The organism is Methylocystis sp. Uni0008, from assembly GCF_056838045.1.
This window is the reverse complement of record NZ_JBXEJH010000002.1, coordinates 344,496-402,166: the sequence shown is the minus strand read 5'-3', so window position 1 is coordinate 402,166 and position 57,671 is coordinate 344,496. Positions and strand designations below refer to the sequence as shown.

The 57,671-nt window shown below is 59.9% G+C and carries 48 protein-coding genes and 4 pseudogenes (2 of these 52 cut by a window edge); 13 read left to right on the top strand and 39 right to left on the bottom strand.

Annotation, left to right across the window (positions count from 1 at the left end):
• The 13 genes and pseudogenes from AC0X69_RS21785 to AC0X69_RS21725 all read right to left on the bottom strand — a co-directional run.
• A protein-coding gene (locus AC0X69_RS21785; protein ID WP_482613624.1) for a nucleotide sugar dehydrogenase crosses the window boundary here: on the bottom strand, positions 1-852 show its 5' portion. It extends 498 nt beyond the left edge of the window; only the first 852 of its 1,350 coding nucleotides appear in the window; the start codon lies at positions 850-852; its stop codon lies beyond the left edge, outside the window.
• Between the two features lie 125 nt (positions 853-977).
• Positions 978-1,445: pseudogene (locus AC0X69_RS21780) on the bottom strand (transposase); the annotation flags it as partial.
• A 79-nt stretch (positions 1,446-1,524) separates the two neighbouring features.
• Positions 1,525-2,867 (bottom strand): annotated as a pseudogene (locus tag AC0X69_RS21775) (IS3 family transposase).
• An 816-nt stretch (positions 2,868-3,683) separates the two neighbouring features.
• On the bottom strand, positions 3,684-4,670 hold the full coding sequence (galE, locus tag AC0X69_RS21770) for a UDP-glucose 4-epimerase GalE (RefSeq protein WP_482613623.1): 987 nt from the start codon (positions 4,668-4,670) through the stop codon (positions 3,684-3,686).
• Positions 4,671-4,735: 65 nt separating this feature from the next.
• On the bottom strand, positions 4,736-5,887 hold the full coding sequence (locus AC0X69_RS21765) for a glycosyltransferase family 4 protein (RefSeq protein WP_482613621.1): 1,152 nt from the start codon (positions 5,885-5,887) through the stop codon (positions 4,736-4,738).
• Positions 5,884-7,848, bottom strand: a complete 1,965-nt coding sequence (gene asnB, locus AC0X69_RS21760; protein WP_482613620.1) for an asparagine synthase (glutamine-hydrolyzing) — start codon at positions 7,846-7,848, stop codon at positions 5,884-5,886. The genes AC0X69_RS21765 and asnB overlap by 4 nt, the downstream gene beginning before the upstream one ends.
• Positions 7,849-7,885: 37 nt before the next feature.
• Positions 7,886-9,091, bottom strand: a complete 1,206-nt coding sequence (locus AC0X69_RS21755) for a lipopolysaccharide biosynthesis protein (RefSeq protein ID WP_482613619.1) — start codon at positions 9,089-9,091, stop codon at positions 7,886-7,888.
• A 12-nt stretch (positions 9,092-9,103) separates the two neighbouring features.
• Positions 9,104-9,934, bottom strand: a complete 831-nt coding sequence (locus tag AC0X69_RS21750; protein ID WP_482613618.1) for a class I SAM-dependent methyltransferase — start codon at positions 9,932-9,934, stop codon at positions 9,104-9,106.
• A gap of 27 nt (positions 9,935-9,961) precedes the next feature.
• Positions 9,962-10,987 carry a polysaccharide deacetylase family protein gene (locus tag AC0X69_RS21745; protein WP_482613617.1) on the bottom strand — a complete coding sequence of 342 codons (1,026 nt, stop codon included), beginning with the start codon at positions 10,985-10,987 and terminating at the stop codon, positions 9,962-9,964.
• A gap of 64 nt (positions 10,988-11,051) precedes the next feature.
• Positions 11,052-12,323 (bottom strand): AMP-binding protein, encoded by a 1,272-nt coding sequence (locus AC0X69_RS21740; RefSeq protein ID WP_482613616.1) that lies wholly within the window; start codon positions 12,321-12,323, stop codon positions 11,052-11,054.
• Between the two features lies 1 nt (position 12,324).
• Positions 12,325-13,299 carry a glycosyltransferase gene (locus AC0X69_RS21735; RefSeq protein WP_482613614.1) on the bottom strand — a complete coding sequence of 325 codons (975 nt, stop codon included), beginning with the start codon at positions 13,297-13,299 and terminating at the stop codon, positions 12,325-12,327.
• A complete protein-coding gene (locus AC0X69_RS21730; RefSeq protein ID WP_482613613.1) occupies positions 13,292-14,173 on the bottom strand; it encodes an AAC(3) family N-acetyltransferase in 882 nt (293 codons plus the stop codon). Before AC0X69_RS21730 ends, AC0X69_RS21735 begins: the two co-directional genes overlap by 8 nt.
• 2 nt (positions 14,174-14,175) lie before the next feature.
• Positions 14,176-15,615 (bottom strand): hypothetical protein, encoded by a 1,440-nt coding sequence (locus AC0X69_RS21725; RefSeq protein ID WP_482613611.1) that lies wholly within the window; start codon positions 15,613-15,615, stop codon positions 14,176-14,178.
• A gap of 107 nt (positions 15,616-15,722) precedes the next feature.
• Between AC0X69_RS21725 and AC0X69_RS21720 the strand changes: the two are divergent.
• Positions 15,723-16,555: pseudogene (locus AC0X69_RS21720) on the top strand (IS110 family RNA-guided transposase).
• A 296-nt stretch (positions 16,556-16,851) separates the two neighbouring features.
• Here AC0X69_RS21720 and AC0X69_RS21715 read toward each other — a convergent pair.
• The 11 genes and pseudogenes from AC0X69_RS21715 to AC0X69_RS21660 form a co-directional block, all read right to left on the bottom strand.
• Positions 16,852-16,977: pseudogene (locus AC0X69_RS21715) on the bottom strand (IS3 family transposase); the annotation flags it as partial.
• Positions 16,978-17,214: 237 nt separating this feature from the next.
• Complete coding sequence (locus AC0X69_RS21710; protein WP_482613609.1) at positions 17,215-17,772, bottom strand: ISAs1 family transposase; 558 nt, start codon at positions 17,770-17,772, stop codon at positions 17,215-17,217.
• A 130-nt stretch (positions 17,773-17,902) separates the two neighbouring features.
• Positions 17,903-18,226 (bottom strand): hypothetical protein, encoded by a 324-nt coding sequence (locus AC0X69_RS21705; protein ID WP_482613608.1) that lies wholly within the window; start codon positions 18,224-18,226, stop codon positions 17,903-17,905.
• Between the two features lie 26 nt (positions 18,227-18,252).
• Positions 18,253-19,329 carry an acyltransferase family protein gene (locus tag AC0X69_RS21700; RefSeq protein WP_482613606.1) on the bottom strand — a complete coding sequence of 359 codons (1,077 nt, stop codon included), beginning with the start codon at positions 19,327-19,329 and terminating at the stop codon, positions 18,253-18,255.
• Between the two features lie 18 nt (positions 19,330-19,347).
• The gene (locus AC0X69_RS21695; RefSeq protein ID WP_482613604.1) at positions 19,348-20,352 is read right to left on the bottom strand and encodes an acyltransferase family protein; all 1,005 of its coding nucleotides are present in this window, start codon (positions 20,350-20,352) and stop codon (positions 19,348-19,350) included.
• A 179-nt stretch (positions 20,353-20,531) separates the two neighbouring features.
• Entirely contained in the window at positions 20,532-22,754 is a 2,223-nt protein-coding gene (locus AC0X69_RS21690) for a hypothetical protein (RefSeq protein WP_482613602.1), read from the bottom strand.
• A gap of 121 nt (positions 22,755-22,875) precedes the next feature.
• Positions 22,876-23,769 carry a class I SAM-dependent methyltransferase gene (locus AC0X69_RS21685; protein ID WP_482613600.1) on the bottom strand — a complete coding sequence of 298 codons (894 nt, stop codon included), beginning with the start codon at positions 23,767-23,769 and terminating at the stop codon, positions 22,876-22,878.
• Positions 23,770-24,267: 498 nt separating this feature from the next.
• Positions 24,268-24,834 carry a transcription termination/antitermination protein NusG gene (nusG, locus tag AC0X69_RS23465; protein WP_510175248.1) on the bottom strand — a complete coding sequence of 189 codons (567 nt, stop codon included), beginning with the start codon at positions 24,832-24,834 and terminating at the stop codon, positions 24,268-24,270.
• Between the two features lie 331 nt (positions 24,835-25,165).
• Positions 25,166-26,388, bottom strand: a protein-coding gene (locus AC0X69_RS21670) for an IS3 family transposase (RefSeq protein WP_482613590.1) whose coding sequence is annotated in 2 segments (ribosomal slippage) — positions 25,166-26,040 and positions 26,040-26,388 — 1,224 coding nt in all. Because the reading frame shifts where the segments join, the coding sequence is not laid out codon by codon here.
• Between the two features lie 96 nt (positions 26,389-26,484).
• Positions 26,485-27,957: an O-antigen ligase family protein gene (locus AC0X69_RS21665; RefSeq protein ID WP_482613599.1), complete on the bottom strand. Its 1,473-nt coding sequence runs from the start codon at positions 27,955-27,957 to the stop codon at positions 26,485-26,487.
• 166 nt (positions 27,958-28,123) lie between these two features.
• Positions 28,124-28,399: a methyltransferase family protein gene (locus AC0X69_RS21660; protein WP_482613839.1), complete on the bottom strand. Its 276-nt coding sequence runs from the start codon at positions 28,397-28,399 to the stop codon at positions 28,124-28,126.
• On the opposite strand from AC0X69_RS21660, the gene AC0X69_RS21655 reads away from it, so the two are divergent.
• The gene (locus AC0X69_RS21655; RefSeq protein WP_482613858.1) at positions 28,350-28,799 is read left to right on the top strand and encodes a hypothetical protein; all 450 of its coding nucleotides are present in this window, start codon (positions 28,350-28,352) and stop codon (positions 28,797-28,799) included. The genes AC0X69_RS21660 and AC0X69_RS21655 overlap by 50 nt on opposite strands.
• A gap of 145 nt (positions 28,800-28,944) precedes the next feature.
• Here AC0X69_RS21655 and AC0X69_RS21650 read toward each other — a convergent pair whose 3' ends face one another.
• The 5 genes from AC0X69_RS21650 to AC0X69_RS21630 all read right to left on the bottom strand — a co-directional run bounded on the left by AC0X69_RS21650 (position 28,945) and on the right by AC0X69_RS21630 (position 34,960).
• The gene (locus AC0X69_RS21650) at positions 28,945-30,270 is read right to left on the bottom strand and encodes a hypothetical protein (protein WP_482613597.1); all 1,326 of its coding nucleotides are present in this window, start codon (positions 30,268-30,270) and stop codon (positions 28,945-28,947) included.
• A 22-nt stretch (positions 30,271-30,292) separates the two neighbouring features.
• Positions 30,293-30,946: a J domain-containing protein gene (locus tag AC0X69_RS21645; protein WP_482613595.1), complete on the bottom strand. Its 654-nt coding sequence runs from the start codon at positions 30,944-30,946 to the stop codon at positions 30,293-30,295.
• Positions 30,927-33,224: a GumC family protein gene (locus tag AC0X69_RS21640; RefSeq protein WP_482613593.1), complete on the bottom strand. Its 2,298-nt coding sequence runs from the start codon at positions 33,222-33,224 to the stop codon at positions 30,927-30,929. Before AC0X69_RS21640 ends, AC0X69_RS21645 begins: the two co-directional genes overlap by 20 nt.
• A gap of 41 nt (positions 33,225-33,265) precedes the next feature.
• Positions 33,266-34,081, bottom strand: a complete 816-nt coding sequence (locus AC0X69_RS21635) for a polysaccharide biosynthesis/export family protein (RefSeq protein WP_482613592.1) — start codon at positions 34,079-34,081, stop codon at positions 33,266-33,268.
• A 132-nt stretch (positions 34,082-34,213) separates the two neighbouring features.
• Positions 34,214-34,960, bottom strand: coding sequence for a polysaccharide biosynthesis/export family protein (locus AC0X69_RS21630; protein WP_482613591.1), 747 nt, complete (start codon positions 34,958-34,960; stop codon positions 34,214-34,216).
• Positions 34,961-35,587: 627 nt separating this feature from the next.
• Between AC0X69_RS21630 and AC0X69_RS21625 the strand changes: the two genes are divergently transcribed.
• The 5 genes from AC0X69_RS21625 (at position 35,588) to AC0X69_RS21605 (ending at position 43,893) form a co-directional block, all read left to right on the top strand.
• Positions 35,588-36,810, top strand: a protein-coding gene (locus AC0X69_RS21625; protein WP_482613590.1) for an IS3 family transposase whose coding sequence is annotated in 2 segments (ribosomal slippage) — positions 35,588-35,936 and positions 35,936-36,810 — 1,224 coding nt in all. Because the reading frame shifts where the segments join, the coding sequence is not laid out codon by codon here.
• A 2,530-nt stretch (positions 36,811-39,340) separates the two neighbouring features.
• The gene (repA, locus tag AC0X69_RS21620) at positions 39,341-40,552 is read left to right on the top strand and encodes a plasmid partitioning protein RepA (protein ID WP_482613589.1); all 1,212 of its coding nucleotides are present in this window, start codon (positions 39,341-39,343) and stop codon (positions 40,550-40,552) included.
• Positions 40,549-41,532, top strand: coding sequence for a plasmid partitioning protein RepB (repB, locus tag AC0X69_RS21615; protein ID WP_482613588.1), 984 nt, complete (start codon positions 40,549-40,551; stop codon positions 41,530-41,532). Before repA ends, repB begins: the two co-directional genes overlap by 4 nt.
• 187 nt (positions 41,533-41,719) lie before the next feature.
• Positions 41,720-43,090: a plasmid replication protein RepC gene (gene repC, locus AC0X69_RS21610; RefSeq protein WP_482613587.1), complete on the top strand. Its 1,371-nt coding sequence runs from the start codon at positions 41,720-41,722 to the stop codon at positions 43,088-43,090.
• Between the two features lie 476 nt (positions 43,091-43,566).
• Positions 43,567-43,893: an integration host factor subunit alpha gene (locus AC0X69_RS21605; protein ID WP_482613586.1), complete on the top strand. Its 327-nt coding sequence runs from the start codon at positions 43,567-43,569 to the stop codon at positions 43,891-43,893.
• A 51-nt stretch (positions 43,894-43,944) separates the two neighbouring features.
• Here the strand turns inward: AC0X69_RS21605 and AC0X69_RS21600 are convergent, their stop codons facing one another.
• Positions 43,945-45,183: a site-specific integrase gene (locus AC0X69_RS21600; RefSeq protein WP_482613584.1), complete on the bottom strand. Its 1,239-nt coding sequence runs from the start codon at positions 45,181-45,183 to the stop codon at positions 43,945-43,947.
• 254 nt (positions 45,184-45,437) lie between these two features.
• Between AC0X69_RS21600 and AC0X69_RS21595 the strand changes: the two genes are divergently transcribed.
• Together AC0X69_RS21595 and scpB (AC0X69_RS21590) are read left to right on the top strand one after the other, a co-directional pair.
• A complete protein-coding gene (locus AC0X69_RS21595; RefSeq protein ID WP_109027267.1) occupies positions 45,438-46,556 on the top strand; it encodes a DUF1403 family protein in 1,119 nt (372 codons plus the stop codon).
• A 124-nt stretch (positions 46,557-46,680) separates the two neighbouring features.
• A complete protein-coding gene (scpB, locus tag AC0X69_RS21590; protein ID WP_109027268.1) occupies positions 46,681-47,346 on the top strand; it encodes an SMC-Scp complex subunit ScpB in 666 nt (221 codons plus the stop codon).
• A 147-nt stretch (positions 47,347-47,493) separates the two neighbouring features.
• Here the strand turns inward: scpB (AC0X69_RS21590) and AC0X69_RS23460 are convergent, their stop codons facing one another.
• Genes AC0X69_RS23460 through AC0X69_RS21570 form a run of 3 tightly spaced genes read right to left on the bottom strand, consistent with a single transcriptional unit; the run spans position 47,494 to position 50,907 of the window.
• A complete protein-coding gene (locus tag AC0X69_RS23460; protein ID WP_510175247.1) occupies positions 47,494-48,372 on the bottom strand; it encodes a TniQ family protein in 879 nt (292 codons plus the stop codon).
• Between the two features lie 2 nt (positions 48,373-48,374).
• A complete protein-coding gene (locus tag AC0X69_RS21575) occupies positions 48,375-49,256 on the bottom strand; it encodes a TniB family NTP-binding protein (protein WP_124740570.1) in 882 nt (293 codons plus the stop codon).
• Positions 49,246-50,907: a TnsB C-terminal domain-containing protein gene (locus tag AC0X69_RS21570; protein ID WP_124740569.1), complete on the bottom strand. Its 1,662-nt coding sequence runs from the start codon at positions 50,905-50,907 to the stop codon at positions 49,246-49,248. The genes AC0X69_RS21575 and AC0X69_RS21570 overlap by 11 nt, the downstream gene beginning before the upstream one ends.
• Before the next feature lie 151 nt (positions 50,908-51,058).
• Here AC0X69_RS21570 and AC0X69_RS21565 point away from each other — a divergent pair, with 151 nt between their 5' ends.
• Together AC0X69_RS21565 and scpB (AC0X69_RS21560) are read left to right on the top strand one after the other, a co-directional pair.
• On the top strand, positions 51,059-52,099 hold the full coding sequence (locus AC0X69_RS21565; protein ID WP_164479500.1) for a DUF1403 family protein: 1,041 nt from the start codon (positions 51,059-51,061) through the stop codon (positions 52,097-52,099).
• An 18-nt stretch (positions 52,100-52,117) separates the two neighbouring features.
• Positions 52,118-52,840 (top strand): SMC-Scp complex subunit ScpB, encoded by a 723-nt coding sequence (gene scpB / locus AC0X69_RS21560; protein ID WP_109026966.1) that lies wholly within the window; start codon positions 52,118-52,120, stop codon positions 52,838-52,840.
• 128 nt (positions 52,841-52,968) lie between these two features.
• Here scpB (AC0X69_RS21560) and AC0X69_RS21555 read toward each other — a convergent pair whose 3' ends face one another.
• Positions 52,969-54,156 (bottom strand): integrase core domain-containing protein, encoded by a 1,188-nt coding sequence (locus AC0X69_RS21555; RefSeq protein ID WP_109026963.1) that lies wholly within the window; start codon positions 54,154-54,156, stop codon positions 52,969-52,971.
• Positions 54,157-54,541: 385 nt separating this feature from the next.
• Between AC0X69_RS21555 and AC0X69_RS21550 the strand changes: the two genes are divergently transcribed.
• Positions 54,542-54,841 carry a putative quinol monooxygenase gene (locus AC0X69_RS21550; RefSeq protein WP_109026961.1) on the top strand — a complete coding sequence of 100 codons (300 nt, stop codon included), beginning with the start codon at positions 54,542-54,544 and terminating at the stop codon, positions 54,839-54,841.
• 609 nt (positions 54,842-55,450) lie between these two features.
• Here AC0X69_RS21550 and AC0X69_RS21545 read toward each other — a convergent pair.
• A complete protein-coding gene (locus tag AC0X69_RS21545) occupies positions 55,451-55,876 on the bottom strand; it encodes a universal stress protein (RefSeq protein ID WP_109026984.1) in 426 nt (141 codons plus the stop codon).
• Positions 55,877-56,124: 248 nt separating this feature from the next.
• Between AC0X69_RS21545 and smbP the strand changes: the two genes are divergently transcribed.
• Entirely contained in the window at positions 56,125-56,379 is a 255-nt protein-coding gene (gene smbP, locus AC0X69_RS21540; protein ID WP_482613581.1) for a small metal-binding protein SmbP, read from the top strand.
• A gap of 23 nt (positions 56,380-56,402) precedes the next feature.
• Here smbP and AC0X69_RS21535 read toward each other — a convergent pair whose 3' ends face one another.
• The 4 genes from AC0X69_RS21535 to AC0X69_RS21520 all read right to left on the bottom strand — a co-directional run.
• Positions 56,403-56,633, bottom strand: a complete 231-nt coding sequence (locus AC0X69_RS21535) for a hypothetical protein (protein ID WP_124740581.1) — start codon at positions 56,631-56,633, stop codon at positions 56,403-56,405.
• A gap of 108 nt (positions 56,634-56,741) precedes the next feature.
• Positions 56,742-56,978, bottom strand: coding sequence for a hypothetical protein (locus AC0X69_RS21530; RefSeq protein ID WP_124740580.1), 237 nt, complete (start codon positions 56,976-56,978; stop codon positions 56,742-56,744).
• Positions 56,979-57,240: 262 nt separating this feature from the next.
• Complete coding sequence (locus AC0X69_RS21525) at positions 57,241-57,432, bottom strand: hypothetical protein (protein ID WP_109026945.1); 192 nt, start codon at positions 57,430-57,432, stop codon at positions 57,241-57,243.
• On the bottom strand, positions 57,422-57,671 hold the 3' portion of the coding sequence (locus tag AC0X69_RS21520) for a hypothetical protein (protein ID WP_109026941.1). 203 nt of this gene lie beyond the right edge of the window; 250 of the gene's 453 nt are visible here — the last part of the coding sequence; the start codon falls outside the window, past its right edge; its stop codon occupies positions 57,422-57,424. Before AC0X69_RS21520 ends, AC0X69_RS21525 begins: the two co-directional genes overlap by 11 nt.

Here is a 57,671-nt window from a genome sequence, read left to right as displayed (position 1 = left end):
GTCAATTGGAATGCAGTGGCCACCGAGACCGGGTCCTGGATAAAATGGCATGAACCCGAAAGGTTTCGTCTTGGCACCATCAATTACCTCCCAAACGTCGATCCCCATCGCATCGAATATGACCTTCAATTCATTGACAAGTGCGATGTTCACTGAGCGAAAGATGTTTTCGGTAAGCTTGACGGCCTCGGCAGCGCGTGTCGAACTGACTGGCACGACGTGGCTGACAAAATTCTCATAGAGCGCCATGGCGGCCACCAGCGCCTGAGAAGAATCGGCACCGACTATCTTTGGTGTTGATGAGGTCGTGTAATTCTCATTGCCTGGATCTTCTCGCTCTGGCGAAAAAGCGAGGAAAAAATCCTCGTCGCACGCAAGACCACTCTTCTCAAGGAGGGGCCGCACGACCTCAACGGTTGTGCCAGGATACGTTGTCGATTCAAGCACTACAAGTTGACCACGGCGCAGATAGCGAGCAATAGATTCAGCGGTTTTCTCGACGAAAGATAGATCTGGGCAAAAATGGAGGTCAAGCGGAGTAGGAACACAAATCAGCAGAGCGTCCGGCTCAGACAAACGCGAAAAATCCGATGTCGCAACGAATTTTTTGGAGTCAGACATGGCCTGGATTTGCTCGGCAGGAATATGGCGCAAATAACTGTGACCTCTCATGAGCGATTTAGTCTTTTGCGGATCAATATCAAAGCCCGTCACGGTGAATCCGGACTTAGTAGCCGCGAGGCAGAGCGGCAGCCCCACATAACCGAGTCCGATTATCCCAATTGTAGCGTCAATAGCTTTCAGCTTCCGCGCCAAAACTGACCCGAGCTGTTCGACGTCTTTGTGCATCATGTGGCCCTCTCGATACTCTCCTAGTCACGCCGGCATGGCGCGAGATGTCAAAGATCGTCCCTCGATTGGAGAAAGTTTGATATACACGATCATATGTCCTTGCAACGCAGAACCGGATCGGCCTGCTTCTCCGCGACCATGTTGCGCTGTTTGGGCGACGCGACTATCGCCGCGTCGATGATCTGGCCTCTTATCGCCAGGAAGCCGGCGTCGCGAAGCGCCGTATCAAATTGCCGGAACAAGGCGTCGACGGTGTCCGCCTTCCTCCGCGCCTCGCGAAATGTCCAAATCGTATTGGCGTCGGGAACCGCGTCAGACAGGCCAAGTCCCGAGAAAACGCATGAACGACAGTCGGTTCATGATCAGATATCCGCAGCGCTCGTTTGACAGCGAATGCATCGCTTGCAGGATCAGCACCTTCAACATGAACACATGGTCAAACGGCGGTCGCCGCCGTTTGACCTGTCGCCGTGCGGGACGACCGCCTCCAGAGGTGGTCGGAACGTCTCGAAATCAACAAGCGCTTTCACGCGCGCCGGATCATCGCTCTTGGCCGAAAATTCCGTGCGACGCTCGTCGAAGAAAAGCGGGCGCTCCTTGTCCGTCGTCGAATGATTTGAGACAGGCTAGGCTGCAATTTAGTGGAGGATGCGACTCACCTGACGATTGAGTTTAAGCGGCGGTCATTTGATGTTGCAAGCGTCGATTCTCGATTGTCATGCGTTTGATCCTTTCTCTTTCGCGCAGCGCCGCGTCCGCAGTAGACGTCGGCGGGCGCGAGAGTGTTCAGGCTCTCGTGATAGCGGCGATGATTGTAGTGATCGACGAAGGCGCCGATCTTCGCCTTCAGGTTGCCCGGCAGATAATAGTTTTCGAGCAGGATGCGGTTCTTGAGCGTTTGATGCCAGCGCTCGATCTTGCCTTGGGTCGGTGGATGCAACGGCGCGCCGCGAATGTGCTCGATTTAATGATCGTTGAGCCATGTCGCCAGATTGCCCGAGATATAGGACGAGCCGTTGTCCGAGAGCAGACGCGGCCGATGAACGACATGGGCCTGATCCAGGCCGGATGCTTGGAGCGCCATATTCAGCGTCTCGGTCACGTCCTCAGCCTTCATCGTCGTGCACAGCTTCCAGGCGACGATGTAGCGTGAGAAGTCGTCGAGAATGGTGCTGAGATAGAACCAGCCCCAGCCGATCACCTTCAGATAGGTGAAGTCCGTTTGCCAGAGCTGGTTGGGCGCGGTGGTCTTGTCCTTAAACTCATCCGCCGCTTTGACGACGATGAAGGCCGGGCTCGTGATCAGATCATGCGCTTTGAGTAGGCGATAGACTGAAGCTTCTGACACCTAAATACTTTTTCGTATCGACGAAGCGCGCGGCGAGTTCCCGCGGCGACAGTTCCGGCTCATCGAGCGCCAGTTGAACGATCTCGTCGCGAGTCTCATCGGGGATGCGGTTCCAGATGCGCGACGGTCGGGACGGCTTGTCGGCCAAAGCTTCCAATCCGCCGGACCGATAGAGATCGCACCAGCGGTAAAATGTCGGACGTGCGACGCCGATCTTCTCCAGCGTCTTCCTTGCCGGCGATGCGACTGCTCAACAGGGCGGATGATCTCCAGCTTCTCGGAGGCGGGATATCTCATTCCTCGTCTCCCCCATCCGCGATCATGCTTTTTTAAGCAGTCGCAATTCGAGCGCCTGCTCGGCGACGACCTCTTTCAGCTCCTTGGCCTGCCGTCGCAGATCCTTGCCCTCGCCGGTCGTCGCCGCCCGCGCCGTGTCGCCGGCAAGACGCCGTTTGTCGGCTTCGAGGAACTCTTTCGACCAGGAATAATACAGGCTCTCGGCGATGCCTGCGCGTCGGCACAACTCGACGATGCTGTGCTCGCCGCGCAGGCCATCGAGAGCGATGCGGATTTTCTCCTCGGCCGAATAATGCCGGCGAGTCACGCGGCGAATATCTCTCACAAGCCGTTCAGACGAAGGTTTCGGGCTATCGGATTTCTGGCTCATCTTCACTCCCTGACGGTTACGATGAGCCAGAAATCCTCCTTTCAGCAATCCGCCCAGTTTGTCTCAAAGGCCCTGACGCCGGACACGCTTGACCTTGACCAATTGGTCCCACCAAGCGGAGCTTTCAGGCGATGAGTGTCTACGGACTTCACGTGGACGGATGTGAACCAGCCAGTCCGCAGCATCTCGGCCAGCGCACAAGCGTCACTCTTGTCTCTTTTGATCCGACGGCTCTTGATCGCATCCGCCGCGCGCGGCGCGTCCATGCAAATCATTGGATAGCCCATGGCCGCCAACGAACGGAATAAATGCGGCGTGGACGGCCCACTTCCAACCCGACTCTCGTGAGCTTGTCCTTGATCGTCGTAAGACTGCTTCGATCATATCGGGGTGGGTGTCGGCCATTCCGCGCGCCAAACGATCTTGCCACCGTCGTCCAAAATGCGCACTGCCGTTCGCTTGCCGCCCACGTCCAATCCTGCAAACACCGTCATCGCTGCTCTCCCATTCGCCGTCCAACGAATCCCCAGCGAGGGTCACCCCCACCGCCGGGGAGCAGCAACCTCATGTACCAGATCGATTGGCTCCGTAGCTTGGCAGTTCCGCTCATTTTCAAAAGGCGGCCCGCGGCGGCCGCGGCGGACGGGTACGTCTAACCCTCCCATGAGTACCCGCGGCAAAGCCCGGGTAGACAAACCGCTGGGGATGAGTGGCATTGTCCATGTGCTCAAATCCAGGGCACAGAGAATCCAAAATTTTCGGGACAAGTTAGGAGTTTGCGCGACTCTCCCGGAGAATTGATTCGGCTCCTACCCGTCAGCTTAAACGATTGTGAAGACGCCGCTCCCATTCCAGCGCTTGGCGCACGATCTCTTTGAGGTCTTCATGCCGGGGAGTCCAACCAAAGGCGGATCGGATCCGCGCGTTTGCGGCGATGACTGCCGCCGGATCGCCGGGCCGGCGCGGCGCATAATCGACTGCAAAATCGACGCCGGACGCCTTCTTCACCGTGTCGATCACCTCCAGCACCGAATACCCGCGCTGATAGCCGCAGTTGCATACGAGGCTGGCGCCGCCGCCGCGCAGATGGCGCAGTGCATCCCTATGGGCGCGGGCGAGGTCGGAGACTTGAATATAATCGCGCAGGCAGGAGCCGTCCGGCGTCGGATAATCCGTGCCGAACACTTGCATCTTAGGGCGATAGCCCAGCGCCGCCTGCACGGCGACCTTGATGAGATGGGTGGCGTTCGGCGTCGACTGGCCGGATCGCCCCTTGGGATCCGCGCCGGCGACGTTAAAATAACGCAGCGCGACATAGGACAGGTCATAGGCGCGCGCTGCGTCCTCCAGCATCCATTCCACCATCAGCTTGGAGCGGCCGTAGGGCGACATGGGCTTGAGCCGGTCGTCCTCGGTCACCGGATTTTGCGTCGGCTCGCCGTAGACGGCGGCAGTGGAGGAAAAGATGAAGCGCTTGACGCCGCAGGAGACGGCAGCCGCAAGCAGCGTGCGCGCTTTGGCGGTGTTGTTGAGGTAATAAAGCAAGGGATCGGCGACCGATTCGGGGACGACCGTCTTTGCGGCGAAGTGAATGATCTCGTCAACGTCATGTCGGGCGATAGTTTGGGTGACGAGGCCTTCGTCGCCGAAGTCGCCCACGACGAGAGGGACGCCCTCCGGCACCGCCCAGCGAAAGCCCGTCGAAAGGTCGTCGAGCACGACGGCGTGCTCCCCCGCGTCTCTCAGCTCGAGAACCATGTGGCTGCCGATGTAGCCTGCGCCGCCTGTCACCAAAATCGTCACTTAGTCGCCTTTCTGTCATTCGACGATTTCGTCAAGGTCGTGGTCTCGTGAGTGTCACACATTGGTCACCCGTCATGACCTTTGGCATAACAGGCGTCGACGGCGACCATTCCAAGACCAACGCTTTCAAATTCATCAAGCCATGCTCTCGCGACCGCGTCGACCGAGAATTCTTGAACACCCTTTCTTCCCGCGGCGCCGTACGCGGCGCGAAGCTCCTCATTGCGCAGAACGAGCCGCAAGCCATCTGCGAGTTCGGCCGGGCCTGCGCTGTTCGGTACGAGAACCCCCGCCTCTCCGCCTTGCAACAGCTCGCCTATCGCGCCAGGACAATCAGTGGCCACAACGCAAAGGCCCGTGGCCAATGCCTCCGCTACCGCGTTGGGGAACCCCTCGTATCGAGCTGGGTGCACGTAAAGGTCAGAGACCAGGAGCTCCGCTTGCGGCGCACGCGTGACGCCTGGAAGCTTTATGCGCTCAGAAAGACCCTGCGCACGAATCCGCTGCTCGAGGCTCGGCCGCAACTCTCCCTCGCCGAAGATCAGAAGGTCCCACTCCGGCGCTTCGCCGGCAATCATCGCGAAGGCGTCGATGAGCCGGTCGTAGCCCTTTTGCGGCTCGAGCCGCCCCAGAGATATTATCCGCCGACGCGCCGAGACGCCGCGTTGCGCGCTGGATAGCGGCGCACTCGGAATTTCGACCGGATTGGGGATGATGCCCGCCTCTATGTCGAGATGTTGGCGAAACCATTCGGCGATGCTCCTGGTCTGCACGCATAGGCGTGAAGCGCTCGGGTAGACGATAGACCGAAGCGCTTTTTTGATGAGCGATGTCCGATAATGCGCCGGATGATTGCGCTCGCTAATAACCACCGGAATGCCAAGACTTCGAGCCGCGACCACGGCCGGGATATTGGCGTCCACCAGGAACGCCACCACGACGTTAGGCCGGATGCGCTTTAGCGCCGCGTGCAGCCGGGCAAGCCGGCGAATATTCGTGCTGATGAAACCGGCGACGCCGGGCGCCGAGCGAAAGAGGCCAAGCCGATGGCGCACGACGGCGTCCCGCAACATATAAGGCGAAGCGCGATCTTCCTCCTCAAAAGTCAACAGGTGGACCTCGAAGCTGAGATCCGCCCATTTCGAGCAAAGAGTGCTGGCGACGCGCGCCGCGCCGCCGCCGGACAGGTTCGGAATGACGAAGGCGATGCGTTTCATGCGGCGGCCCGCGTTTCGGGTGCCGCGGCACCGTGGGCTGGTGCCCCAACGTAGACAGTTTCGAGCCAAGCCTGCAACATCACCAGCGACCAAAGGTGACTGCTGCCGTCGACCTGATTCTCGAGGTGCGCCTCCCAAAGTTTGCAGACCGGCGCGGCCTGGAGCACGCCCCATTTGCGGATCACGGACTCCGACAGCAGATGCGCGCCCCACTCTCTAAGCGGGCCGCGCAACCACTTCCCTATAGGCGCATTGAATCCGGTTTTGGGACGGTCAACGAGGGCTTTCGGCACGTGGCGGTAAAGCACTTGGCGCAAGCACCACTTGCCCACTCCGTCGCGCCACTTGAGGTGCATCGGAAGTCCCCAGGCGTGCTCGACGACGCGATGATCGAGCAGCGGCACACGCGCCTCCAAGGACGCAGCCATGGTCGCGCGGTCGACCTTGGCCAGGACGTAGTCGATCATGAATGTCTGGGCGTCATGGAACATCATCAGTTCGTCAAAATCACTGGTGACTGCCTTACTTGCTTGCCAATGAGCGAGATCGCACGCCGAGCCCGAAATCACGACGTTCGGATCGGGCCAATGGACGACAAACGGCAGGTAGCAGTCGTTGAGATCGTGACCAGCATATTCGATGAGGCGTGTGGCGTGCCAGAGTTGGCGCGCAATTCCGCCGCCGTAGCGGAAGCCCTCCTCTCGAAACCGCTTCGCGCCGACAGCGTTCGCACCGCAACGGAGCGCGCGGCGCAGCGCCGCCGGCATCCACGCCATCCGCCTCCTGGCCTCCGCCGCCTTGTAGAAGCGCGAGTAGCCGTAAAAGAGCTCGTCGCCGCCGTCGCCCGAGAGGGCGACGGTCACGTTCTCGCGCGCCATCTTGCTCAGCAAGAACATCGGAACGCCGGAGGGGTCCGCGAGCGGCTGATCATAAATTGCGGGAAGTTCGGCAATGCACTCGAGCAACTCACGCTCGGTGACATAAAGCTCGCGATGTTCCGTGCCGAGGTGCCGCGCCACCGCTTTGGCAGCCTCCGCCTCGTTGATCTCAGGACTGTTGAAGCCGATCGAGAACGTGCGCACGGGCATTTTCGACAGGCTCTGCATTAGGGCGGCGACGGTGGAGGAGTCTATCCCGCCGGATAGAAAGGCACCTAGCGGCACGTCCGAGACGAGTTGCCGCGACACCGCATCGCGCAGCAACGCTTCGAGCTCGTCGATGGCTTGCGCGTCGTCCCGAGCGTGAGCGCGCTCGATCCGCTTGCTTCGCACAACATCGGCAAGGCTCCAGTAGCGGGCGCTCCTCATCTCTCCCGAGGACGCGATGGAGAGGATGACGCCTGGCTCGAGCGAGCGTGCAGCGGCGTAGATCGTCATTGGCGCACGAATACAATTATATTGCATAAACGAGCCGATGGCTTGGATATCGAGCGATCGGTCGAAGTCGGGCAGAGCGGCGAGCGCTCGAAGCTCTGAGGCGAAAGCGACGCCGCCAGGGCTCAAGCTATAAAACAGCGGCTTGACGCCGACGCGGTCGCGAACGAGGTGCAGTGTGCGGGATTCTCGATCCCAGATCGCAAAGGCGAATATGCCGTTAATGCGGCGCGTGGCGGCCTCGACGCCCCACACGGCCACAGCGTTGACCAAAACCTCGGTGTCGGAGGAGCCACGGAAGGAGACGCTTTTTGCTTCGAGCTCCGCACGAATCTCCGCCGTATTGTATAGCTCGCCATTGTAGGTGATGACCAGTCGCCCGCAGGCCGACGTCATGGGTTGACGGCCCTGCTCGCTGAGATCGATGATCGCGAGGCGGCGATGGCCGAGCGCCAATCCGGCCTCCTTGTCGATCCAGACGTCTCCGCCGTCGGGACCGCGATGCGTCAGTGTTGCGCATATGCGAGCGATGTCGGACTGGAGATCACGCTCGACGCCAAGGCGGCGCACTCCGGCAATGCCACACATGGATCAGTCCCCCTAACAATCTTGCGACGGATACTGTCTAGAACGCGCGCTTGTCAGAGCCCTTTGTGCTGGGCGGTGCAACAGCGCAAATTGCACCGAAGAGGGCGATCTCCCCGATAAGAATCGTGGCCCCCCAGGCTAGAGCTAGCAATGAGACATTCGTACCGGCCAACCAAAGAAACGGTGCCGCTATGAATAGCCTTGCCACGTTGACAATCGCCTCCAGGGACGGGCGGCCGAACTTGTGCACTCGCATATTCATGAGTCCGACGGGGATCGCAAGTGCGTAAGCTCCGACGAGCAGCGCACAGACGGTGCCGATGTCAGGGTAACGAGACCCGTAGATGCGTTCGATAACAGTGGAGGCCGTTAGAATTGCAACTACCAGACTAAAGAGGAGTCCGAAAACGCGGAGAAGGAAGCCAGGGCTCATCGTCTGCGAAGGAATGTCAAAACTCGCGGACGAGATTCGGGGAAGCATGAGGACGCGCAAGGCTCCATTCACCAACAGCAAGGGGGCAACAACTGTTGAGGCGAGGCCGAGGGAACCCACTGCAACCGCGTCAAGACGCGCGGCGGCGACCGCCTGCGGTAAATAGACGCAAGCATTGTATGTGAGCGCGGATAAATAAACGAATGCGGAGTACTGAAACGCTGGCCACAGCACACGCCGATGATCATAACGAGCATCTTCCATGAGTGAGCGAACCCGGCTCAGCGTCACGCCCACGACGGGAACGGCAAAGATTGCAAACGCGATGATTGCCCAGGAGCCCGTGATCAACGCCAGACCGCCGCTGATTAGACGCACCAGCGAGAACACAAAATTCGCGCGAGCAAAAGAGGTGTGCGCCTCTCGCCCCTGATCGACCGTTCTGAGTCCATTCCAAAGATTGAGTAGCGCTGCGCAAATGACAGCCACACCCCAAGCACGCTCACACTCGATGGCGATCAACGGGATGCCGATTGGAACGAGCAGAACTACCAACAGCAGTCGTGTCCGCACGAGAAGACTTAAGTAAGCCGCATCGCCGCTGTGTGCAAACTGACGCACGGCGCTGACGCTGAGGCCGAAATCCAACAACGTGCTGCCAAAGAAGGTCCCTGCGACGGTAAGACTGAGCTTCGCGAAGTCATCCGTCGACAGCAATAGTGGGGCGACCGCCAAGATGATGAAGGTGCTGACATTGACGGCGACGCCTGACCCAAGAACTTGAACGAAGCTCTTGGCGCTCGGAAACATCTCCAGCAAACGTCAGTGTGGCGTTCGCCTAGCCACCAGCTCGTGGCAGCCGAGGCTCGTGGCGACCTTGCTTTTCACCACTTGGAACCCGCGCGCCTTAAGAAAGGCCGCCAACACGTCGTGCCTTGCGAATTCGAACGGAAACCCGCCCATCCAGTCTACCAGATCGTGAGAGAGGCTCATGCCGCGGTTCTTCTGGTAGTCCAGCAGCTGGCGGATCGCCACCATTGGCTTCAACATTAACGTGTATTTGATAAGATTGAGCGCATGGCCAAGAAATCCCAGCACATAGGCGTAGGCCAAGGCGAGCGGCTTGGGCAAAGCGTTATATGTATACTTAACAAGCCACCAAATCCGCGATTTGAGGTCCTGGTCATTGTAGATGGCGATGAACAGTGTACCATTTGGCGCCACGCGTTGCAAAGCGAGTTCGATGCCTAGCCACATGGCACCCGTGTGGTGGAGCACGCCCCAGGAATAGACTATGTCGAACTGGCCGAGCCCGTCCAGGAATTCCTTATCCAGGGCGCTGCCTTGCTGGATCTGCCAGTCTGGGTCTTCCGCAAAGTAACGTCGCTTCAGTTCGGCGGTACAGGCCACAGAGTTCGGATCGAAGTCAAACGAATAGGCGCGCGCTCCGAGACGGCGAGCCGCGAGACTGAATAACCCGCTGCCGCAGCCGACGTCAAGAAAACTGCGGCCTACGAGCGTTTCCACGCCGAGCATTTCTTTGAGCGACGCCTCCGCCTCCGCGACGCGCTCGTCGGTGAGGCGGGTCAGGAAACGCGCCCAGTTTTCGCCAAAGGCGAAACGATTGCGATCGTCAAGAGGTTGAGGCGTCATGAGCAAGGGTCTTAACCATTTAAGCAGTTACTGAAGACCAGCGCGTACGACCGTTGTCAACGCTGGCGCTAGTTGTGACAGGGTCGACGACCCGACGGCCGCGCCGGACTGGCGTAGCAAATGAAACAAATCAAAGAGCGAGTCCGCGAAATAGCTCGACTTCGAGTGGCCGATGAGCACCACGGGAAGCGCGTCCACAGAGCCGCTCTGTTCCTTCTCATACCGTAGGATCATCCGCGCCAGCTGCCGGGCGGACAGTAAATTGAAATCCGCGATGACATAGTCGCGCGCGAGAATTTCCCGCAATCGCTCGAGCTTCGATTGCCCGCGTCTCGCCAGCGGCGCCTTATAGAATTGTGAAATGACGCGCCGCGTCATCACGCCCTGCGGGTTCCAATAGAACCTAGCGCTCAAGGGGCCGCAGTGCGTGAGGATCGGCACCTCAATCAGCGGCCCCTCCTTCCAATACGGCGACAGTTGGTAGCTGGTATAGTCGAAGTCTCCGTAGCTCGCGTTGAAACGCGCGCCCGGAGCGATGGTGCTGTCTATCAGGATTCCGTGCCGCGCGAGAATGTCGAATAGCGACCGATGCCGCCGCATCGACCAAGCACCGGCGCGATAGGCGATCGGTCGGTAGGCCGGATCGATCGGCGACAGAAGATCTCGCAAGTATTGGCACGAGCGGGCGACGACGTTGTCGATCCGCTCAGGCTCGAGCAGGCTCAGGTCATAGAGAGACCCGTCGAGCGCAACGCGCCCGTCGACCAACGGACCAGCGAAGAACCACATGGGGTGAATATGGAGCTGGACGTCGTGCCCCCGGCCAAACAGCTCCTTGAGCTGCTGCTCGACTGGCTCGTATTGCGTGGCGATGCCGTGCTCTCGGAAATAGATCTGCTGGCCGACCTCCGCGAAGATCGTGAGACGAAAGCCGTGAAGTTCGAGAATGTCGGCGAGATGACGCGTGGGAATGCACTGCTCGCGCGTGGTCAGCCCCGAGCCGTCGCCGAATATCTCGTAATCTAGAGAGAAGACCAGCTTTATATCGCCCATGCAATGCATCCTGCGGCCGGATGTTGTGACATTCTCGTCTCTCCGATCCTCACAGCCGCGCGGCTCACGCACGCGCTTCCGACACCACGGCCTTCAGCTTCCCGCTGGCGGTGCGCGGAATGGCCGACAGATAGGTGATTTCGAACGCAAGCTCGTCACCGAGCTTGGCGCGGATCTCCTCGCGCAACTCGGCCTCGTCCTCCGCGGAGAAATGCAGACCCTTGACAATCCGAAACTCGAGCGTGTAGTCGGCGGCCTGCACGATCTGCGCCTCCAGCACGTTGACGAGCTTTTTGAAGATGTGATCCAAACGGCCAATGCGCCGGCCGTCCGGATAACTCACGTAGTCATCCTCTCGGCCCAGGATTTCGTCGAGGAGCTGTCCTTTACGCCCGCACGGGCAAGAGCTCTCGTTCGACAACCTGACGAGATCGCCGATGGCGTAACGGTACAGCGGCAGGGCCGAGTTATGGTAACTGCTGCCACGCATTCGGAATACCCCTTGATCATCTGTAGGCTCGAATTCAACTTTCGCGAAGTAATCGTCGATATGAATTCGGCCACGGTCGCACTCGTAAGCATTTACGACGCCCTCGGTCATGCCGTAAATTTGCACCACGCGGCATCCGAACACGCGCTCGATTAGTTCTCTCTGTCTTGGAACCAGTTTCTCTGAACTGCAAGAAATGAACCGAATCCCACAGTTCTGCGAAATCGCTACGAGGCCAGCCTGCTCAATCAGTGAGGCAAAATGGCCGAGCATCGACGGATAACCATGCATGCACGTAATTGAGCTGCGCGCAATCTCCTCCAGGTAGCTGCGACACGTCTGAGGCCCCAGATGGTATTGGCTCATGAGCAGCTGCCGCGTGGGGTACGAGTAAATCCAATAAGGAGGCGCCTTGCGCTCGCGACCGACCAGTGGCTTGCCGATGAAGTAGACGAACCAATCGTCGTGGGTCACGCCATGCACGCCGCGGAACTTCCAGTAGAAGGCCCACAGCTGGCTGATGAACTCCAGCGAAACCGGATAGTTCAGGCCACTGCCCGACGTGCCGCTCGTAAACCATGTTTCTACCGTCGCACCGCGGTCGACGAGGCGGCCCATATTCTGCTTCACGACCGCTTTCGAGGCGGTGCAAGGAGCCAAGTCGGGCCTCAAAAGCCTGTCGTAGCGCCCGTCGTAATCCTGGTAGTCCAGCTCCTGGTAAAGCTTCAGCAGCTCGCGCACTCTGCTGTTCCAACGCCGCCGCTCCTTCCAGAGCGCAGCGTAGTTTGCAGCCAAGCATTGAGCGAAATACGGCGCGCGCGCGTAAAGAATGTCCAAGATCTTCACGTTACAAACTCTTTAGAAAAGCAACGTAATCGTCCACAGAAGACAGTGACGGCATAGCGCCGCGCGGTGTGTGCTGGCCGAGCGCATCAAGTTGCGCCAGGAAGTGGCCGACGTCGCCCGCCCGATAGACAGTTACCCCTTGGGGGCGTGGCACCGTATCGCTGGCGAGAACTGGAACGCCTTCGCTCAGCGCCTCGAGCACCGCAATCGAGCTGCCGTCGGTCGATGTAGGACGCAAATAGACGTGCGCTTTCCGCAGCAGCGCCTTGAAATCCACGGAGGAGCGGTAGTGTTCCGCGGAGCTCGTGTTTTGAGGGTCGATTTCTTCCTTCGTGTAAGCCCCGGCCGGATCAAGAAACAAGACCCAATATCCGCGCCGCTTCAGCTCCGGCAGAACTCGCGCAATAAAGCTGAAGCCGTACACCTCCCGCCCTTCGATGAAAGTCTTGTTGTGAGCGTAAACGAGCGCAACCTTGCCACCCCTTTCTTCGATAATCCGAGACAAGCGGGCGTCGAGCGGCTTCTGCTCTTCTCTGTTCTCTATCGAGAAAATGGGGGTGAGCAATGCAAGCGGCCTAACGCCCCGCTGGGCGAAACGGTCACGAATGTCGCGGTTGAGAAGGATAAAGCCATTCGCAAACCGAGCTGCCCATGCGTTTCCAAACGCGTCGAAGTCAAACCCGTTGCCATGCACCATATGGATGACGCGGCTTCCCAAGAGGCGTCCGAACGCGGTGCCGAGCAGACGTTTCACAGGCTGCGAGAAGTTAAAATGGAGCACATCCGGCGGGCTCCAGAGCTGCGTCCAAAGGCTCCGCCACCCGATAACTCGAGCTTCGATGTCGTCGCGGCCGGCTAGCGCGTCGCGGAGATTGGCGATGCTTGTGGCGACTCCGCCCGGTGGAGGCGGCAGCGGCCCCACCACGGTCACGCACAGGGGTCGGCCGGCGACACGGCGATCTGTCTCGTCACGCATAGATCGACACGCCGCGTTTCCATCCCGTTACGATGTTGTCCGTCAGGTCACGCCCGCCGACGGCGAAGAAATCAGCAAAATGCCGCCGATTGATTACGCGACGCTCGGGCGGCAGGTAGCGACGGCAGAATTTCTCCGGGTTGGCCTTTTGCATCAGCGTCATGTTGTGCACCTTGGTGCGCACCAAGTGGGAGCGGCCCGACATGTCGATCGAGACCTTTTCGAAAGTCTCCGGTTCCCACACCGGCTCCGTGACAATCTCCGGATAGAGGTCCTCGGCGACATGTACGAAGGAGAGATATGACATGGGGGCGCCGACGCCAATGACTTTAACGTCGAGGTCCAGCATCTTTTCGAAAGGGCTGCCCTTGCCGAATGGATAGATGCACTGCTCATGACCAGCGCAGATCTCGGACGCTGCGGGACCGATTGCGGCAACCGATTTTGTCGGGTGGGTCGAGCGGAAGGCGTCCGGGCTGAGGCGTACGGCCTCCGAGACGGCTCCCATGCCCGACCGCGTGCTGCGGGCGTCGAATATGCCTTCCTGCCGCATGTAGGCAATTGACGACATCGCCGGGAATGTCGGCGCGACGATCGTGCCGGTTGCCGTGACGACATCCTGCAGAACGCCGACGATCTCTCGCGCCGAGAGCGTCGTGTTGAGGAGCGAGGCGCTGGCGTGCACCATGACCACGTCGCCCGGCTTGAGGCCCAGATCGCGCTGGAGGAGCGCCGCCAGTTCGGCCTTGCCGAGAGGAGGCCCCAGCCGTGAGAGTGTCTTGCACGTCTTGAACTCGAGGCTCTTTAGCGTCTTGCGCGTTCGCTCGTCAATCGCGTGGGCTAACAAGCGCCGCAGGATTAGTCGTGAAGTCATGTTCACAGCCACTTGAGCGCCATCCAAACAAGGTGCGCGATTATCATAGTGACAAATGTCATCGAAAAAAACGCTCGTAGCCTCTTGAGGAACGACGGTCGGGCTGACATCGACGCGGCAGCCGCGATAAGCATCGGAACAAAAGAGGATAAGTGCCTGGATTCAGCTGAGGTTGCACCGATCAAGCACAAGAAAGCAGTGAAGCAAGCGAGGAAAAACACGGGCGGTGCGCCCCGCGCATCTCTGTCGAACAGGACGGTGGCTACCGCTGCCAGGAACGCGGGAAGAAGCATCACCCAAAATGATATTGCAGCGAGTGACTTGAAGAATAAATAGGCACTGCCCGAGACGAAACCGACCCAGACAGGTATCGGCATGAGCATGACGTAGAGCGGCCCGACAAATACACGAACAAGTAGCGGTTGCTTAACTATTAGCATCATACCGAGACTCTCGGCGCCGGAGCTTTCCTCTGCAAACGATTTGTATGTTTCGTGGCCCCGCTCCAACTGCCCCAGCGCCTCGGTACCGACAACTTGAACCACCGCGGCGAGACCGACGAGTCCAATCAGTCCAAAGCTGTTGACCCACAAACGCTCCGAGCCGCGAATGTCTCCGGCTACGACCAGCCCCCCCAACGCGGCGGCAGCGAGTAGAAGCGGAACAAACACGAACTCTGTCCTTAGGAAATAAAGAACATAACCAATCGCTGGGCTTGCCGCAATTATGAGCAGAAGCCGTAAAGCGGATCGTCCTTTGAGGTATGAGACCCACAAGTACGCTAATGCCGTGATCACGAGCGTTGGATATGCGTCGCGAATATGAATGGTCGCTGACAAAAGGAAGAGCCCGCACACACAAAACGGCGCACAGACCCATAAGGCCATCCTCGGGTCGTGACCACGCGAGCGCTCTACCAGGCCGACGGTGAGGGCCCCGGCGGCGGCCATGGCGACGATGTTAAGCGAGATTCCAATATACGGAAATCGCTCAAGGCCAAACCCGTCAGCCACGTCATAGAGAAAATTCCACGCAACTATGACAAGCGGTGCTTCGGTTAGTACCTTGATCTCCTCCAAAGTTGTTGCGCCTCTCCCGGTTGCAACAAAAGTATAGAATTTTTCATCATCCAACAGCGTGTTGTAGGCGATGTTGGTCGGGCCTTGCATGAGGATCACGAGCCCCGCCACAAGCCAATAGAACGCCACCAACAGAGAATAGGTCCTGCGAGCGCTCATGGCACGCGGTCCCATCATTTGCAATGCAAGCCAAAGCGGCGTCGCCAGTACAAGCATGAAGAGGGGCGGGGAAGCTGCCGAATACACGTAAGAATGCAGGACTGATCCGCCAAAAAAAGCGGCGAGCACAAATGTGCGAAGTTCCCTCCAGATTGGCTCCGCAGGTTTGCGTCCATTATCGACACGATTAGTCGTTGTGGCCACGTTGAACCGCCCCGGGTTTGATGGTGTGGAACGGCCCCTCTCGTGCAGCATCGAAGTGCTAAAGACGTGGCTGTTGGAAAACGCCACGAGCATAAGGGAGCCGTTCCGTGAAGCAGGCTAGCATCATCGGGCTGGATTTGGCCAAGCAGATATTTCAGGTTCATGGCGCGGACTCTGATGGGTCCGTGATTTTCAGCCGGAAGCTGCGGCGGACGGACGTGCTGCGCTTTTTCGAAAGGACGCCTCCGTGTCGTGTGGCCATGGAAGCGTGCGGAAGACGCGCGCCCTTTTGATCGGCCAGCGGACGCAGGCGATCAATGCGCTGCGCGAGTACCTGTCCGAACCCGGCGTGTTCGTCGGTGTCGGTATGGGAAAGGTCGCGGCCTTGATCGAGATCGTGCGAGACGAGGCGGACGCGCGCCTGCCGAAGTCGGCCCGCTTCGCATTGGCGGAACTCGCGAACCAGATCGAGGCCTTGGCGCGTCAGATCGGCAAGCTCGAACGCGAGGTCGTCGTCGAGGCGAAGCAGGACCACGATCTGCGGCGGCTGACGACGATCCCCGGTGTCGGCGCGATCACAGCCGCATCGGTGAGAGCTTTCGTTCCGAACCCCGCCGGGTTCAAATCCGGCCGTCACTTCGCGGCCTGGCTTGGTTCGACGCCCAAACCGCATTCGAGCGGCGGCAAAGAACGCGTGGTCGGGATATCGAAAATGGGCAACGCGATGTTACGCTCTTTGCTCGTTCTCGGTGCGTCGTCTGTCCTGCGACACATGAAAAGCCGCACCGAGGGACCGCGATGGCTGACGGCACTGTCAGCACGCCGCCCTTTTAAGATCGTCGCTGTGGCGCTCGCCAACAAAATGGCGCGGATCATATGGGCGTTGCTGACCAAAGGTGGAGTCTACAAAAAACCCGAAGTCAACGAGGTGGCGGCCTGAACCGGCGCGAACAAATGAGCTGACCGGCGCGAGCCGAGCAGAGGAGCAAGGTGCATTAGGACGACGATGATGCCTGGGGACGAAATCCCAATGCAGATGAGGCCATTCCGGCAATGCGCTCATAGCGCGTGGGTTTGATCAAGCCCTCTGCATCGCGGACTTCATCGAGGCCAGCAGTCTATGACCGCGCAGACAGGCCGGACATATGACCGCACCGTTCCAGCAGACTGAGTTGTTCGAAAAAGATCCTTGCCTCCAGGGCCGTTCCACATATGCCGGAGGCTGTTTCGTTTGAGTCACGCCGCCAATGCGGGTTCCTCGATCTGCGCATTGTAGCGCGCTTCGGCTTCGGCCGGTGGAATGTTTCCGATCGGCTCCAGCAGCCTCTTGTTGTTGAACCAGTCGACCCATTGGAGCGTGGCGCCGGCAGACCGTGCGCTCCAGCGGTAGCACGGTTTTGATCAGCGGCTTCCATGGCGTATGTCGGAACCACGCCTTGGCGGGAAAGACCGTCAGTTCGCGCCTTTCCTACCGATTCCGGCCTTTCGTTTGGCTCCGCGCAAAGCCGATCGGCTTGCGGCTCGCGCCGAGTGCGAGCCGCTCGCGCAGCTTCGGTTGATTGTCTTTCACTTGCTTCAGCAGATGATTGCCCGACGCGATCACCCGTTCGAACAATCTTGGCAATGCTCCGCATCAAGCGTGAACAGGCAATCCTGCAGCCCCAAAGCCTCGATCAGTTCGGGCACCGTTAGAATTTCATTGCTCTTTTCCGCCACCATCACATACGCGAGCACAATTTGGTCGGCGTGGCGCAGCGCCGACATCATATGCGCGGCCTTGCGATCGGCGAAGGCGTCGAAACTGCCGCGCAGCGTTTTGCCGTCGACGGCGATCACCGTCAGCCCCGCCTTGTCGAGCGCCGCCGGGAAGTTCGCGGCGTGGCGTCGAAACACCGCCTCCAGCGCCGGGAGGTCGACGCCTTGCAGGTTCAGCCGCAGACCGGAGTAGGACGGCGAATAGGGCAACTCCAGACCGAACGCCTCGTTGAGCCTTTGCAGATATACGCGGATAAACTCGTGCATCTGCCGATAGGAATTGGCGCCGGCGACGATGGCGAGGATCGCGTAAAGCAGCCCGGTCGCAAGCTCGAACCGCTTGCCCTCGCTGCGACGATGGTCCGGTATCTCGCGCAAAATCTCCAGCAGCGACGTCTGCATCGACAACCTCCGATTCGGGTTGTCGCCTATAGATTCAGACATTTCCGCAGGACGGAATCTCAAAATCGCGATCAAAGATCAGAGGATCAGAGAACTAAACAGCCCTGCCCGCCGCTCGCACCCGAGACCGTCATATCACCTCCAAAAATCCCTTGATTAAGGGTCGCCGTCCAGACATGAACAGCCCTGAGGTTTGATAGAACTTCTCGGGGGGAGAGCTGGCCCCAATGGGATCGAAGAATAGCGTAGCCAGGGCCAGGTAAGCGACGACCGCGGCCTCGAGCAGAATAAGTGGGGTCGACTTCGCCATGTTCCCGCGCTTGGCGATGAGCACCGCAGCGCCGGCAAGCAGAGCGATCGACGCCACTTGGCCGACATCGAAGACCATGCTGATGACGCCGTTCAAGTTCAACACGCAAATGGCAGCCACCAACCTTGCGACGACGTTGGCCAACCAATCGTCGCTTGCTCGACTGTCTCTCATTCGTTAAATGCGGGGGTTGCTCGCGCCGAACGGCCAGCCCACTCCGCTCTCTTAAATAACAGCGCCCGTCGCTCCACGAAGAGCCATGAAAGTACGGATGCGGTCGCCGAGGCCAGAAGAACGATCATCGCGCCCGCGGTTGGCGCGAGTCCCGCATCGAAAGCGATGAAGGCGTTCAGGATCGGCCCGTGATAAAGATAGAGGCCGTAACTTACGTCGTTGCCGCGAAGCAGCCGTGCGCTCAGCTCGCTACGCGTATGAGACACGGCGAGCACCAAACCGGCAAGCCCTATCGCCGAAATCGTGTTGATCGCGTTGCCTCCGATTTTCCACTCCGTCAACAGACCGAGCGTAATGGCGCTCGCAATATACCCTATGAACCACGGCAGCGCCTTTCCACGGAACAGCCACCCGATGCGATCCCAGAAACGTTGCGCGAGCACGCCGAGCAGGAACAGGCCGAGCCAAGGCAAGATTGAAACCTGCGTGAGCTTGGCGAGGAGCGTGCGCGCCCCATAAAGTTGGCCCAGGAACAATGCGTTTGCGGCGAGCCCTACGAGGGCTGCGACGATGAGGGCACCGTTCCCTCGCCGCCGAACCAGGACATAGATTAGTGGCAACATTGCGTAAAATTGCAGTTCGACGGGTATCGTCCACAGGCTGCCGTTCAATACGCCGACGCCGAATCCGCGCAGGAAGTCGGGGTTGTAAAACTGCGCGAAGCTCGCCTGCGCGGCGACCCACACCGCGAACTCGCCGGATTTCCAGGGCAGTTGCACGAACAGCGCCGCAAGCCCGATCGAGACCACAAGGCAAATCCACAGACCCGGAAATACCCGTAGCACGCGATTGCGATAGAACACGACGAGCGAAGGATGGCGCTCAAATGAGCGCGCGACAAGGAACCCCGAGACTACGAAGAAGATCGGCACGCCCGGGAAGATATGCAGCGCGCTCTGCAACCAGCCGGCGGGCACTTGGAGCTGCTCGCATACGTGCAAAACCGCCACCTGCGTCGCCGCGGCGAGGCGGATCAAATCGAAATTGTTGGCGCGGTGCTCGAGGGACGCCATCACGGGGGCTCAGCTTCGTTATATTGCGCAGGCGCGAATCCGCGCCCTCAGCGCCGCAATGGGGCGTTCGACGAAAAATACCAGGAGAACTGACAGGATGACGGCACCCGTTGTCGTGGCCAACCACCAGCCCCACGACGGCGACGACAGCGCCCCCAGAGAGACTGCGATGTGGAGCGGAAGGATATGCGCGAGATAAAGAGGATACGAGAGCTCGCCGCACAGATTACTCACATACGAGCGGCGCGGTCCCCACCAGGCCAGCGCGGCGAAAATGGCTAGAGTGGCGGCAAGAGCCAGCGCCTGCCCAGAAATATTTCTGGCGAAACCAGCGGTCTCGTGGAATGGCCGATGTCCGAACATCTCCAGCACGATTTCAGCCCCCGCGGCGGCGACCAGCAGAGCAACTGGCCGAGACGGCGACTTGAGCAGGAAATACACCGCCGCGCCTAAGACGAAGTGCGGCACCATACGAAAGGTCGGGAATCTGAGGACTCCCGTCCCGATCTCAATCCCTCCGAGCAAGAGAAACGCCACTCCAACACAAAATGCGACGAGGCCAAAACTCTTGTTAAGCAGGGAAGCCGCGAAGCAGCAAGCTGCTGCGACAAGGTAGAACATGATTTCCGTGCGCACCGCCCACGCGATCGGCACGAACTTGTAATCCGGCGAAATCAACTTGTTCCCTAACGGAATGATCTCAATGATATTTTTTCCAAGGTTTGTCAGCGTAATGGCGTTCGCGGAGGCGGGCCTGCCCTCATGGTCGCTGAGAACGCCAAAGGCGGCAAACAACGCCAGCACCGCAAAGGAAAAAACGAGCACGGCGAGAAACGTCGGCGCGATGCGGTTCAATCGATTAATCAGAAATGCGCCGGCGCGCCGCGCATAGTGTACATCTATCGCGTTTGTGATCACAAAGCCGGAAATTACGAAAAAAGTGAGTACGGCTAACGTGCCGATCTCGAACGGCTCCAAGATGCTTCCCGTCGGGTGGCCGAAAATCAGCTTCTCATAGTGCATCCACAAGACGGCCAGTGCCAGTAGCAAGCGTAAGCCCCCGAAACCGTTCACTGACCTGGCCGGGGAGCGTGCCTGCTCGAAGAAGAGGCGTCGACGCGTTTGAATGCGGAGTAACGACTGGCTTACCCAGCTGGACGCCGGATGCGACGACATTCGCCGTTCTAATCCCCAAACGGCCATCAATTGCACCTTTCTACGGTCGTCTCCAGCGCGCGTCGACGAGCCGCACTGCTTCCATCGACTGCGGCGCCGCGCGCGACGCGCGCCATCGGCTCGCCGCCGGTGCAGATACGCAGTAATTGGTTTTCCTCAATCCCGCGGCGCCAAGCGAGCAACCGCCGGCTAGGCCAGCCACAGCCGTCGGGGGCCTGATAGAGAAGGCCGAAATCGCGCTCGCGCGCGCCTTGAAACGGGTTCCAGCCGCTCGCAGGATTGTCAAGGCCGGTCGTGTCCCACATCGCCCAGACCCCCACGCCTTCGAGGTTGAGCGCAAAGGCTTGCCAACCTTGCGCTCTATAGTAGCCGTTGACAGAGAGCCGCCGTCCGTCATGACGGGTGTCGTAGCCTTGCACCTCCGGGCCCTCGAAATTCGCCCGGAGTTCGTCGGTGGGCCGATGCAGCTGGATGATGTCGAGTGACTTGAGCATCGCCGCCGATTTGGACTCGACGGTCGCAAAAATGGCCGCGACCACGCCGGCTTTCCGCAAGAGCTCGCGGGTTCTGAGTAGCAAAGCGACGTCGTCGGGCTGTGGCTCATCTATTGGGTAGAGAACCAATTCGCCAGTCGCGCCTTCCGCCCGCGCGACGCGCTGGACCCATTCCCACCAAGCCGCCAGCGAATTCACAGCGTCCGCCTCCGGCAACTTCTTGAAGGCCCACGGTCTCGTCTTTACGTCCATGCCGAGCAGCAGGCGTCGAGTGTTCCGGAACGATTTGAAATAACGGGATAACAGCGAGTCGGGTCGACCGCGTCCGTCGTCAAGAAGTGCGTCTGGATGGATCACGGCAGTGTCGACACCGTAGCGTTCGAGAACGCCAGGATCGCAAGCCAGCGCGCTGGCGATCTGCGCTTGCTCGTTCTGGTGCAGGTATACCCACTGCGTGCCGTGGATCAGCGACATATTCGCTTTCGGCTTGACTATCTTAACGCGCGGCTCAATTGAAAGCGCGTCATCGCCGCAGACGACCTCGAGGTTGACACTCGACGCGCCGGCCGTCTCCCCCGTCACCTCCGCTAGGACAACCATGGACGAGTTCGGCGGCAACATTGCGCCGGAGAACGGTACGACGACGTCCGGAACCCAGCTCATATCAAGCGCCTGGACATGCGCCAGTGCGCTCCAGTCAGTCACGACGGCGCTCGCAGAGTGAGCGTTGACACTAACCTTCCGCTCCCGATTGGTTCCGTTGACGATGCGGAACGCAGCGTAATCGCGCCCCCTGTTCAATGCGATCAATGTCGCGTCGTTGGCCACAACCGTCCACTCGTCGGGTCGATCGGGCCAGGGTTCGATGCGGCCGATGGCGCAATTGGAGGCGGCACCCTGCCCTTTGGGCAGCGGCATGGCCCAGCGCCGTGCGATGTCCGGGCCAATCGGCGCCGGGAGGGCGGCAGACGCGATCGCGCTACGGCGCCGCTGCGCCGCGTCCGCCACCAGCTGTTCGCCCTCCGCCAATTCGCCTCTTAACGCCGCCGGAGCGGTGTCCGGGCTCTCCAAAGCTTCTATCTCGGTAAGCCAGATGAAAGCGCCGCGCGCGAATATGACAACGACAATCTGCTTCGCAAGCCGCGGCAAAAAGCGGACGTCGAACGCCCGCAAAACGCCGGTGCTCGGGCTGTCGTCGTCATGCTGTATCGCTGTCGCGCCCAAGTGCTCGAAGAGCCCCGAGCCATCGCTCCCATAAACGTGAATCTGTGATGGGAAAAAGGCCTCTCCGCTGCGCTTCGCACCGACGTGAACGCGAACGAGTTCAATAGCTGCCGACGACTCCAGTCCGATCCTGACGGTGACCGGCGAGCGCCACGACCATCCTAGCGCCGTGCCGTTGCGCCAGAACCAGCCCGAGCCGGGGGTGCCGTCGGTAAGGATGGTCGCCGCCTCGGCGTTCATGTCCGCATAGTTTGGCGCCGTCGACAAGACGTACGGACGCCCGAGCGCGACATTCCGGAGCCGCTCCCCGGCAACGGACAAACTCGAAAGGAGAAGCAGCGCCCACACGCCAACAGCGGCTACACCATACTTTTGTAAAAGATTGGGCGTGACTTTGAGCGTCACGTCGTGCGCACCGCTCTGACCGTTGGTTCGTGAAACACAGACCGCGCCGTCGTACCGGGCGGCCCAGACGCCAAGGCGAGGTAAGAGCAACAGCCACCAGTTGGCGACCGGAAATGGCGGTGCCATAACTCCGTCCTGTCTCTCTGCAGCGTTTACTTCCGATGAAGGCACGGGACGCTGACGAAGCAGCACCTTAGTTGATCTGTCGATGTATGCTGCATCAGCTCGCGCCTGCGACCGCAAATCCTCACACCGGCTGAGCCGCTGTCGACACGCGGCTGGGAGTGGCGATCATGAGCAGCATTGTGCGTCGGCCAAAGATGTCCTCAACTTTTTCAGCCATTCGGTAGAGCGTCGATCGATTAGGCTGCACGAACCCCCACACAGGGTGATTGATGCCCAAGCTTTCGAGTCTTATCACTGTCAGTCCGTGGCGTTGTGCCAGGAAATGGAGCGTTGCCTGCCGGTAAGCGATGTTGTGCCACGTTCCATCGAGCGACCAAATCGTGGACCTGTTCCGGGACAGCAGCGAGGACAGAAAACGGATCAGTGTGGACGACTTGAGGCTGGCGATCAACCCTTCGGGATTGGGAACGATCACGGCAATGAGGCCCGCTTGGCACGCATTCAACGCGTGAAACGCACGATCGGGATCTTGCACGTGTTCATATACGTTTGAGGAAAATAAAAGATCATATGGCTCCCTCCGCCCGACCCACTCATCAAGATCCTCAGCGGATCCCACGTCGACGTCTAGGCCCCGCTCACGCGCCCATTCAACCGAATGCTTATCAACATCAAGGCCTGTATAAGCTACGCCCGCTTTGCGGAAGCCGATACCCATGTAAGCGGAGCCACAACCTACTTCGAGCACGCGCCGGATTGGTCGGTGGAGGATTTCGGTACAGTACTCGAGAATGCGATTTGCGTGCAGGCTGGCTCGATGTGTATCGTCACCCCATTCTGAAGTCCGCTTCTGCGTCCAGCCTGAGTTGTCATATTCGATGTGGCCCGGCGGGTGAAGGAATAGGGCGTGGCAAATTGAGCAATTATGCGCCCTCCTCGCCTGCAATGTTACTGAAGTCGGGAAAGTTGTCCCCTGCGAATGGCACACGGGACATTCAGTTTGGTGGTCCAACATTGGGAACCCCTCCTAACGCAAAGGCGCAAACGGCTGCCTCGTCGTGACGTCACTCGGGCGAAACGGCTGTATTGATCTGCGCTGAAAATCTTTCCATCCCGACGTGTTTCGCCAGCGGTTCTTGAAGCACTAAATGTTAGAAAGCTCTCCATCACAGTCGACGCGCAATGAAGGTCGGCGTAACGGCGGCCGACGATAGAACCTGCCTGCGACAAGACCCTTGGCGAGGTCTTTAGAACAGTCGAATATTCCAATTTGCCTACGCGATAGTTGATAGGGCAGAAGACGATAGTTCGAAATTTGCATTTTTTAATTCGACGCTACCGCCATTCGGGTGAAGGGCCACCTTCATCCGTTGCGCACTCAGATATCGGCACCGCGCCTTGCAGCGCGAGGTTGAACTTCAGTAAGCTCATATGGTACAGACGGCATCCCCAAATAGGGCGAGCGACGTCATGACCCTCCAGCTCTTGGAAACCTTCAATTGACCGAGCCGCTTCAAGCCGCTTCGAGCGCGGAGCGGTCGAGCTTTGCGGACACTTTGCCATTCATAATGTCGAGCAGAACTCGCACGCGGCCGTTGGCGTCTAACCGCTCCAATGTGCCGATTGCGTTAGCGAAAGGGCCCGCGACGACCCGAACAGGCTGGCCTTGTCGTAGATCGCCATCAAACCGAACCATCCCGTCTTCGTCGGTTAGATGAAGCAGACTTTCGACGATGCCGCCAGGGACCGCTTGCGGCGCTTCTCCCTGCATGATCAAGCTGGCCACGCCGCTAGTGCTATTGACCGATCGCCATCGATCTCGGTCAATGTCGAGAACGACAAACATGTAGCAGGGGAAAACAGGGCTTTTCACCGTCCGTAATCTCCGCGCATGTCGAACCGTTTTCGTGGCGCGCGGGAGAAATACAGGAAAACCCTGCCGAAGAAGATGAACCTCGGCTCTCGTCTCTTGTCTGGGAAGAGAACGCGCGACATACCATCGCTCGCCCGCCTTAAGCGACAAATTTCCATCCCGACTTTTCCAAACGGCGAAATCTGTTGGTTTAGCTACGAGATTCACGCGGCCCCCCGTCAACCTGCTTTGCTTCTATCCGCTTTCCGACTAACTCTATGCCTTATTTTTTGCTCGCGCCGAAAGCCCAATCCAAAAGACGTCCAGCACGACGGCGGAGTGACAGGTCACAAAGAAAGTCCTTTATTGCTTCACATTTACGCGCTGATCGATGACGATAATGTCTTTAGAAACGGGGCGAAATTGTGATCAGCGAAGCTAAAAAATGTAAGCTCTCGAATAGGATATCAGGCGTCGAATGCCAGAATTGGTCCGATATTTCCAGCCCAAGAGTCCCCCTGGAGTGCACCCCGTTTGCCCGGACATCGGGCGGGGCTGCTTAAGCACTGAGGCGGATGAACTCCCGAGGGGATCGGAACTTCAGGCCTGAGTGCGGGTGAACCTCGCAATAATCCTCGATCCAGCCGGGCAGTTTGGCAAGGATCGTTTCGGCGTCTGACAAGACGGCAAGCCTCGCGTAATCGCGTTTGAGCGTCTTCACAAAGCTTTCCGACATGCCGTTGCTTTCGGGGCTGCGCACGGGCGTGAACAGCAGCGTCAGGCCAAGCGCACGGGCCGTATCCGCGGTGTCGGCGGCGATGTAGGCGCTGCCATTGTCGGAGAGCCACTCGACCCGGTGCGGGACTTTCAAGGCGCCAAAGCGGCGCTCGACGGCGGCGATCATCAGATCGCGCACCATCTCGCCCGAGACCCCGCCATTGGCGACCGCCGACCAGGCGATGATCTCGCGATCGCAGGCGTCGATGACGAACAGCACGCGCACGACCTCGCCGTTGCGAGCGCGGATTTCGAGATGATCCGAACACCAGCGGCAATTCGAGCGCAGCGCGATGACGACGCCGTCATGGGTGCGGCCCGGCCAGCGCGCGGTATGTCGTTCGAGTGTCAGGCCGTTGTTCTGCATGATCCGCAGCACACGCTTGGCGTTCACGGGCGGCTTGCCCTCGGCCCGCAACTTTCGGTTCGCCAGCGCGCAGATGCGGCGATAGCCATAGGTCGGGCGCTCGTCGACGATGGCGCGGATGAGCGGGGCGATTTCGACGTCCCCGGCCTTGTGGTAGCGGCCTCGGGGCTTGGTCATGCCCTTCTTGCGCGCGGCGAGATTGGAGCGGGCGACGCCCAGCGTTTCGGCGACGGCGCTCATCGGGAAGCGTCCGGCTTCCACGACACGAGCGGCAAGATCGGTTTTTTTGCGCGCGCCGTGTCGAGAGCCTCCCGGAGGATCTCGACCTCCATCGTCTTCTTGCCGAGCAGGCGCTCCAGTTCACGGACCTTCTTCTCGAGATCGCGGACCTGCGAGGCGCCGACCACATCCTCGTCCGCCGCGACGGCAGCCTGACCGCCCTCGGCCATGCGGCGCTTCCAGGCAAAGAGCTGAGACGGGGCGATTCCGGCTCGACGCGCGACACAGGAGACGCTCATGCCGGGCTGCGACGCTTCTTCGACAAGGCGAACCTTCTCGGCCGCGCTCCAACGCCGACGGCGCTGAACAGAGGTGATGACTTCGACGCGCGAAACGGGCGTCTCGGGGGCATTGGTCATAGTCGTATTCATAGGCTTACGCCTACGCCTTATCGGCTATGCCCGATGTCCGGTCAAAACGGGGTGCACTCCACCCCCCTCTCCCGACGCGCCAACCTATCCCCTGCCCACAGCCTGTATGATTTTCGTAAACGCCGCCCAGACTGACCGCTTCCCCGTCCTGCCTCGCTGTCTCTGTCGACCGGCGATTGGAAAGGCTTCTGTTGCGGTCACTGATGCCGTAAGCGGATCAAGCAGTAGGCCGCTGCAGAAAGCAAAGATCCCCATCATAGCGCTGGTTCGCAGCGGATAATCGACAAGCGAATGACCGAAGAGCAGCAAAATTGCCAAAATTGCCGCCCGGATCAACGTGCGCTCGGCTGGGAGACGACTGGGATTTGCGGTCCATTCACCGACCGCCCTTCCGACCGTCCAGATAAGAAATACGCCAAGCAAAACTGGATCAATGAGACCCATTTCAAGCCATAATTCCAAAAGGTCGTTGTGCGTGTGGTTGGCGTAAGCTCCCATTAGCAAATCGGCGGGCTTTTCAACCGTCCCGTAGAAGTAAGTAAAGCTGCCTAGCCCGGTCCCGATGGGCATAGCGTTCTTCGCAGCTGCCAATGTATTTCTTGCAAAGACAAGCCGGGCGTCGGCGAGAGGATCAGCGTCAAATCGGTCAAGCAGTCTTGATAAGACGGATCGTTCGAGAAGGGAGATCGCGAGCACAAAAATAACGGCCACGGCCCAAGCGAAGGGGAAATTTTGGACCTGGCGACCGCGTTCTCTGCCGAGGGCAAATCCTGCGAACAAGAAGCCTACGACTGTCAAAATCATACCGGCTCGGGAGCGGGCGATCGCTACACCGGCGATCAGCGCAACCAGTGCGACGCCCATTGCGATCGCTACTAGAGCGGAAGAGACGTCGACGCTCTCGCCCCGTTTTTGATTTCTGTGCGAAAATGCTGCAACCTGCGGCGCGAGAGCCGCCACCGCGAATACAATTGCGCTGTATAGCAGCGCGGCAAAATGATTGCGGTTGGCGAAAAAACCCACAGCATCGATTGGGTTTGTGATCTCAAAAAATCTCAGCGGGCTTGTTGGTCCCTGCCAGAGCTGAACGAGGCCGAGAAAGACGCTGATGAGGGCGAAGGCGATTAGCGCATAACTCATTCGTCTGCGGTCGTGCCAGTCGAGGGTCAGAGTCGAAAGGAATATCGCTAGAACTGGCAAAATCGATAGGCCAGCAAGCCAAGTCGCTTCGGGAGCTAAGCTGATCGTAGCCCACGTAGGGGGGTGGCCAATGAGGTCATAGGCTTCGGCGGCAAGTTCGCGGCTCGGTAAATGCGTCCAGATCGCCGGAGGCAGTGGAACAAGTTGAATGAGAGGGACGGCGAGGATTGCCCCGCAAAACGCCAAGGCCCATTGGGCCTCTCGACTGAGCGGCGCGTCCAAAATACGCCAAAGCGCGGCAAGCAAGAGAGGGATTGAAAGGAGCTGGAGTAGAGCATCAGAAATAAGGCCGCCTTTTGCCCCCCCGCCCAGAAGGAGGCAGGACAAAAGGCCAAAGACAGAAAGATAAGCGAACAAAGGCGGATTACCGCCGCGACGCCGCGACCGGATGATCCGGAACTCGCGGGCCAAGGTATGAAACGGAAGCTGGCATCGTTGGAGCCATCAGAGTCAATGTTCCTCCCTTGCCGCCAGCAACGCCGATTCTCCGAACACGAACTCGTTGCCCGAGGGGCATTCCAACTCAATATATTCCAGGCACTAAGCGCGCAGTCCGCTTTGCGTATTCACGATAGGATGGAAACGTCTCTGACAAGATTTGCTCTTCAAAATGTATGCGCATGATTTGCACCCCGCCGGCTAAACACATTATCATAATTGGCCATGGTCGTTCGACATTCCAAACGATTGCAATCGCCATCGCAAGTTCCGCAACATAAAGGGGATGTCTGACAATTCCATAGGGGCCATTGGTCACTAGCCGCCGCGCTTGCGGAAACACGCTAAAAGAACGCCCCAAGAAAAGTACCGAAACAATTGCGACGATCGTGCCTAAAAGGGTGATTGCCGACGTAACGACGGCGTTCGACGGGGATGCGTTGACGCGAGGCAAAAAAACGACGAGTGACGGCAATGCACATCCGGCGAGCGCGGCCAGCCGCGGCGCTACTCCGGACGCCTTCTGGACGGCCGGCCGTCTGATCATAAGAAAAACGATGACGAGTCCCAAAAATATGATCGTGGCGAGTTGCGAACCTATTTCAAGGGCTGATTGTTCTCGCGAAAATCTCAACCCTGATCCGACTATCCCGAGACACAGCCAGACGATCAGCGGCGCGGCCGTTGCCAAATCAAAAAGCTTAGCTCTTATAGTGGGACTAATCATTGTTGTTGCCCCAAAAAGGAAAGGGGTCAGCTGATATGCCGCCGCGCACCGGGCAAGGCGAGCGACTCACTCGCGGTTTCGCGCATACACGGTTCCAAAAACGCAAAAAACGATGATTCTGAGGCATGGTGCTGCCCTTCCGGTTGATTTGACCGACATTTCTAATCTCAATGGCGCAGTTAGTTTGAAGCGGTCTCCGTCCGCAAGATGGAAAAGTCGTCAAACCAAATGGCGCCGAAAACGAGTTTCTCGGACGGCGAACGAGCGGAAAGTCTAAGTTCTAACACTTGCGCGGAGCAACCATTCTCGGGCACGACTAGGGCGAATTCAAAGGCGCGCCAATCTGGAAACGAACCGAGAATCATTTTGCTCTGACCAAGAGTCGCCATCCCATCCGTGCATCTCACGCTCCATTGAACGCCCCGCGGCCCATGGATCTCGCCCATCAATGTGCCTTTGAACACATAGTTTCCCGGAGGGAGCATTATGGTTTGTGATACGCCGTGAAATTCAACGCGCCCCGGTCCGAGATCGACGACGAGCGCGTGGTTCGAAGCGTTGTGAGGCCGCGATGCGAAGTCGATAAGGACATTCGCGCCTGGGCGCGTCTGCCAATCGAAGGGCGAGCCTGACGGCTTCTTTTCGAAATCGCCATTAAACAGGAAGCCTGCAGACGCCAATTCGTTAGGTGGCAGGAATTGCAGCCAAACACTATAAGCCAAATCGTAGAGTTTATGCTTAAAGAGAAATGATTGATAAGAATTCAATTCGTCCGCTGTTGGCGGCGCCGACGAGTCTTTGAGGCTCAAGAACAAGTCAAACGGTGTGCGCGCATCAGTGATCGATGCGCCGAGTTGGCTAAAAAAAGCGCGCCGCCAATTCGGATTTGCGGCGAGAAGCTTGTTGATTTCGGATTTGCCTGCCGAATCTTCGGCCATCTGCGCCAATACCGGCGTCACATAGGCAGTCAAGCCAGGCGTCGATCGCAGCAAAACATCCGCATAGTAAGCGGTGGCTTGATGACTTTTACGGTCGGCGCTTTGACGCATCATCCAATCGACGGCAATGCTTTCACGTAGCGAGCGCCGAACCGCGGCGTACATGAATCTTTCGGCTCTTGGAGCCGACCCCTCGATCTCAGCGATTTGTCCCAGCACCCGATAGGCGCGTGCTGAAAGCGGAGTAGCGATGAGGGCTCTCTGCGCATTTTCCCGTAGCGCCTTCATTCGGCTCGACGACAGGCGAGGCGAATTTGGCGTCTCGTCGCCACCTTCAGCGATCGTTTGAAGTTCATCTTCAACGAGGCGCAAAAGTGACTGTGAATTATCCGCACGGATCTTGAGCGCCAATTCGGGCGCAGCTGTCGATAAAAAAGCGACGACGCTATGAGAAATGACGAGCCAGCACAGCGCCAGCCCGAGAATTGTAAAGATCACGACGCACCGCCAGTTGCGTTGAAAATCAGAAGTAAGGCCATAGGCGCGAAGCGGCCAGTAATAGAGCATTTCTAAGCTCCGTGAGCTGCGTTCAACGGGGGCGCCACCCCTGCCCGAACATTATGAAGCGCCACAGGCCCTTATAGCGGCTTTCTCGCAGCCCCATCATTAGTGTTGCTTGCTCCTCTTGCCCGGGCTTTCCTCTTCGCTCGCAGCGGTCAACACCCTTTCGCTTCACTTCTTTTCGATCTCGGGAGATTTTATTTGCGCGTGACGGGTTCATTGCGGACGCCGGAACGCCCAGACCTTCGTCATATGCAGCGCGACGTTCGGGTGTTTTGAGATCGTTCCAGGCTTGCATCACGCGCAAAAAAAATATCGTACGGGGAAGGTCTTCGCACATATCCGAGTGTAGCCATCGACAAAGCAGCACAAGATTTCGGCGCAACTCAGTCGCTGGCGCATGTCGCTGCGTTCCCAGAACTCGATAGCTGTCAGCGCCTGGCGTTAGTAAAATTTGTTCCAAGTAGAACGCTGCAGCTTCCCGCAATTCTGTCGGGGTTTTTTCCAAGTGCTCCGCGTAACGTTCGATAGCGTCTCCATCATTTGCAACAATGCGAAGCAGGGCGTAAACGCCGTCGGGCAAGGGAGCATTTCGCAATTGCCCGCAATGCGACGGAATCGCTATCAAATATAGCGCAGCCCTCACGGCAGCGATCTCGTCTTCAACCGACGACTGCGTCATTGCCCAGCTTCTGTCGCGGCTCGAGGGAATTCGGGGGCGTATCGCTTGGCGGCGTGGCTACAGCGGAGTCGTGGCCATATTCGTAGTCTTCCCCGTAACCATATCCATAACCGTATCCGTATCCGTATCCGTAGCTGGCCGTCCTGGCGTCGAACTTATTTAGGATCATGCCAACGGGTCTCGAACGCGCCTGCGCCAGCCGCTTGAGCGCGTTGCGAACGCTACTTACGCGCCCCTCCCCGCCCGCGATCACAAAAAGCGTAGCATTCGTGATGTTCGCCAGCACGAGCGTATCAGCCATTCCCGCGACCGGTGGGCCGTCAATGATAACCAAATCGAACGCTTGCCCGGATACGCTTAGAAGTGAGGCGAATCGCGATCCGTTCAGCAGTTCCACTGGGTTGGGGGGTATTGGGCCGGCCGGCAAATAACAAATCTTTTCTCCTTCATTTCGCTGAATGGCTTCGCGCATTTCGCAGTTGCGCGTGAGATAGCTCGACAGGCCGAAAGTGTTGTCGAGTCCCAGTTTCTTGTGCAAGGACGGCCGGCGAAGATCGGCATCTATGAGCAGAACGTTTAGGCCCATCGCAGCGAATTGCCGAGCAGCGCCATAGGCTGTGCTTGATTTTCCTTCCGCAGGGGTTGCGCTCGTAATCAGAATTGATTTTGGCAGCCCCGCCTCGGTCGAAAATTGCAGCGATGTGCAGGCCGATCGATACGCCTCCGAAAGGAGTGAGCGCTGATCGGCGAATTGCTCGGTAAGCGCTTTGGGGTCTTTGACCAATGGGATTACGCCGAGGAGAGGCAGTCCAGTTGCTTGCTCGGCGTCGAATGGCGAATAAATCTTATCGTCGAAATGCTCAAGGGCAAAGGCCGCTCCGACTCCGCACATCAGGCCAAGTGCCAGCGCCAGCGCCATTGACTTAAGCAATTTGGGGGAGCTTGGACTATCGGGCAATTCGGCCGCGTCGACGATAAAGATGTTATTCGAGCCGACGCCGCCCGCGACGTCGACTTCCTTGTATCGCTGCAGCAGATTCTCATACAGCGCGCGGGTCGTTTCGACCTCGCGCTTTAGCAGATTGTACTGTATGCTTCTCTTTTGCAGATCCAGAGTTTCATTGCGCAGGCTCTCCACGCGTCGCTTCATTTCATTTTCTTGATTTTGTGAGGCTTCGAAGGCCGATTTTAGCGAGTTCTTGATCGTTCTGATCTCGAAACCAAGTTGGCGATCGATTTCTTTGATACGATTTTTGAGTTTCACCATATCAGGATAATCAGCGCGGAATGTCTCCGACTTTTCTTGATATTCGGTCGCCAACTCGTTGCGCTTTGCGCGCAAATCCTCGATTGCCTTATTGCTCAATATTTGTGGGAGATCGAATCCCGAGGCGGTTTCGACCTGCCGCCACAATTGTTCATTCTTGATCCGCTCGGCGATAATGCCGCCCAGGGCCGCGTTGGCGGCGGCGAGATTGCTTTCCGAGATCGACGCCTTATCCGTTGTGGCGACAATTTGCTCCTTCTCTGCGAAAGCCAACTGAGCTTTCTCGGCCTCCTCCAAGCGCTGCTTCAAATGCTGCAGCTGATCCTCTAGAAAAGATTTGGCGTAAGCATTTGCCTGAAAGCGTTTGTCGAGAGTGGCTGCGATGAAGGCTTCGCCAAAAGCATTGGCGACTTTCTGCGCGCGCCCTGGGCTCGTGTCGGTAAAGCTAACGTCCACCAAGCGCGAACCCGTCACAGGTTTTACGGTGCGACCCAAGACAATCGTCTCTACCGCGTCGTGCTCGCGCTTGGCTTGTTCAGGCGACTCGCGCCCTGAAGCCTCGCCAGCCAGATCGCGTGAAAAATGGCTGAGCGCCGCCACTCTTTCCGCAAGACTGCGGCTCTGCAGGAGTTCATATTGAGTCTTGTAGAATTCCATGTCGATGCCCTCGACGGGCATGACATTGCCGCCTTCGATGATTTTTGCGGCGTTGCGGTCGATCTGCAGTCGAATCGTCGCGGTATAGAGTCGCGTCGCCAGCAAGACGTGTAAAAGGCCTAGAACAAAAAAAGCGCCCACGACTGCGCCAATCAGCCGCTTATGCTTATTTAGAATGCGCAAAACATTGCGTAAATCGAAGCCCGGTTCAATGGGAGGCGCCCCGTAGGCATACCCACCAGCGTCGCGCGATGGGTCGCTCAGACTCGTCGACTCCACACGACGCTCCACGATGGCGCCGCTCGCAGGCGGTTCGCCCTCAGGTAGCAATTCGTTGTGATGATCGTTGGTCATATTTTCCCATTCGGTTCTGCGCGAAAGATGGCTCTGTGCGACTAGAAAAGGTAAGCGATCGGCGTTGCGAGAGGCGTGAGTCTAAGAAAAACTTGCAGCCCCTGTTTTGCCATGGAGTCGTCGACGACGACCACGTCCCCGGGAAACACCTGCGGGTCAAGCGCTCCGCCGCTGCGAATGGCGTCAAGATCATAGCGCGCGACAGTGCGCGCGCCGTCAGTCGTGCGAAAGATGACTACATTGGCCGAGGCGACCTGTCGATCGAGTCCGCCGCCCTTGGCGATCACTTGCATCAGCGTCTCGTGGCCACGCAGCGGGAACACGCCGGGAGTTTTGACCGCGCCTTCCACGGTCACGCGCTGACTATTGTATTCTTTAACAAAGACTGTGACCTGCGGCGATTTCATATAGCGTGCGTTGAGCCGCGTCTGAATATCGCGCTCCAACTGTGACGGACTCCTACCGGCGGCCATCATCTGTCCTGTCAATGGCAGATTGATCGTGCCATCCTCAGCGACTTGCAGCGTCTTCGACAGATCCGGCGCTTTGAAAACCGTAACGTCCAAGACGTCCTGCGGCCCGACCAAATAGCCTGCCGCTCCTGGCGTTGAGGACGCTACATATTTGCCGGCGGCTCGCGCTATATCCGCCTGACCAGCCGGCGGCCCGGAGAGGCCTCCTGCATCACCCGGAGTGCCGGTGCAGGCATTCAAGGAAGCGACACATGCCAACCCAAAAGCGATCAGCGCCAAATTGCGCAGGGCCGAAGCTACATCTTTAAAAGTAGCCCACCGCACCAAGCGATTGAAGAAATTCAGTTTCCGTGGGCTGTGCACGGGAGGGGAGCACGGCGTCATTCTTCCCTCCGAGGGATTACAGCAGACGTCCAAAAACTTCGTCTCGTTTAGTCTCATGTCCGATCGGCTCTGTTTGGAGGCCTGAGGTGATACTAGCTCGCTTCAGCTGGGCGCTAAAGCGTTGCCATGACATCAGAATAAATAATGTATGGGCGTTGCGAGGGGCGTGAGTTTGAGAAAAACCTGTAGACCCTGTTTCGCCATGGAATCATCAACGACGATGACGTCGCCAGGCAATACTTGCGGATCAGGCTCTCCGCCGCTGCGAACGGAGCTAATGTCATAGCGCGCGACAGTGCGCGCGCCGTCAGTCGTGCGAAAGATGACCACACTGCTCGAGGCGGTCTCTCGATCGAGGCCGCCACCCTTGGCGATCGCTTGCATGAGCGTCTCGTGGCCACGTAGCGGGAACACGCCGGGAGTTTTGACCGCGCCTTCTACGGTGACGCGCTGACTATTGTACTCTTTGACAAACACTGTGACCTGCGGCGATTTCAGATAGCGTGCGTTGAGCTGCGTCTGGATATCGCGCTCCAACTGAGACGGACTCCTACCGGCGGCCATCATCTGTCCCGTCAACGGCAGATTGATCGTTCCATCCTCAGCGACTTGGAGGGTCTTCGACAGATCTGGCGCCTTGAAAACCGTAACGTCCAAGACGTCCTGCGGCCCGACCAGATAGCCTGCCGCTCCCGGTGTCGAAGTCGCTACATATTTGCCGGCGGCTCGGGCAATTTCCGCTTGACTGGCGGCCGGCGCCCCGGACACGACTCCTGTATCGCCCGGTGTGCTCGTGCAGGCGGTCAAAGCAGCGAGGCATGCCAGCCCGACAAACGCCAAACTTGACGCTGCCGACGATCCCGCTTTAGCCGCCACCATCACGGTCGCCTGCCGACTGAAATTGATTGCAGAACTGGCCGCTCGCAGCCCACCAGAAGGGCAAGTTAGCGGTGAGTCGCTTCTCTCTCCTGAGGGGATAATAGACGTCCAAAAAAAATGCATCACTCTCATCTCATGTTCAAATCCTTCGAGACGTACTGTCGTCTAAGTCCAAAGGGCGGCTTAAGTATGGCTTTGCGGAGAGGCTCCGCGACATTGTCGCGTTGTTTAAAAACTTAGTCCGTGCGTGAACTGGCTTGAGTGCGACCTGGGCGGAAGGTCGCGGCTGAAGCAGCGCTGGCTGGTTGGCAAGCATCGCGGCTGAAAGGAAGGAGAGCGAGAGGGCTTTTGCCGGAGGACGAGCGGGAGAAGCTTGAGGAGAGAGCGTCTCGCGCCGGTCAAACCCCGAGACAATCAATGAACTCGATCCAGCGGCGCTGGAGACCGCCAACATCAACGCCAAATCCCGCTCCGTTCAGCCGCGCGCGCGACTGCTGCGGCCGTCAATCGCGATGCGATTTCCGTCGATGTGCTGGAGCGCTCCCATTGGCAGGTGGAGTGCACCCCGTTTTGACCGGACATCGGGCATAGCCGATAAGGCGTAGGCGTAAGCCTATGAATACGACTATGACCAATGCCCCCGAGACGCCCGTTTCGCGCGTCGAAGTCATCACCTCTGTTCAGCGCCGTCGGCGTTGGAGCGCGGCCGAGAAGGTTCGCCTTGTCGAAGAAGCGTCGCAGCCCGGCATGAGCGTCTCCTGTGTCGCGCGTCGAGCCGGAATCGCCCCGTCTCAGCTCTTTGCCTGGAAGCGCCGCATGGCCGAGGGCGGTCAGGCTGCCGTCGCGGCGGACGAGGATGTGGTCGGCGCCTCGCAGGTCCGCGATCTCGAGAAGAAGGTCCGTGAACTGGAGCGCCTGCTCGGCAAGAAGACGATGGAGGTCGAGATCCTCCGGGAGGCTCTCGACACGGCGCGCGCAAAAAAACCGATCTTGCCGCTCGTGTCGTGGAAGCCGGACGCTTCCCGATGAGCGCCGTCGCCGAAACGCTGGGCGTCGCCCGCTCCAATCTCGCCGCGCGCAAGAAGGGCATGACCAAGCCCCGAGGCCGCTACCACAAGGCCGGGGACGTCGAAATCGCCCCGCTCATCCGCGCCATCGTCGACGAGCGCCCGACCTATGGCTATCGCCGCATCTGCGCGCTGGCGAACCGAAAGTTGCGGGCCGAGGGCAAGCCGCCCGTGAACGCCAAGCGTGTGCTGCGGATCATGCAGAACAACGGCCTGACACTCGAACGACATACCGCGCGCTGGCCGGGCCGCACCCATGACGGCGTCGTCATCGCGCTGCGCTCGAATTGCCGCTGGTGTTCGGATCATCTCGAAATCCGCGCTCGCAACGGCGAGGTCGTGCGCGTGCTGTTCGTCATCGACGCCTGCGATCGCGAGATCATCGCCTGGTCGGCGGTCGCCAATGGCGGGGTCTCGGGCGAGATGGTGCGCGATCTGATGATCGCCGCCGTCGAGCGCCGCTTTGGCGCCTTGAAAGTCCCGCACCGGGTCGAGTGGCTCTCCGACAATGGCAGCGCCTACATCGCCGCCGACACCGCGGATACGGCCCGTGCGCTTGGCCTGACGCTGCTGTTCACGCCCGTGCGCAGCCCCGAAAGCAACGGCATGTCGGAAAGCTTTGTGAAGACGCTCAAACGCGATTACGCGAGGCTTGCCGTCTTGTCAGACGCCGAAACGATCCTTGCCAAACTGCCCGGCTGGATCGAGGATTATTGCGAGGTTCACCCGCACTCAGGCCTGAAGTTCCGATCCCCTCGGGAGTTCATCCGCCTCAGTGCTTAAGCAGCCCCGCCCGATGTCCGGGCAAACGGGGTGCACTCCAGCAGGAAGTGAGCGCGAACTAGTTTCATGCGGTCTAGGGTAGAGGTCACCGCAGTTCCCGAACTCGAGGAAATCACGTTCCATCTGGTCGCCGGGGGTGCTTCCGGTCTAAAGCCGTCTGACCGAATGCAACGGCGTGGGTCTATTGGCTGCTAACCGACGAGGGCGAGCGCATCGTAGGCCGGCTCGGTTCCCCCGATCGCGCGGCGCTCCTCGAACCCTCCGGCGCTGGCGCCCTGCCCTGCGTCAGCAAGTGGCGTCGCCGCCCTCATGTAGGATGGCGCGAGTCTGATCCTCGCCGATGGCCTCGTTCTGAAGTGGTCTCTAGTGATGAATCGTCAGCGGCTAGCAGTCGTCGCGGTCTCGGCGACACGGGCGTCGATCGAGTAAAGGCGTTCGGTCTTGCAGCGGAAATTATCGGCTGGAAGCTGCCGTCTTCGCGCCGCTCGGCGACGAGGCCGTGACGATGGACGGGAAACTCCTCGACCGGCATTCACTGTCGCGCCTTGCGTCCGCAACGCCACTAATGCTTGACCCGAGCGGTAGGCGATCGAAAGTCCTGCGAAAAGACTTTGCGCGGCCAGCCGAGAATGTCGAGGCTGTGTGCCCGGCATTATCTCTCGAGCGGCCGACGATCCGGCGATTGCCCGATCGTCGGCGACGTCAATAATCATCCTGGCCGCAGCCTATTGTCGGACTCAGGGGCCCACTCCCAGGCAGGGGCACGAGTACATTGGACCGACGGCTCGACGGAGCAATGCGGCGACTTCTCGATCTGATCGGGGCGCGCGGGATATGACTCGACGGCGCGCGCTCGACGAGGCGCGGCGCTTTTTGTGTGCGCCGCGCGAGACACCTACAAAGCGTGGTGAACTCGACTTGAGTGAACGCGACACGATCGCGCTCACGCGCAAAGTCTGTGCGGCCGCATTACCGATCGCCGGCAAAAAGGCCGAAGCCTATCTGGGCGCGCAAAAAAAATTTTCCGCCAATCTTCATGGCGCGTCGCTGCGCGATCAACCCAGCTCTGTTCCTTCTGGCGAAGGGATCGAGAGCGTTCTCTCGCTCAAGAGCATCGCGCCGGTTCGGTTTTCATCGAGGCAGATTTCGATAATAGCCTATAAGCCAGCGTCGCGACCACGATAGGCCAAGGCCCCAGCGACTCTCCAACCGTCAGCCCTGCATTCTGCGGGGGCGAAGTGTGCTCAGGTGCCCACCCTGGAGAGGGCGGCGCGCGACTTGAGAGAGCAGCGATGTGCCACAAGCGGCTTGCTTGCTAGCAACTGTCCCTTAAACTTCTTTACGCCGCCCGACGCTCTTGCGCCGGCCAATTTCGCACTCCAAACAAGAAGGCGGGAAACGTTCTCCGCGGCGCTTCAGCCCTCGGGTACGGCGCGTTTTCCCGTAGCTCAAGATCGCAGCCCGTGATCGACGCGATCATAAGCGGAAGCACACTGGTCATGATAATCAAAATCAGCCTTTCCGCTATGACGCGTCACACAGATAGTCTTCGTCGCATCTCCTCGACGAACTCGCCTTCTCTTTGAAAGACGAGCCGGATCAGCATCCCCTGCCCTTCCTTACCGCATCTGCACCCTTGGAACCGCCGTCGAATCGTTTCCGAGTTTCTTTCTCAACGCCTGACTCGAAGACGGTTTTCCTGACGTGCTTTGGTCGTTTGTCCACCCCCTCCATCGCAAGGCGGAGCGCATCGATCCCACGCTCGACGACAACGAGACCGGCGCGCTCGGGAGCAGGACGGCCAGTAAAATCCGTCGATCGAACTGGAGCGGCTAGTCTCGCAAAAGCTGTCGCTTTAACGAACGCCCAATACGTTCGAGTTCTGCGATCATCTCGCCGAACTATACGCGTTCGAGACCGGCTCGTCCGGCGTTCCCGTTCAGGTTCAAGACTCAATGCCTCGCGTTGACCGCGTCGATGATCGACATTCGCGATTTCCTAAGCCAAGAAGCTTGCCGAGACGCAAGCAGTCTGCCGTGTGGATCGCAGCCTTCGCTGATGAAGCCGACTGCAACGATCATCTGCGGATTTGGGTAGCTCTCGACGCCGTGCGTGGTCCGGCGCCCCATGGCGGCGGTTCTAAAGGCGCGGAGCGAATTGCTTCCCGCGGAGTCGAGAATCGAAACGGTCCCTCAGGCCGCTTTCGAATCGTCCGTCACTCGAACGCTGCGTCCAGCGCGGTGACGCGACGCTTGAGACATTGCCCATCGCCGTGATCGCGGTCCCCGGCTCTGACATCGTGCAAGGCGTGTGCGACGGGAATTTCGGCAGGGCGGTTTGGCAATGGCTCATAAGCTAGCAGCTGGCGAGCCGCGGGTTGGCCGCGGCCAACTTTTTAGGCGCAAATTGTCTCGAGATATGTGAGTTAAGTTTTTGTTTACCCAAAAAGCGTTGCCGGAAATACCGAATCGTGTTCCTGATACGAAAGAAAAGCCACTTACGCCTTGAATTCGTATCGCGGAATAAAATCGTGGACACGCGCGCAATCGAAACGCCAGCGACATCCGACGCGCGAATCTCCGCGCACGCCCGACTGTTGTCTGAGCAGCTTCAGGCGCTCGGCACGAGGCTCTTTCCTCCCGACAGCCACAAATCGCTCCGCCCCTTCTCTTCGGGAGAAGCCGCGAAGCTCCTACACGTATCGGACGGTTACCTCCGCCAGCTGTCGCTAGACGGCATCGGGCCCCTGCCCGAAACGAACGCGTCGGGGCGACGATCGTATACGCTTACTCAGATCAATGAATTGCGTCGGCACATCGCCTCAGCGAAGCCGCGTGAGGCGCTGTCCGTCCTGCCCCATCGTCGAGCCGGCGAAAAATTGCAGACCATCGCCTGCGTAAACTTTAAGGGCGGTTCCGCCAAGACGACGACTTGTCTTTATCTCGCGCAATATCTCGCGTTGTCCGGATTTCGGGTGCTTGCGGTTGATCTGGATCCTCAGGCGTCGCTATCCGCAATGCTCGGGTTGCAGCCTGAATTCGACCTCAAGGAAGGCGACACAATCTACGGCTCGATCCGATATGACGGCGCGCGCCGTCCAGTCCGCGCCTGCATTCGCCAAACTTATTTCGACGGACTTGATCTAATTCCAGGCAATCTTGAGTTGATGGAGTTCGAGCATGAAACGCCACAGGCGTTAGCGCTCGCGTCGCGTGCGCCTGGAGGCATGTTCTTCGAGCGCGTCGGCAACGCCCTCGCGGAGATTGAGTCCGATTACGACATCGTCGTCGTCGACTGCCCGCCGCAGCTTGGCTATCTGACGCTTGGGGCCCTCTGCGCGGCGACGGCGTTGCTCATCACGATCCACCCCCAGATGGTCGACGTCGCCTCGATGTCGCAGTTCCTACTGATGGCCTCTGACCTCATGGCGGTTGTCCGGAAGGCGGGCGGCGATCTGCATCATGATTTCATTCGGTACGTCATCACCCGGCACGAACCACACGACGGGCCGCAGTCGCAGGTCGTGGCGCTTCTTCGCAACCTCTTCGGCGAAGAGGTTCTTGCCGCGACCGCTTGGAAATCGACGGCGATCGCCGACGCAGGCCTTACCAAGCAATCGCTCTACGAACTCGAACGTGGGGCTATCGGGCGCGCCACATATGATCGCGCGATCGAGTCGCTTGAAGCGGTCAACAGCGAAATTCTCGGGCTCATCCTTCGAACATGGGGACGAATTCCATGACCCGACGGAACATCCTCACTGCGCTACTCGAGAGCAAGTTGGCCGCGGCCAACTCCGCGGAACCCTCCAAGGCCGCCAACCCAGACAGGGTGCTTGCCGGACCGGTGCGGACGATGAGCTTGACGCTCGATCGGATGGCCGAAGAGTCCCGGGCGCTCCAGGAGGCGCTCGCAACAGGCGCCGCCGTCGTGGAACTAAATCCAGAATGCGTCGACGTTTCGTTCATAAGGGATAGGCTCCCCTGCCCCGACGATCCTGAATTTGAACTTCTCAAGGAATCGCTGCGCGCCCACGGACAGGAAGTGCCGATTCTTGTGCGGCCCCATCCGACGCGTAGCGGCGCCTATCAAGCAGCCTACGGGCATCGCCGCTTGAAAGCCGCCCAAGAGCTCGGAATCAAGATCAAAGCTGTCGTCCGTAGCCTCGATGATCGACAGCTCATCATCGCTCAAGGGATAGAAAACACCGCACGTCGGGATCTATCCTTCATCGAGCGCGCGCTGTTTGCAAAATCACTCGAAGATAGCGGTCACGACCGCAATGTGATCATGGCGGCGCTCTCGACGGATAAAACAGAGCTCTCGAAGCTGATCACCGTCGCGCGCGCCCTGCCCCAGACATTGGTTCACGCGATTGGTCCAGCGCCAAAAACCGGCCGACGGCGGTGGCTGCAACTCGCCGAATTGTTGCGTGCGCGGAAGACGCTTGATCGCGTGCAAACCGCGCTTTCCGACCCCAATCTGCCGTCCGAATCGGACGCGCGATTTCTCAAAGCGCTCGCAGTCGCGATGGAGAAATCCGCCACAGCCGATCGCTCTGAGGTTTGGAAGCGTCCTGATGGCGCGGCGCTCGCCCGAATCAGTCGGGACGCCAAAGCAACTACCGTGCGTTTCGACGAGAAGCTTGAGCCAGATTTCGGCGCCTACGTCATCGAGCGCCTGAACGAGCTTTATGAGGAATTCCGCACACGTCGTGCGTAAGCGGATCGTTGCGTAAAATTTAACCGGAAAAGGAAACTCGCAAAAGAAAAAGGCCCCCGAAACGTCTCCGCTCGGAAGCCCTTCTCAATGTGTCGCAACTGAGAGAATCACACTTCCGCGAATCGCTGTCAAGAGTCGACGCCGTTTCGGCGAGCAGATTTCTTTTGCCTGAACGAGGCAAAGGATCATGCGATCACATCCAACGACGCCCTTTGGGCGGCGATCGCTGTCGCTCGCCATGGTGGCGGCGCAGGCGGCGTCTCGAGACTTCGCATTAAGCCCAGATGCGTCCGAGACGGCCGTTCACAAATGGCGACTGTTCCGCGCGCTCACAGAAGCCAAGGGGCCTCTTGGCGTCACCGATCGGGCGCTCTCGGTCCTTCACGCTTTGCTTAGCTTCCACCAGGAAACGGCGCTGACGCTGCCAGCCGTCGAAGTCCAGGAAGGAGAGCACGATTCGCCCGCGCCAGGAATCGTGGTGTTTCCTTCGAACCGCGAGCTGTCGATCCGCGCCCACGGCATGGCGCCGGCGACGCTACGCCGCCACCTCGCCGCGCTTGTCGAGGCGGGGCTGATCATCAGGCGCGACTCGCCGAACGGTAAACGCTTCGCACGAAGAGGGCAGGGCGGCGAGATCGAGGAGGCCTTCGGCTTCGATCTGACGCCCTTGATCGCGCGCGCGGTCGAAATCGAAAATCTCGCCGCAGAAGTTCGCGCCGAGAACCGCGCGATCGCGCTGCTACGCGAAAGAATCACGATCGTGCGACGCGACATCGTCAAGATGATCGAAACCGGCATGGAAGAAGGCGTTCGCTTCGGCGCGGTTTCGATCGATGGACAGGAGATCTCCGACTGGGAGGGCTTTCACAGGCGCTATCTTGCGTTGATGGGCCGCTATTCGCGGAACCTTGCAAGGACGGACTTAGGGGCGCTCGCCGGCGACTTGTCAGCCCTCGCGGCGGAGATGGAGAAGGTGCTGGAAACACATGTAAAATGCCAAGATATAAGCGGCAATGAGTCTCAAACTGAGCGGCACATACAGAATCAAATCACAAACATTCCTGATCTTGAACCTGACCTTCAAGAAGGCAGGGCCGAACCGCTGAGGCCAAACACCGATGCCACGGACGCCGATAGGGCAGGGGGGGCTGAAATAGAGGGTTCCGGTCTGAAAATCCGGGATCGCCAACAATCGCCACCTCGAACCTATCCGCTCGGCATGGTGCTGCAAGCCTGTCCTGAGATCGTCGATTACGCCAAAGGCGGAGAGCTTTCCTGCTGGCGCGATCTCATCGACGCCGCTGCAGTCGTGCGCTCGGCGCTTGGCGTGTCGCCGGACGCCTGGAAACAGGCGCTTGAAGTCATGGGCGAGCACGATGCGTCAATCGTCATCGCCGCGATCCTGCAGAGGGGCGATGAAATCAAGAGCGCCGGCGGCTATTTGCGTGTTTTGACGGCCAAAGCGCGAGAAGGGGAATTCTCGCTTGGTCCTGTGTTGATGGCGCTGCTGCGCGGAAAATCGGCCAGGGCGGCGCGTGAACGCAAGAGTGCAGGCTGATGGCGCCGTCGAGCATGGCGGGGTGCGCCCGAAAGCGCCGAACCTTCGCCAGTTCGGGGCTTTCCGAACGTGCTTGCGGCGAAAGAGGGTTCCGGCGTCCGGCGGCGGCGCCTGCTGAACCTGGACTTCGAGGGGCGCGCCGAGGCGAAGGTTCGGATTGCGCGCGATGCTTTCGACGAGCGCCACTAGACCCTCGCTCCGCGTGCATCCATCTGGCCGTCTCGAAGGAGCGGCGACGCGGCGAGCGACCCGATGACGATGCAATTGGCGGTGTGTTTCAGCTCTTCAACCGTCCTACGCGGCGGCGGCGGGACTTCGAGCGAGAGAGCCCGATGTCGGGAACTCGGCGATTTTCGGCGGTCGTCCCCATGTCAGGGGCGACACGCAGCGCGAAAATCCGCTCGACTCGCGAGCCTTCTCGCGAGTTTGCGCCATTTGGGCGCTTGCGGTTATCCTTTAGGCTCGGGGGACGTTGGATGAAAACAGAGCGCCACGGCAAAGGCGCGCTCACCCGCGCGGATTTGCGGGCGGCTGTTTATGCCTGTTGCAGCGTTTTGGAGCGGCGCGCGGCCGACGAGATTGTTGACGTCGTTCTGGAGGAGATCACCGAAGCGCTGGTGAGCGGCGAAGCCGTAAAACTGCACGGTTTTGGCGCTTTCAGGGTGCGCAGCAAGAACCCCCGCATCGGCCGGAATCCAAAAACGCGCGCCCCGGCGTTAATCATTGCGCGCCGAGTCTTGACCTTCAGACCGGCGCGCGCCCTCGTCGCCATGATGAATCAGTCGCCTGAGGCTGATCTGTGATCGTGATCGACGCCCGGGCGGCTTCGCGTATCCGATCACGGCGGAGGCTCCTCAGAGACCTGCCGCCTTGGTCAGATTGACTCTGAAGCGGTCGCGCTTGCGCTGATAGCGCCGGGTCATTTCGGGGCTGGCGTGGCCGAGGTGCTTTTGCACATGCGCTTCCTCGATCTGCGCCGACGAGGCGAGCCCGGCGCGCAGCGAATGACCGCCGAAGGCGAGCCGTCGTTCACCCTCCGTCAGCTCGCCGCGAATGCCAGCGGCGAGCGCCGTTTTCTGCACCAGCCGGGCGACGTGTTTGTCGGTCAGCCGCTCTGCGGCGACGCCGCCGTTCTTGCGCGCGACAGGCCGAAACAGCGGCCCGTGGCTGATCCGGCCGAGACGCATCCAGGTCTCGAGCAGGGCGACGGGGCAGGTGAGGGGGGAAGAGCCGCGACCGATCTCGACCTCGCGCCAGCCGGTCTTGCCGTTGATCGTTAACAGTAGGCCGCCTTCATTGTGGCTGGCGCTGGATCTATCCGCGCCAGTTCGTTTGCCGGCGCTCGACGCATCGGCGCCGGCCGCAGCGCGCTCGGGCGCTTCAAACATAGGATCGCCTGCAACCTCCTCAGGCGCGCTGTCCGGCGACCGCGCGGGTCGGAAAATCTCGATCCAGCCGGATCCGTCGTCGGTCTGATTGGGCCCGCAATCGAGCCCGACGATTTCCGATCGGCGCAGGCCGCCGGCGAAGCCGACGGCCAGAATGGCGCGGTCGCGCAGGCCGCGCAGGTCCATATCGAGCGTCGCCAGCATGGCGATGAGCTCGTCGGCGAAGATCGCCTCTTTCGGGGCTGGCGGCCGGCCATGGCGGCGGCGAATGCCGGCGAGCACGGTCGAAATATGCCGGTCGCGCGCATCGAGCGGTTCCCCGAGCTGGCGGTAGCGCCAGCAAATCCCTGAAAGCCGGCGCTCGAGCGAGGCGACGCTGAGCGGCGCGCGGCCTCCGGCGCCGATGTTTCGGGCGCCGGCAGAGATTCCGCCGATGTTTCGCGCGCCGGCAGAGACTTCGCCCTCCATACAGGCGGCGAGATAAAGGCCGACGGTCTGCGGATTCGGGGGCAGGGGATCAAGACCCTGCCGGCGCAGCCAGGCGGCGAACTGCCGCCAGTCGGCGTCATAGGCGCGCTGGGTGTTTTGCGAGCGCGCGGCGCGGGCGTAATCGCGGGCTTTTTCCGAGAGCGCGGCGAGATGCGGCGGGGAGGGGGCGGGCGCGGCGAGCGGCGGACCGCCTTTTTCGTCTTCCCGATCGGCCATCTCGTCCTCCGTTTGCGCCCGTCTGGGGGCTCGCCTCGCTCTTAGGCGCGAAAATCCGACGCCTCGGAAGGCTCCAGGCGGCCGATTTCGAAGCTGAGCGCCCGGAACTCCGGGCGGCTCGAATCATGTCCGATAAGCGCACATTATCGGACATGTGGGAGAGCCGACAAGCAGGGCGGATATGGCGCTAAATTTAACGATAAAGCGCCGCCGTGGCTTGCCGCTGGACCCGTTCCGCGCCTACGATTCCGCGCATGTTGGAAAGCGATTCGCCCCACCCGTTGAGCCTTGAACCCGCGCCGATGGCGCGCCCGCGGCGCGTCGTGCGAAGCCGTCCTCTAAACCCGTCGCGCCCCCCAAATCTTCCGGAAATCCAGCCGCTTCCGCGTTGGGCGAGGCTCAACGGCGGCGCCGGCGGCGTCAGAAACGCGATGTTTCTCGCCGGCGCCGGGATCGCCCATCTCGATCAGATTTTGCGCGCCGGCGCCGATGTTTCGAGCGCCGGCAGAGACTCCGTCGATGTTTCTAATGCCGGCAAAAACTTCGGCGTCGAGCCGGTTTTTTCGGGCGCGCTGCGCCAGCGCCTGGCGCTCACAGCCGCCGCGGCCTGCGCGCGTCTCGCGCGGCTGCGCGAGGACGAAGCGGCGCTCCGCGACGCCGAGCATCTCACCGGCTGCGGCGGCGAGACCAGCCCGGCCGGCCGCCTGCATCGCCTATTTCGGCTGTTTGCGTCGCGCTCCGTGAAATTTGACGCAGCGACATTGGCGATCGCCGCTGAACATGTTGGGGCGCCGAGCGCCATGGACGCGCAGGGTCTCGCCGGCGCGTTGCGTGACGCCATGATAAAGGCCGACGAGCCGCTCGCCGCGGCCGCGCGCGTGAGCGAAGCGGCGATGCATTGTCTCGCGGCCGTCCCTGCAATCGATGCGGAAATCTTTGTCCTCTGGCTCGCCGATGTCGCGCTGGCGCAAAAACTCGGCTGGAAGGCGCCAATTCCGCTGCTGGCCACGGTGGTCGCGCATCCCGCATTGCGCCGCGGTCAAAACGGCCGTCGAGCGCGTCCACGCGACAGCGACTGGTCGACCGCGCTCGCCGGCGCCTACGCGCTTGCGGCGGGTGAGGCGATCGATGTCGCTGGCGCCTTGTCGCGCCAAACGCAAAAACTTCTCGACGCCGCGCCGAAATTGCGGGCCAAGAGCGCGGCGCCGGTCATCGAGATGCTGCTCGCCGATGATTGCGTGACGCCGGCGCGCGCGGCGAAAACGGCAAGGCTCTCCGACCGCGGCGCGCGGCGTCTGTTTGATCGGCTCATTGAACTTCGCGCCGTGCGAGAGCTCTCGGGGCGCGCGAGCTTCCGGCTTTATGGGCTCTGAAGCGTTTCCAGTCGAAGTGGACGCCGGTTCGGCGCGGGAAACACGTTTTAAAAATGCGTTGTCGAGCAAAGAGCAAGCGGCTTTGATGAAGCAAACGCGGCAAGAACCAATGTGAGGCGCAAACATGGGCCGCCCCCAAAAAAGCGAGCTGCACGAGTCATTCGATCCCGCGCTTATGGAGTTGCCGGAAGCCGTGCGCTGGCGCGAGTGGATGGGGCGCGTCGAAGCGGTGATTTTCGCCGCGCGGACCCCGGTATCGCGCGAGACGCTCGCCAGGCTGGTTGGCGCGACCTGCAATCTCGACGACCTGATCGCCGACATCCGCGACGATTTACGCGCGAGACCCTATGAACTCGTCTTTGTCGCCGGCGGCTATCAGCTGCGCACCAGGCCGCGTTTCGCGCCGGCGATCCGCGCGGCGGCCGGCGGCGATCTGCGCATTGCGGGCGCGCCCGAATTGACGCCGACCGAGATTTTGGCGGTGACCGCGATCGCCTATCTGCAACCCGCCACCCGCGCCGAACTCTCGTCGGTCGCCGGCAAAGAGATCAGCCGCGACGTCATCGGCGCGCTCAAGCGCCATGGCCTGATCGACGGCGCCTTGCGCGCGCCTCGGCCCGGCGCGCCGTTCGCCTATGTGACGACCAAGAAATTCCTGGAGGTCTTCGGACTCGCGACATTGCGCGAGCTTCCCGATATCGAACGGCTCGAAGACGAAGGGCTTTTGGAGAGGCCGCAACCGGAGGCCGATCTCGACGGCGCTTTAGGTCTGTCCGCCGATGATGGGTAACCGCTGTTTTCAGGCCACGTCTTTGAGTGCGACCGGCTGCGCGTAGGCCCAGTGTCAGGATACATCCTTTGATTAGAAAATCCCTGTTCGCGCGGCGCGTTGACATCATATTTGAGAATTTCGGCGCGCATTTTCGAGCTTTGACGCTTAAATTGAGAACTCCAGCGGCATCCCGAGCGCGGCGTAGGCGAGCTCGTCGAATCGCTTTCGATAGACGGGGCGACAGAAGGGGCGCAGGCGCTGAATCGTATCCGCCGCGTTTTTCGCGGCGACTGCGAGACCGGCGAGTAGCGCGATGCGTAAATAGAGCGGCACCATAGCGTTTGCGCCTTTGCTGATGGACGGCGCTATGCGTAATGCTTCGGCGTCAAATCCTGGAACGATCTCGTTGAGCAACCAGCTCTTATTGTAGCCTTCGGGGGGCTGCGTCGTCTGCGGGCGATTTAAGATCAGCAAAAGCCGCATCATCGCAATAGGGGATGCTAGCGGCGTCGGCTCGCCCCGCAAGTGACGATTGACAAGCTCCTCTCCGATTTTGGCGGCGTCCCAATGGTCCCCAAATGGGCTCGTGTTTCGGACGGTATCGCAGCCGGCACGAGGTCCCTCGATTTCTGAGAGCGGCGAACCGCATAGAGGACAAGTAACGCGCCACGCCTCAAGCCAGCTTTTTAGAACCGCTCCCGGAGTGTCAGCCGCGCGATGTCGCTCGCAGCATGTCCGACAGAATTGAATCGGCTTGCCTCTTCCAACCAGTGCCGCGACCTCGATTGGAAGCGCTGTATGCGTCATGGCGACAACATCCATTGGATCAGTGCGAAACGAATCTACGATGCGTGCGATCTGGCCGAGACCTGGGCGGAAGTCGAGGCTACGCAGCTTCTTCGATTCGAGCTTTAGCCACGAGATGAGCATGGGCTCCGTGAGCCCATAGAAAGCTGCATGACGATGAAGCCACGATGAAAGAAGTTCGTCGGGCGTCGGGTCGAGGACGACCGGCAAGGGCCGCCGAGCGGCGTTGATCAGCATCGTCATTGGAACGCGGCTTCCTCCTCGCTGATAGGCCTCCAATCATCAATGGCTTCGTCGGTTAGTCGTTCCGTTCCTGTCTCGATAGCCTGGATCGCGACTTCATTCACAAGGCGGAATATTTTTGACGTTACGCCTTCAGTCACTCGAAGAATTCGTTTGAGACCGCGCGCCGTCAGAATGCTCGGCTGACGAAGCGGGAGATTGCGGAGAATGGCAAGGACGAGTTGCTGAAACTCGTCATCGGCTTTCCAGCGCGGCAACGTGACAACATCAAAGCGTCTGGCAAGCTGTACGTCGCCGTTGATCGCCTCACGTGCTTCCGTGATGCCGAAGCAGACAAGCGAAAGCTGAAGCTCGTTACTCAAGAAACGAAGCGTGTTCAGAACGACACGCTGCTCGCGCCATGAACCGGCGATGATATTATGAATTTCATCTATCAGCAGGACTTGAACGCCCACGGCTCGCAATAGTCGAATTGTCGTCTGCTCTAATGCGACAATTGTCGCGCGCGGATTGGAAGGGGCGCCAAGTGCAGAGAGAATTTGTGCATAAAGGCGCCGCTCGCCCGGCCCGCCCGCCAACTCCACAACGAGAAATTTACGTCGTGCGTCGGCTGTTGCTGCATCGAAAGCGAGCATCTGGTCGTGCTTGAAGCGCCCGACGATCATCGATTTTCCCATGCCGCTGTCGCCATAGACGGCGATTGACGGCATTCGCGTCGTGCGCGGGTGAGTCGGGAGACCCTGAATCAAATCGACGATATGTTTTGCTTTTGGATAGTGGACCCACGGCTTTGATCGAATAAATTGGATCCGCGCGTCATTAGATGCGTCGAGAAGACTTGCAACTTCGTCCGTGACGTGGGCGGCCCTATCGATCACGCTGCTTCTCCGCGATTTCCAGAATGGAAGGAGTGCGCGAGTCGATGCCCTTGAGCGAGCCGAATCCTTCGTCATCCACCGAAATCTTGTTTTTGGGCTGCGGGTCGCGGCGGGCCTGCGCCGTCTTCCTTATTGCATCGTCAACAATGCGACGCTTGGCCTTTGCAGTAGTGATCCACTGGTTCGGTTCGCGTTCCGCGCGCGCTTGCGCTCGCGTTTCGCGCCGACGTAGTTTCCATTCGCGGAGACTTATTGATGGGCACGTAAGATCGCGGCTCCGGGCTTCGACGAAACGCCCGGAAGGACGCTGAACAAAAATTCTTGAAATATCTCGGGGATCATATTTGACTAAAAGCTCGCGTTTGGCGCCTCCGAGATCGGCGCTTAAAACGTTCGACCAGTATGGCAATCCATGCAACCAGACGCCGTCTGGCCTGAGTGTTCGATACGCCTCGGGCAATAACGAAACCCAGAAGGCCATTCGATCATGCGGCATGCGCAGATTGATCCGCGCCTCATGTTCGCGCCAGACTGCCAATGGTGAGCGCATCAAGGTGCTGTGTATTCGGTCGTGATAGCCGCCCGCAATCTCCCAGCCGAGAAAGCATTCGAGCTCTCGCAACGACATGGCTGAATTCTTTTTCGGATCGTAGGACCCTCGTTCGATCGGATTTCCAAATGAAGTGCCGGGCAGAAGATGCATCTGACCCATCATCGTTCCGATCAGCCGTTCGATATGACCGCCGTAATGCGGTTCGCCAGGCGGGCGCCAAATGATATCGACGCCTTCGTTGCGACAACCGCGAATGAAAGCCTTGCTTCTGAAATCTGCGCCATTGTCGACGTGAAAGGCCTCTGGCAAGCCGGCGACTGGCCATGTCGCGTCGATCTCACGTTCCTGCAACCAGGCTGTCTTGTCGTAAACGCCATGGAGAACGCAGAGGCTCACGGAAAGCCGTGAAGGGGGATCCATCGAAAGATGAAAGCCCGTAATCATTCGCGTAAACACATCGATCGCCAGCGTCAGCCAAGGGCGTGCGAGCGGTTCGCGCGTCTCTTCGTGAACGACGATGAGATCGACGAGCGTGTGATCGATCTGAACCACCTCGAGCGGCCGGGAGGCTTTGTATTCGCCCGGAACTGGCGTTGTCGCTTTGATCGCGCGTTTGTCCTTCCGTTTACGCGCGACCAATCGCCTCTCGATGTCATCGACGCGCGTCTTGATCGTTCGACGATCTGGCAATGGCCATCCGTGCTGGACGAAACGCAAATGGATTTGTTCGACGAGGTGGGTCAGCGTTGGACGCTGCGGCTTCAGATAGACTTCCCGGATCGTCTGGCGGATCAACTTATGACGCGATTTGTCGAGAGCGAGCGCCCCTTTCGATCGGCCTCGCGGCTTCGGCTGAAGCGCCTCAACGGTGGGCGTTTCGCGATAGATCGCGACGAGGCGATAAAGTGTCGCGCGACTGATCCCGAGGTCCAAAGCAACATCTTCGACGTCGCTTGTTCGTAGCCGGTCGCCCGCGGAGCGGCCTAACAATTCTCTGATGGCCTCCTCGCGTCGACATGCCTCTAACCACTGCGGGTCGTCGGACCCCGTCGTGTCGGCGTCATCAGGGCAGGGCGCGTTCTCATTATTGCTGTTCATTTTTCGGCCGCGTCCATGAGAAATGGTTGAGCCGCAAATTCTCAATTCAACTGTACATCATTCGGGCGTTTTCTCAATTCAAATGTATACGCGTAAATCAGCAGCGTTTCGTAACGCATTGAAATTCAACAGGCCGATTTCTCAATTTCTGATGTGTCCTGACACGCAGTGGGCGAAGGTCGGCGGCGTTCAACACGACGCGGCCAGCGCGCACTTCTTCGCCGCCGGCGCCAGTCTTGCCCGCCTCGACCAGCTTTTGCGTTGCCCCGGAGGCGATATTTCGCGCGCCGGAATCGGCTCCGCCGATGTTTCGCGCGCCGACGGAAGAGCCGCCGATGCTTCGAGCCCCGGCAAAAACTTCGGGGAAGGAGGCCTCGAACCCGTTTTTGCCGGCGCCCTGCGGCAGCGCCTCGCCTTGCGCGCCGCAACCGCCTGCGCCGCGATAGCGCGTCTGCGCGAAGACGAAGGCGCCCTGCGCGACGCCGAACATCTCGCCGGCTTCGACGCGGCGCCGACGCCCGGCGGCCGCCTGCATCGGCTGTGGCGCCTGTTCACAACGCCTTCTGTGCGGCTCGATGCGCGCGTCGTGAGAGTCGCGGCCGATTGTCTCGATTTACCGCCGGCCATCGATTGCGAAGCGCTCGCCGCCCTTGTGGATGAGCGGTCGACAGCTGAGAATCCGCTCAATGCTGCGGCCCGCGTGAGCGCGCTAGCGCTGGGCGTCATCGGTGACGCGGCGCAATTCGACGCCGAAATTTTTGCGCTGTGGTTCGCCGATCTTGTGTTGGCGCGGCGCCTCGCGTGGCAGGCGCCGCTGCCGCTGTTGGCGACGACGATCACGCATCCATCGATGCGCACGGCGACCGGACGCCGACCACGGCCGAGCGATGCCGATTGGGATTTGAGCGCCGCGCGCGCCATGGCGCGCGCGGCGCAAGAGTCTTACGCGCTGGCGACAGAACTGTCGCGGCGTTCCAATATACTGTTGAGCGTTGCGCCAAAATTGCGCGCCAAAAAGGCGGCGCGCGTCGTCGATTTGTTGCTCGCCGACGATTGCGTTTCGCCGACGCGGGCGGCGACGTCGGCCGGCCTTTCCGATCGCGCCACGCGGCGTTTGTTCGATCGGTTGATGGCGCTTGGCGCCGTGCGCGAACTCTCCGGTCGCGCCAATTTTCGACTTTACGGACTGTGACATGAAAAGGATGCCGACATGCCGTCGATGAAGGCGCATCGACAGGACAGTGCGCCGCCGCCAAACCGTCGTGTGCCGCGGCGCGATGGGGATTTGCTGTTCGACGCCGATCTTTCCGATCTGCCACAGGCGATGCGCTGGCGCGAATGGATGGGGCGCGTCGAAGCGGCGATCTTCGCCGCGCCGTCGCCGGTCACGCGCGACGCGCTCACCAAACTGGTCGGGCGCGATTGCAATTTTGATGATTTGATTTGCGACATTCGCGAAGATTTGCGGGCAAGGCCCTATGACCTCGTTCTCGTCGCCGGCGGCTATCAACTGCGCACCAAACCGCGCTACGCCGACGCCATTCGCGTCCTGAACAACGGCGCCCACGCCGCCGGACCGCCAGCGCTGACGCCGACCGAACTCCTCACCGTGACGGCGATCGCCTATCTGCAGCCAGCGACGCGCGCGGAGCTGTCGCAGTTTGCAGGGCGAGAAATCAGCCGCGACGTCATTGGAGCGCTCAAGCGCCATCGGCTGATCGACGCCGCATTGCGCGCGCCGGAGCCCGGCGCGCCGTTCGCCTACGTGACGACGAGGAAGTTCCTAGAGGTCTTCGGACTCGCGTCGCTGCGCGATCTCCCCGACATCGAACGGCTCGAAGACGAGGGACTTTTGGAGAGGCCGCAGCCGGAGGCCGATCTTGACGCCCTTCTTTTCGCGGAAGAGGAGGATCTCGAAGAGCATTGGGAATGACCGGTGATAGGGTTCGCAACTCCCTGCCTGCTCGTCGTCCTTTCACGGCGAAAACAGGGGTTCGAATCCCCTTTGGCGCGCCAAGAAAATCAATTGTCCGGACTGAAGACATAGGTAACAGTCTGTTCCTAAGACATGGGTGACAACCTCGGGCCGAAGGGGTTGTCGAGGGGTTGCAAGGTTTTCTGCTCCAGATCGATGAAGCCGAGATCGTAGCTCATGAAGCTGACGAGCCAAATGCCGTCGTCGATTTCCTTGATTCCGAGGCGCTGACCGGCGAGCACGGACGAGATGTTGACGCGCTTTCGATACATGCAGATGCGCCCGCATGAGGTGACCATCACGTCGCGATCGTGCAGCGGATAGTCGATTTCCGGTAATTTCCCGTCATAGGGCTTGGCGGACGGGCGATAGACATCGGCCGGGCGCTTCATGTCGAGCGCTTCGTGCGGCCTTTCGTCGTTGAACTCCTTGATGAACGCGTCGAAGCGGGCCTGTTGCTGCAAGCTGTTCATGCCGGGCGGACGGGTCGCCTCCTTCTTCAAGGTCAGGTGCATGCGCTCGTGGCGGCCGTTCTGCTGAGGATGGCCGGGCTTGATGCGCTCGATCTCGACGCCCAGGCGCAGCCACCAGACGGAGAGCTTGGAGAGGCCGAAGAGGCCGTTGGGGCTGGCGAAGGGAACGCCATTGTCGGAGCGGATGGCGCCGGGGAGGCCGCGCTCACGAAACAGCCGGCCGAAGGCGGTGATCGCCGGGTCCTCTCTGGTCGATTCCAGCGCCTCGCAGAGCAGCAGGAAGCGCGAGGCGTGATCGGTGACGGTGAGCGGATAGCAGTAGCGTCCGGAGCCGAGCTTGAACTCGCCCTTGAAGTCCACACACCAGAGATCATTGGGAGCAAGGCCGGGCGAAAGCTCCGTGCCCTGCGCCCGCGGGCGGCGGCGTCCGAGCGCCTTGACGAGGCCGTGCCGGCACAAGACCGCATGGATCGTGCTGTTGGCGGGGACGCGGAAATCGCCGTCGAGCTTGCGCAGCAGCAGCTCGCGATTCTTGCGCGCGCCCCAATGGGGCTTTTCACGCTTGCAGCGCAGGATGAGGCTTTCAATCTGCTCGGGCAGCTGGTTGGCGTAGCGCACCGGCCGCCGCGAGCGGTCGGTGAGCGCCTCGAGGCCGTGCTCCTTGTAACGATCGAAGATTTTGTATCCCGTCTTGCGCGAGATGCCGAACTCCCGGCACACATCGCTCATCGCCTCGCCGTCGAGCAGACGCGCGACGAACCGAAGACGCTCTTCCATAACCGAACACCCCTTCCAGGGCATTCGACACCTCCCGCCTAGACTGGCGGGAGGTGTCACCCATGTGTCCGGAACAAACTGTCACCCATCTCTCAGGTCGCTCACAATAAGTTGTGATAATAGACTGCGTCGAGCGCCGCTTCGTGCCAACATTTGCCGGATAAGCGTCGGCGAACGTCAGCGGATTCCGTCCCTCCGCCCACGAAAAAGCCCGGTCGTCGCCGGCCGGCTGGAGGTGCGGTGGGAAGGCCAGTCGCCGAGCACTTTTGGCTCGGCGCGGGCCGGTTCGTACGCGCGGAGCGATGCAGGCAACCGCGACCAGCCGCCATAGTTAATGCTATGCTGCCGCCATCTGCGGACGCTTGGTGCAAACTGACGGCCTGAAACCGTCGGTCTTGAGGAGGTCGCAATGGTGAAATTTGGCATCTTGGCGACGCTGGAGGCGAAGATCGGCAAGGAGCACGAGGTTGCAGCGTTCTTGAAATCGGCGCTGCCGCTCGTGGAAGCAGAGCCCGGCACAGTGTCGTGGTTCGCGATCCGAGTGTCACCCACCACTTTCGCCATTTTCGACGTTTTCAATGACGAAGCCGGCAGAGACGCTCATCTTGCTGGGGAAGTCGCGAAAGCGCTCATGGCGAAAGCGCCGGAGCTTTTCTCGCAGCCACCCAAAATCGGGAAGGTTGACGTGCTGGCGGCAAAGCTGGGCTGACAACACAAAAACGCACCGATCGCGTCGACGACTTTTTGCATGCCCGCCTCGGCTTCATCCGCGCGGCCTGTCGATGTGGCCAATTCCGCTTCCCGCACGGCAAGTGCTGGAGCGCATGGGCCGATTTGCTCTTCGGACTGCCTAATGGCAGCGGCGGTTTCCGATACAAGGTTTAGCGCGACGGTGACGGGGTCCGACAGCGGGTCCCTGTGCAGGCGCGCCCATCACGGCAAGGTCGCCTTCGATGCCATGCGGACGGCGCCGGGAACGCCGTTCGTTGCCCTGGCGAGGTGCGCCGCTTTGTCTGCTCCGTCTGCGGCTCCCGGACGTTCATCTGATGCCAGATTGGCCGCCATATCGGGCGCGGGGGTGACACACCCTAGCGGTCTACTCTCTCCTGGGAAGAGTTCCAGCGCATCGCCGACCTAATCGGCCAGCCGCGCTACAACATCGCCCTACGACGCAGATTGAAGTCATCCGGCCAGCGGCTGGCGGCAATGAGCTTGTCCCGATGCGCTGGGGCCTTGTTGCCTCTTTAGTGGAAGAGTCCGCTCAACGAGCTGCCGGCGACATTAAAACGCCCGCGCCAAGACGGTTGGGGCGAAGACGCTACTGCCGCACGACGAGCACTGAGCACTTTGCGTGGTGTACGATGGCGCCGGCGTTGGAGCCAATGAGAAACCGATCCATTCCTGGCCGGTGGGAGCCTACGACGATGACTTCGGCGCCCCACTCCTCGGCCTCCGCCAGAACCTTTTGATAGACGGGACCGAACAGCACAACGGTCGAGATTCGGCCGGTCGGATGATCGATGCTAGCCGCTAGGGCCGCGATCTCCTTCTCAAGGCCTTGCCGAATATCCTTGTCGAAATTTCCCTTGACGTAGTCGAGGAAGGCAATGGGAATAAGCGTCTGCACATTGACCAGCCTGAGTTCGCTATTGAAAGCCCTGGCGAGCGCTGCCGCTTTGTCGATCGCCTGCTTGGTCATCTCAGATTCGGTGAGATCGATCGCGACAAGAATATTTTTGAACATCATCGCCTCCCTGGCTGACCCTTTAAGGCAGCTAGATGCCGAACTCTAATACTCCTTCGCGTATCTTGCCGCCGCGTCAATCGCCACAATCGACTCCCGCAAATTGTGGATTATGATCCTGCCGGCATTCCCTTCCGAGGAATGGCTAGTGGGAGGATATTTCAATGAACCGCAGAATTTTTGTACTCGCGCTGGGTCTTGGAGTCGCGGCCTTCGTAGCGCCCCGCGTCGCGCTCGCCGAGGATCATTTGGCCGAGGCGATTAGCCACACCAAGGAAGCGATCGACCACGGCAAACAAGGTCATGCGGATGTGTTGGTGACGCACGCCGAAGCCGCGCTTAAACACGCTGAAGCGGCGGAAAAAGCGAAGAAGAATGAGCACACCAAGGAAGGAATTACCCATCTGAAGGCGTCAATTACGGAAGGCAATAAAAAGGACGCCAAAGCTGCGACCGGACACGCCGAAGAGGCGTTGACGCATCTGGAAGCGGCGCAGAAATAACCCAAACAGCAAAACCCGCCGTTTCATCCACGGCGGGGCGTTCTGTTGCGCCGACGACGAATTTCGGCGCTCGGGATGATGTAGGGCTCGAAGCCTACGCCGCAAATCCCCGGGCATGAGCCTTGCGCCGATCTTTCGAAGCCGCCCATGCCGTGGCCAAGCATTGCCCCGAACGTCCAGCCGAGCCCGAGGCGCTTGCCGTCTCGGAATCGCTTGTGGGCGTCCCGCATGATCGCGGTGCGGTCGTAAGTCACGGCCTCAGCCTTCTCCGCAAATCGTCCGCCTTGATGGCGCAGCGCTCGGCGCTCTCGACGATGCGCCGAGACGTTCGCATGGCCGCGCCTTGACGTTGCTCAGGTCAGTCATCGGCATGGTCTCCGCACCGTGCCATTGCCGCCTGGCAGGTGCGGCGAATTGAACCAAGAGTCCATATAGTCGCCGTCCAGCTCTCCTTTGTCGCTGTCGTCCTCTTCTTCGTCGCGCGGCCCTGTAGTCCTCTCCCGATCGTCGTCATAGCCGCGCAGCGCCATCTCGGGATGGCCGCTCCCATGGCCCGTCCAGCCGAGCGACGGCTCGGCTTCGTCGACCGCATCGGCCACGCGAGACGCGGCCCAAGCATGTTGCTGATTGACGGCGGTCGTCGCGCCGAGCGTTGGCTCCTCATCGCCGGTCGGCTCAAGCAGCTCGCTTTCGTCCTCGCGGTCGTCGCTAGCTCCTTCGGCCCAGTGCGCCTGGTCCGGACGGCGTCGATCTGGTCCAACAGGTTCAAGAACGCGTCCACGGCGTCGGCGAGCGCCTTGCGCATGCCGGGGCGCAATTCGATAAAGAGCGGCGCCGCGGAGGCGTTGTCGTTGTCGAAGCTCATGACTGCGCTTCCCGCTCTAACACCGCGACGGCGTTGCGGACGGAGTCGCCGATCATGTCGCCGACAAGCATGTCATTGACCACGTCGTCTTCGTCGAGAAAGTCAGCGAGGCGACGGAGCAGCCGTAAGGCGCCCGCGAGCGTCGTCGGTGTGGATTCGAAGACCGCCCGCTGCGCTTCAGTTCGCATTATCTTGCGCCTTCTGCGCGGCCGACTCCGCATCTAATACCTCGCTCGTCTCGGCATTCTGCGCATATGCGTTGTGGGCTTCTAGAACGGCGCGCGCGTTCTGGTATTCTGGCTCAAGGCCGGCGGCTTCAGCACGCATTGTGGCGTTGCCTTTGCGGAGGCGCGCAATCGTGTCGTCTATTTCTTCGTCTGTCATTCCCATGCTGCTTTCGCGCATGGTTTCGAGATGGAGAATGCTG

Excerpts from the sequence above, each read along its gene's own strand:
- AC0X69_RS21765 (WP_482613621.1), bottom strand. The coding sequence starts at position 5,887 with ATGAAACGCATCGCCTTCGTCATTCCGAACCTGTCCGGCGGCGGCGCG.
- asnB (WP_482613620.1), bottom strand. The coding sequence starts at position 7,848 with ATGTGTGGCATTGCCGGAGTGCGCCGCCTTGGCGTCGAGCGTGATCTC.
- AC0X69_RS21755 (WP_482613619.1), bottom strand. The coding sequence starts at position 9,091 with ATGTTTCCGAGCGCCAAGAGCTTCGTTCAAGTTCTTGGGTCAGGCGTC.
- AC0X69_RS21750 (WP_482613618.1), bottom strand. The coding sequence starts at position 9,934 with ATGACGCCTCAACCTCTTGACGATCGCAATCGTTTCGCCTTTGGCGAA.
- AC0X69_RS21745 (WP_482613617.1), bottom strand. The coding sequence starts at position 10,987 with ATGGGCGATATAAAGCTGGTCTTCTCTCTAGATTACGAGATATTCGGC.
- AC0X69_RS21735 (WP_482613614.1), bottom strand. The coding sequence starts at position 13,299 with ATGCGTGACGAGACAGATCGCCGTGTCGCCGGCCGACCCCTGTGCGTG.
- AC0X69_RS21730 (WP_482613613.1), bottom strand. The coding sequence starts at position 14,173 with ATGACTTCACGACTAATCCTGCGGCGCTTGTTAGCCCACGCGATTGAC.
- AC0X69_RS21710 (WP_482613609.1), bottom strand. The coding sequence starts at position 17,772 with ATGCAGACGTCGCTGCTGGAGATTTTGCGCGAGATACCGGACCATCGT.
- AC0X69_RS21700 (WP_482613606.1), bottom strand. The coding sequence starts at position 19,329 with ATGGCGTCCCTCGAGCACCGCGCCAACAATTTCGATTTGATCCGCCTC.
- AC0X69_RS21695 (WP_482613604.1), bottom strand. The coding sequence starts at position 20,352 with ATGCACTATGAGAAGCTGATTTTCGGCCACCCGACGGGAAGCATCTTG.
- AC0X69_RS21690 (WP_482613602.1), bottom strand. The coding sequence starts at position 22,754 with ATGGCACCGCCATTTCCGGTCGCCAACTGGTGGCTGTTGCTCTTACCT.
- AC0X69_RS21685 (WP_482613600.1), bottom strand. The coding sequence starts at position 23,769 with ATGTTGGACCACCAAACTGAATGTCCCGTGTGCCATTCGCAGGGGACA.
- AC0X69_RS21650 (WP_482613597.1), bottom strand. The coding sequence starts at position 30,270 with ATGCTCTATTACTGGCCGCTTCGCGCCTATGGCCTTACTTCTGATTTT.
- AC0X69_RS21645 (WP_482613595.1), bottom strand. The coding sequence starts at position 30,946 with ATGACGCAGTCGTCGGTTGAAGACGAGATCGCTGCCGTGAGGGCTGCG.
- AC0X69_RS21640 (WP_482613593.1), bottom strand. The coding sequence starts at position 33,224 with ATGACCAACGATCATCACAACGAATTGCTACCTGAGGGCGAACCGCCT.
- AC0X69_RS21635 (WP_482613592.1), bottom strand. The coding sequence starts at position 34,081 with ATGACGCCGTGCTCCCCTCCCGTGCACAGCCCACGGAAACTGAATTTC.
- AC0X69_RS21630 (WP_482613591.1), bottom strand. The coding sequence starts at position 34,960 with ATGGTGGCGGCTAAAGCGGGATCGTCGGCAGCGTCAAGTTTGGCGTTT.
- repB (WP_482613588.1), top strand. The coding sequence starts at position 40,549 with ATGACCCGACGGAACATCCTCACTGCGCTACTCGAGAGCAAGTTGGCC.
- repC (WP_482613587.1), top strand. The coding sequence starts at position 41,720 with ATGCGATCACATCCAACGACGCCCTTTGGGCGGCGATCGCTGTCGCTC.
- AC0X69_RS21605 (WP_482613586.1), top strand. The coding sequence starts at position 43,567 with ATGAAAACAGAGCGCCACGGCAAAGGCGCGCTCACCCGCGCGGATTTG.
- AC0X69_RS21600 (WP_482613584.1), bottom strand. The coding sequence starts at position 45,183 with ATGGCCGATCGGGAAGACGAAAAAGGCGGTCCGCCGCTCGCCGCGCCC.
- AC0X69_RS21595 (WP_109027267.1), top strand. The coding sequence starts at position 45,438 with ATGTTGGAAAGCGATTCGCCCCACCCGTTGAGCCTTGAACCCGCGCCG.
- scpB (WP_109027268.1), top strand. The coding sequence starts at position 46,681 with ATGGGCCGCCCCCAAAAAAGCGAGCTGCACGAGTCATTCGATCCCGCG.
- AC0X69_RS23460 (WP_510175247.1), bottom strand. The coding sequence starts at position 48,372 with ATGCTGATCAACGCCGCTCGGCGGCCCTTGCCGGTCGTCCTCGACCCG.
- AC0X69_RS21570 (WP_124740569.1), bottom strand. The coding sequence starts at position 50,907 with ATGAACAGCAATAATGAGAACGCGCCCTGCCCTGATGACGCCGACACG.
- AC0X69_RS21565 (WP_164479500.1), top strand. The coding sequence starts at position 51,059 with ATGTGTCCTGACACGCAGTGGGCGAAGGTCGGCGGCGTTCAACACGAC.
- scpB (WP_109026966.1), top strand. The coding sequence starts at position 52,118 with ATGCCGTCGATGAAGGCGCATCGACAGGACAGTGCGCCGCCGCCAAAC.
- AC0X69_RS21555 (WP_109026963.1), bottom strand. The coding sequence starts at position 54,156 with ATGCCCTGGAAGGGGTGTTCGGTTATGGAAGAGCGTCTTCGGTTCGTC.
- AC0X69_RS21550 (WP_109026961.1), top strand. The coding sequence starts at position 54,542 with ATGGTGAAATTTGGCATCTTGGCGACGCTGGAGGCGAAGATCGGCAAG.
- AC0X69_RS21545 (WP_109026984.1), bottom strand. The coding sequence starts at position 55,876 with ATGTTCAAAAATATTCTTGTCGCGATCGATCTCACCGAATCTGAGATG.
- AC0X69_RS21525 (WP_109026945.1), bottom strand. The coding sequence starts at position 57,432 with ATGCGAACTGAAGCGCAGCGGGCGGTCTTCGAATCCACACCGACGACG.